This is a genomic window from Mesorhizobium sp. M0060, assembly GCF_040323155.1.
Taxonomy (GTDB): domain Bacteria; phylum Pseudomonadota; class Alphaproteobacteria; order Rhizobiales; family Rhizobiaceae; genus Mesorhizobium.
The window spans coordinates 1-55,878 of sequence record NZ_JAMYUP010000025.1 but is presented as its reverse complement, the minus strand read 5'-3'; the positions used below and the strand labels follow the sequence as shown (position 1 = coordinate 55,878).

Annotated in this window: 57 protein-coding genes (1 of these 57 only partly in view); 27 read left to right on the top strand and 30 right to left on the bottom strand. The window is 63.0% G+C overall.

Features of this window, described 5'->3' with window-relative positions:
• Both rarD and NKJ94_RS22380 read left to right on the top strand, forming a co-directional pair.
• Nucleotides 1-372, top strand: the 3' end of a protein-coding gene (gene rarD / locus NKJ94_RS22385; RefSeq protein ID WP_352527898.1) for an EamA family transporter RarD. The gene continues 561 nt to the left of window position 1, outside the view; 372 of the gene's 933 nt are visible here — the last part of the coding sequence; its start codon lies beyond the left edge, outside the window; its stop codon occupies nt 370-372.
• A gap of 310 nt (nt 373-682) precedes the next feature.
• A complete protein-coding gene (locus NKJ94_RS22380) occupies nt 683-2,014 on the top strand; it encodes a PQQ-dependent sugar dehydrogenase (protein ID WP_352527896.1) in 1,332 nt (443 codons plus the stop codon).
• Between the two features lie 47 nt (nt 2,015-2,061).
• Here the strand turns inward: NKJ94_RS22380 and NKJ94_RS22375 are convergent, their stop codons facing one another.
• Nucleotides 2,062-2,352 (bottom strand): muconolactone Delta-isomerase family protein, encoded by a 291-nt coding sequence (locus tag NKJ94_RS22375; RefSeq protein WP_352527894.1) that lies wholly within the window; start codon nt 2,350-2,352, stop codon nt 2,062-2,064.
• A gap of 119 nt (nt 2,353-2,471) precedes the next feature.
• Here NKJ94_RS22375 and NKJ94_RS22370 point away from each other — a divergent pair, with 119 nt between their 5' ends.
• Nucleotides 2,472-3,359 carry a LysR family transcriptional regulator gene (locus NKJ94_RS22370; RefSeq protein ID WP_352527892.1) on the top strand — a complete coding sequence of 296 codons (888 nt, stop codon included), beginning with the start codon at nt 2,472-2,474 and terminating at the stop codon, nt 3,357-3,359.
• A 144-nt stretch (nt 3,360-3,503) separates the two neighbouring features.
• On the opposite strand, the gene NKJ94_RS22365 is transcribed toward NKJ94_RS22370, so the two are convergent.
• Nucleotides 3,504-4,115 carry an LOG family protein gene (locus NKJ94_RS22365; protein ID WP_352527890.1) on the bottom strand — a complete coding sequence of 204 codons (612 nt, stop codon included), beginning with the start codon at nt 4,113-4,115 and terminating at the stop codon, nt 3,504-3,506.
• A gap of 114 nt (nt 4,116-4,229) precedes the next feature.
• Here NKJ94_RS22365 and NKJ94_RS22360 point away from each other — a divergent pair, with 114 nt between their 5' ends.
• The 4 genes from NKJ94_RS22360 (at nt 4,230) to NKJ94_RS22345 (ending at nt 8,495) form a co-directional block, all read left to right on the top strand.
• Nucleotides 4,230-5,729 carry a LysM peptidoglycan-binding domain-containing protein gene (locus tag NKJ94_RS22360; RefSeq protein WP_352527888.1) on the top strand — a complete coding sequence of 500 codons (1,500 nt, stop codon included), beginning with the start codon at nt 4,230-4,232 and terminating at the stop codon, nt 5,727-5,729.
• A 60-nt stretch (nt 5,730-5,789) separates the two neighbouring features.
• A complete protein-coding gene (locus tag NKJ94_RS22355) occupies nt 5,790-6,149 on the top strand; it encodes an ArsR/SmtB family transcription factor (RefSeq protein WP_352527887.1) in 360 nt (119 codons plus the stop codon).
• Between the two features lie 22 nt (nt 6,150-6,171).
• A complete protein-coding gene (locus tag NKJ94_RS22350; RefSeq protein ID WP_352527885.1) occupies nt 6,172-8,058 on the top strand; it encodes an ABCB family ABC transporter ATP-binding protein/permease in 1,887 nt (628 codons plus the stop codon).
• Between the two features lie 89 nt (nt 8,059-8,147).
• Nucleotides 8,148-8,495, top strand: a complete 348-nt coding sequence (locus tag NKJ94_RS22345; protein WP_352527883.1) for an antibiotic biosynthesis monooxygenase — start codon at nt 8,148-8,150, stop codon at nt 8,493-8,495.
• A 5-nt stretch (nt 8,496-8,500) separates the two neighbouring features.
• Here NKJ94_RS22345 and NKJ94_RS22340 read toward each other — a convergent pair whose 3' ends face one another.
• Nucleotides 8,501-9,367 carry an SMP-30/gluconolactonase/LRE family protein gene (locus tag NKJ94_RS22340; RefSeq protein ID WP_352527881.1) on the bottom strand — a complete coding sequence of 289 codons (867 nt, stop codon included), beginning with the start codon at nt 9,365-9,367 and terminating at the stop codon, nt 8,501-8,503.
• Nucleotides 9,368-9,627: 260 nt separating this feature from the next.
• Here NKJ94_RS22340 and NKJ94_RS22335 point away from each other — a divergent pair, with 260 nt between their 5' ends.
• From NKJ94_RS22335 to NKJ94_RS22325, 3 genes are all read left to right on the top strand, one after another.
• Complete coding sequence (locus NKJ94_RS22335) at nt 9,628-10,326, top strand: phosphatidylserine decarboxylase (protein ID WP_352527879.1); 699 nt, start codon at nt 9,628-9,630, stop codon at nt 10,324-10,326.
• Between the two features lie 3 nt (nt 10,327-10,329).
• Nucleotides 10,330-11,145 (top strand): CDP-alcohol phosphatidyltransferase family protein, encoded by an 816-nt coding sequence (locus NKJ94_RS22330; RefSeq protein WP_352527878.1) that lies wholly within the window; start codon nt 10,330-10,332, stop codon nt 11,143-11,145.
• Between the two features lie 229 nt (nt 11,146-11,374).
• A complete protein-coding gene (locus NKJ94_RS22325; RefSeq protein ID WP_352527876.1) occupies nt 11,375-11,638 on the top strand; it encodes a hypothetical protein in 264 nt (87 codons plus the stop codon).
• Between the two features lie 25 nt (nt 11,639-11,663).
• On the opposite strand, the gene NKJ94_RS22320 is transcribed toward NKJ94_RS22325, so the two are convergent.
• Entirely contained in the window at nt 11,664-13,886 is a 2,223-nt protein-coding gene (locus NKJ94_RS22320) for an AMP-binding protein (protein ID WP_352527874.1), read from the bottom strand.
• A 158-nt stretch (nt 13,887-14,044) separates the two neighbouring features.
• Nucleotides 14,045-14,452, bottom strand: a complete 408-nt coding sequence (locus NKJ94_RS22315; protein ID WP_352527872.1) for a tautomerase family protein — start codon at nt 14,450-14,452, stop codon at nt 14,045-14,047.
• A gap of 113 nt (nt 14,453-14,565) precedes the next feature.
• On the opposite strand from NKJ94_RS22315, the gene NKJ94_RS22310 reads away from it, so the two are divergent.
• Complete coding sequence (locus NKJ94_RS22310) at nt 14,566-15,420, top strand: LysR substrate-binding domain-containing protein (protein ID WP_352527870.1); 855 nt, start codon at nt 14,566-14,568, stop codon at nt 15,418-15,420.
• Between the two features lie 197 nt (nt 15,421-15,617).
• Here NKJ94_RS22310 and NKJ94_RS22305 read toward each other — a convergent pair whose 3' ends face one another.
• Nucleotides 15,618-16,526, bottom strand: a complete 909-nt coding sequence (locus NKJ94_RS22305) for a DMT family transporter (protein ID WP_502896118.1) — start codon at nt 16,524-16,526, stop codon at nt 15,618-15,620.
• Nucleotides 16,527-16,584: 58 nt separating this feature from the next.
• Nucleotides 16,585-17,472, bottom strand: a complete 888-nt coding sequence (locus NKJ94_RS22300) for a DMT family transporter (RefSeq protein WP_352527868.1) — start codon at nt 17,470-17,472, stop codon at nt 16,585-16,587.
• 184 nt (nt 17,473-17,656) lie between these two features.
• Here NKJ94_RS22300 and NKJ94_RS22295 point away from each other — a divergent pair, with 184 nt between their 5' ends.
• Entirely contained in the window at nt 17,657-18,163 is a 507-nt protein-coding gene (locus NKJ94_RS22295) for an OsmC family protein (RefSeq protein ID WP_352527866.1), read from the top strand.
• Between the two features lie 164 nt (nt 18,164-18,327).
• Here NKJ94_RS22295 and NKJ94_RS22290 read toward each other — a convergent pair whose 3' ends face one another.
• From NKJ94_RS22290 to rpsF, 14 genes are all read right to left on the bottom strand, one after another.
• Nucleotides 18,328-18,549, bottom strand: a complete 222-nt coding sequence (locus tag NKJ94_RS22290; protein ID WP_352527864.1) for a hypothetical protein — start codon at nt 18,547-18,549, stop codon at nt 18,328-18,330.
• Nucleotides 18,550-18,672: 123 nt separating this feature from the next.
• Entirely contained in the window at nt 18,673-19,419 is a 747-nt protein-coding gene (locus tag NKJ94_RS22285) for an SDR family NAD(P)-dependent oxidoreductase (protein WP_352527862.1), read from the bottom strand.
• A 23-nt stretch (nt 19,420-19,442) separates the two neighbouring features.
• The gene (locus NKJ94_RS22280) at nt 19,443-19,712 is read right to left on the bottom strand and encodes a hypothetical protein (protein WP_352527860.1); all 270 of its coding nucleotides are present in this window, start codon (nt 19,710-19,712) and stop codon (nt 19,443-19,445) included.
• Between the two features lie 14 nt (nt 19,713-19,726).
• A complete protein-coding gene (gene purF, locus NKJ94_RS22275; protein ID WP_352527858.1) occupies nt 19,727-21,196 on the bottom strand; it encodes an amidophosphoribosyltransferase in 1,470 nt (489 codons plus the stop codon).
• 125 nt (nt 21,197-21,321) lie between these two features.
• The gene (locus NKJ94_RS22270; RefSeq protein WP_352527856.1) at nt 21,322-21,990 is read right to left on the bottom strand and encodes a CvpA family protein; all 669 of its coding nucleotides are present in this window, start codon (nt 21,988-21,990) and stop codon (nt 21,322-21,324) included.
• Nucleotides 21,991-22,037: 47 nt separating this feature from the next.
• A complete protein-coding gene (gene radA, locus NKJ94_RS22265) occupies nt 22,038-23,456 on the bottom strand; it encodes a DNA repair protein RadA (protein ID WP_352527854.1) in 1,419 nt (472 codons plus the stop codon).
• Nucleotides 23,456-24,061, bottom strand: coding sequence for a hypothetical protein (locus NKJ94_RS22260; protein WP_352527852.1), 606 nt, complete (start codon nt 24,059-24,061; stop codon nt 23,456-23,458). The genes radA and NKJ94_RS22260 overlap by 1 nt, the downstream gene beginning before the upstream one ends.
• Nucleotides 24,062-24,082: 21 nt before the next feature.
• Nucleotides 24,083-25,573 (bottom strand): replicative DNA helicase, encoded by a 1,491-nt coding sequence (locus tag NKJ94_RS22255; protein ID WP_352527850.1) that lies wholly within the window; start codon nt 25,571-25,573, stop codon nt 24,083-24,085.
• 206 nt (nt 25,574-25,779) lie between these two features.
• Nucleotides 25,780-26,748 (bottom strand): small ribosomal subunit Rsm22 family protein, encoded by a 969-nt coding sequence (locus tag NKJ94_RS22250; RefSeq protein ID WP_352527848.1) that lies wholly within the window; start codon nt 26,746-26,748, stop codon nt 25,780-25,782.
• Between the two features lie 3 nt (nt 26,749-26,751).
• A complete protein-coding gene (locus NKJ94_RS22245; RefSeq protein WP_352527846.1) occupies nt 26,752-27,075 on the bottom strand; it encodes a YnfA family protein in 324 nt (107 codons plus the stop codon).
• Between the two features lie 81 nt (nt 27,076-27,156).
• Entirely contained in the window at nt 27,157-28,446 is a 1,290-nt protein-coding gene (locus tag NKJ94_RS22240; RefSeq protein WP_352527844.1) for a cyclopropane fatty acid synthase, read from the bottom strand.
• A gap of 152 nt (nt 28,447-28,598) precedes the next feature.
• Nucleotides 28,599-29,183, bottom strand: a complete 585-nt coding sequence (rplI, locus tag NKJ94_RS22235; RefSeq protein WP_352527842.1) for a 50S ribosomal protein L9 — start codon at nt 29,181-29,183, stop codon at nt 28,599-28,601.
• 217 nt (nt 29,184-29,400) lie between these two features.
• Complete coding sequence (rpsR, locus tag NKJ94_RS22230) at nt 29,401-29,649, bottom strand: 30S ribosomal protein S18 (RefSeq protein ID WP_006203718.1); 249 nt, start codon at nt 29,647-29,649, stop codon at nt 29,401-29,403.
• Nucleotides 29,649-30,143: a 30S ribosomal protein S6 gene (rpsF, locus tag NKJ94_RS22225; protein WP_352527840.1), complete on the bottom strand. Its 495-nt coding sequence runs from the start codon at nt 30,141-30,143 to the stop codon at nt 29,649-29,651. The genes rpsR and rpsF overlap by 1 nt, the downstream gene beginning before the upstream one ends.
• 454 nt (nt 30,144-30,597) lie before the next feature.
• Here rpsF and NKJ94_RS22220 point away from each other — a divergent pair, with 454 nt between their 5' ends.
• Nucleotides 30,598-32,142, top strand: a complete 1,545-nt coding sequence (locus NKJ94_RS22220) for a pilus assembly protein TadG-related protein (protein ID WP_352527838.1) — start codon at nt 30,598-30,600, stop codon at nt 32,140-32,142.
• A gap of 39 nt (nt 32,143-32,181) precedes the next feature.
• On the opposite strand, the gene NKJ94_RS22215 is transcribed toward NKJ94_RS22220, so the two are convergent.
• A complete protein-coding gene (locus tag NKJ94_RS22215) occupies nt 32,182-34,107 on the bottom strand; it encodes an LTA synthase family protein (protein ID WP_352527836.1) in 1,926 nt (641 codons plus the stop codon).
• A 246-nt stretch (nt 34,108-34,353) separates the two neighbouring features.
• On the opposite strand from NKJ94_RS22215, the gene fabD reads away from it, so the two are divergent.
• From fabD to gmk, 7 genes are all read left to right on the top strand, one after another.
• Nucleotides 34,354-35,319, top strand: a complete 966-nt coding sequence (gene fabD, locus NKJ94_RS22210) for an ACP S-malonyltransferase (protein WP_352527835.1) — start codon at nt 34,354-34,356, stop codon at nt 35,317-35,319.
• A gap of 60 nt (nt 35,320-35,379) precedes the next feature.
• On the top strand, nt 35,380-36,117 hold the full coding sequence (gene fabG, locus NKJ94_RS22205) for a 3-oxoacyl-[acyl-carrier-protein] reductase (protein ID WP_352527832.1): 738 nt from the start codon (nt 35,380-35,382) through the stop codon (nt 36,115-36,117).
• 187 nt (nt 36,118-36,304) lie between these two features.
• Nucleotides 36,305-36,541: an acyl carrier protein gene (locus tag NKJ94_RS22200; protein WP_352527829.1), complete on the top strand. Its 237-nt coding sequence runs from the start codon at nt 36,305-36,307 to the stop codon at nt 36,539-36,541.
• Between the two features lie 34 nt (nt 36,542-36,575).
• Nucleotides 36,576-37,838 (top strand): beta-ketoacyl-ACP synthase II, encoded by a 1,263-nt coding sequence (fabF, locus tag NKJ94_RS22195; RefSeq protein ID WP_352494871.1) that lies wholly within the window; start codon nt 36,576-36,578, stop codon nt 37,836-37,838.
• Between the two features lie 93 nt (nt 37,839-37,931).
• Nucleotides 37,932-39,152 carry an endolytic transglycosylase MltG gene (gene mltG / locus NKJ94_RS22190; protein WP_352527827.1) on the top strand — a complete coding sequence of 407 codons (1,221 nt, stop codon included), beginning with the start codon at nt 37,932-37,934 and terminating at the stop codon, nt 39,150-39,152.
• A gap of 137 nt (nt 39,153-39,289) precedes the next feature.
• Nucleotides 39,290-40,180, top strand: a complete 891-nt coding sequence (locus NKJ94_RS22185; protein WP_352527825.1) for a YicC/YloC family endoribonuclease — start codon at nt 39,290-39,292, stop codon at nt 40,178-40,180.
• Nucleotides 40,181-40,229: 49 nt separating this feature from the next.
• Nucleotides 40,230-40,886 (top strand): guanylate kinase, encoded by a 657-nt coding sequence (gene gmk / locus NKJ94_RS22180; protein ID WP_254820312.1) that lies wholly within the window; start codon nt 40,230-40,232, stop codon nt 40,884-40,886.
• Here gmk and NKJ94_RS22175 read toward each other — a convergent pair whose 3' ends face one another.
• The 7 genes from NKJ94_RS22175 to lptF all read right to left on the bottom strand — a co-directional run bounded on the left by NKJ94_RS22175 (nt 40,887) and on the right by lptF (nt 48,943).
• The gene (locus NKJ94_RS22175; protein WP_352527824.1) at nt 40,887-41,180 is read right to left on the bottom strand and encodes a DUF1330 domain-containing protein; all 294 of its coding nucleotides are present in this window, start codon (nt 41,178-41,180) and stop codon (nt 40,887-40,889) included.
• A gap of 74 nt (nt 41,181-41,254) precedes the next feature.
• Nucleotides 41,255-42,088, bottom strand: coding sequence for a 16S rRNA (adenine(1518)-N(6)/adenine(1519)-N(6))-dimethyltransferase RsmA (gene rsmA / locus NKJ94_RS22170; protein ID WP_352527822.1), 834 nt, complete (start codon nt 42,086-42,088; stop codon nt 41,255-41,257).
• A 66-nt stretch (nt 42,089-42,154) separates the two neighbouring features.
• Nucleotides 42,155-43,183, bottom strand: a complete 1,029-nt coding sequence (gene pdxA, locus NKJ94_RS22165; RefSeq protein WP_352527820.1) for a 4-hydroxythreonine-4-phosphate dehydrogenase PdxA — start codon at nt 43,181-43,183, stop codon at nt 42,155-42,157.
• 13 nt (nt 43,184-43,196) lie between these two features.
• Complete coding sequence (locus NKJ94_RS22160; RefSeq protein ID WP_352527818.1) at nt 43,197-44,123, bottom strand: SurA N-terminal domain-containing protein; 927 nt, start codon at nt 44,121-44,123, stop codon at nt 43,197-43,199.
• Nucleotides 44,124-44,241: 118 nt separating this feature from the next.
• A complete protein-coding gene (locus NKJ94_RS22155; RefSeq protein ID WP_352527816.1) occupies nt 44,242-46,659 on the bottom strand; it encodes an LPS-assembly protein LptD in 2,418 nt (805 codons plus the stop codon).
• Nucleotides 46,659-47,744, bottom strand: coding sequence for an LPS export ABC transporter permease LptG (gene lptG, locus NKJ94_RS22150; protein ID WP_352527945.1), 1,086 nt, complete (start codon nt 47,742-47,744; stop codon nt 46,659-46,661). The genes NKJ94_RS22155 and lptG overlap by 1 nt, the downstream gene beginning before the upstream one ends.
• Nucleotides 47,741-48,943: an LPS export ABC transporter permease LptF gene (gene lptF / locus NKJ94_RS22145; protein WP_352527814.1), complete on the bottom strand. Its 1,203-nt coding sequence runs from the start codon at nt 48,941-48,943 to the stop codon at nt 47,741-47,743. The genes lptG and lptF overlap by 4 nt, the downstream gene beginning before the upstream one ends.
• A 354-nt stretch (nt 48,944-49,297) precedes the next feature.
• Here lptF and NKJ94_RS22140 point away from each other — a divergent pair, with 354 nt between their 5' ends.
• The 5 genes from NKJ94_RS22140 to NKJ94_RS22120 all read left to right on the top strand — a co-directional run bounded on the left by NKJ94_RS22140 (nt 49,298) and on the right by NKJ94_RS22120 (nt 53,987).
• A complete protein-coding gene (locus NKJ94_RS22140) occupies nt 49,298-50,464 on the top strand; it encodes a flavin-containing monooxygenase (RefSeq protein ID WP_352527943.1) in 1,167 nt (388 codons plus the stop codon).
• A gap of 73 nt (nt 50,465-50,537) precedes the next feature.
• Nucleotides 50,538-50,921, top strand: coding sequence for a VOC family protein (locus tag NKJ94_RS22135; protein ID WP_352527812.1), 384 nt, complete (start codon nt 50,538-50,540; stop codon nt 50,919-50,921).
• Between the two features lie 86 nt (nt 50,922-51,007).
• Entirely contained in the window at nt 51,008-52,504 is a 1,497-nt protein-coding gene (locus tag NKJ94_RS22130; RefSeq protein ID WP_352527941.1) for a leucyl aminopeptidase, read from the top strand.
• 30 nt (nt 52,505-52,534) lie between these two features.
• Entirely contained in the window at nt 52,535-52,984 is a 450-nt protein-coding gene (locus NKJ94_RS22125; RefSeq protein WP_352527810.1) for a DNA polymerase III subunit chi, read from the top strand.
• A gap of 91 nt (nt 52,985-53,075) precedes the next feature.
• Entirely contained in the window at nt 53,076-53,987 is a 912-nt protein-coding gene (locus NKJ94_RS22120; protein ID WP_352527808.1) for an aminoglycoside phosphotransferase family protein, read from the top strand.
• Nucleotides 53,988-54,110: 123 nt separating this feature from the next.
• On the opposite strand, the gene NKJ94_RS22115 is transcribed toward NKJ94_RS22120, so the two are convergent.
• A complete protein-coding gene (locus NKJ94_RS22115) occupies nt 54,111-54,584 on the bottom strand; it encodes a carboxymuconolactone decarboxylase family protein (RefSeq protein ID WP_352527806.1) in 474 nt (157 codons plus the stop codon).
• An 85-nt stretch (nt 54,585-54,669) separates the two neighbouring features.
• Between NKJ94_RS22115 and NKJ94_RS22110 the strand changes: the two genes are divergently transcribed.
• Nucleotides 54,670-55,341 (top strand): TetR/AcrR family transcriptional regulator, encoded by a 672-nt coding sequence (locus tag NKJ94_RS22110; protein ID WP_352527804.1) that lies wholly within the window; start codon nt 54,670-54,672, stop codon nt 55,339-55,341.
• 4 nt (nt 55,342-55,345) lie between these two features.
• Nucleotides 55,346-55,878, top strand: a 533-nt coding sequence (locus NKJ94_RS22105) for a hypothetical protein (RefSeq protein ID WP_352527802.1), incomplete at its 3' end; no start/stop codon positions are given.

Genomic DNA, 55,878 nt, shown 5'->3' with positions numbered 1-55,878 from the left:
CTGCTTGAAGTGCTGCTGCTGTCGGTGCCGGCGCTCGGCTACATCATCTTCCTGATCGCCACAGGACAGGATCATTTCGTCTCCAGCTCGTTGAACGACACTGCCTTGCTGATCGGTTGCGGACCGGTCACCGCCGTGCCGCTGCTGTTGTTCGCGTTCGGCGCCAGGCTGCTGCGCCTCTCCACCATCGGCATCATGCAATATATCGCACCGACGATCGTCTTCCTGATCGCGGTGCTGATCTTCGGCGAGCCGTTCGGCGGCACCCAGGCCATCGCCTTTGGCCTGATCTGGACAGCGCTGGCGATGTATTCCTGGTCGATGTTTTCTTCGGCGCGAAGGGCAGGCGCTACAACCGTCCGAGCCGCCTGACGAAGAGCTAGGTGACTGCCGCGATAAGCGGCGACACCGCAGACAACGCTTCCTTGATGCGACCGAGCCTCCAGAGCAGCCGCCACGCTTTCACGCGCAAGTTCCGCCTTGGATTGAAAGTGCGGATATAAGACGCCGTTCGCGCCGTATTATTCATGCCGGAGGGCAGATCGGTCGCGATTCCTGGTCCTTATGCTAAGATTGCAGGCAACGGATCACGAGCGCCGCTGTTTCGAAGCAATTGGAATAATAAGCCGTTGACTTGCGTTTACGCAAAGAGCACGACGCAAATCCGTGCGGAGGACGTCCGATGAATGCCGGCTTCCCGCGAAACTTGGTCATAGCCGTATTGGCAGCGCTCATGGTGAGCTGCGCTGGCGTTCCGGCGCAGAAAACGGGGACAATAACCGGCTATGGCCCCAACCCCACTTTACCGAAACCAAGGCCTACGCTGATCCCGACCGTTAACATCGCCGAGGCGAAAGGCTGGCAGAACGGCGGTATGCCGACCCCGACGAAGGGACTGAGAGTGAACGCCTTCGCCACCGGCCTCGACCATCCGCGCTGGCTACATGTGCTTCCGAACGGCGACGTGCTGGTTGCCGAAACCAATGCCCCTGCTAAGCATGACGAAGGCTTCAGCCTGAAAAAGGTCTTCATGGGACTGGCTATGAAGCGGGCCGGCGCCGCGACCCCAAGCGCCAACCGCATCACGCTCCTGCGTGACACCAATGGCGACGGCATTGCGGATGTGCGCAGGACATTCGCCGAAGGCCTCAATTCACCCTTCGGTATGACGCTGTCCAAAGGCAAGCTCTATGTCGCCAATACCGACGCGCTCGTCGCTTTCCCCTACTCCAATGGCCAGACCCAGGTCACCACGCCGCCGGAAAAGATCATCGACTTGCCGGCCGGAGACCTCAACCATCATTGGACCAAGGACGTGATCGCAAGTCCGGATGGACGCACGCTCTATGTCACCGTCGGCTCGAACAGTAACGTTGGAGAAAACGGCATGGCCGCGGAGAAGAACCGCGCCGCCGTCCTTGAAGTGGATTTGTCCAACCGCCGCACCCGGGTCTTCGCGTCGGGGCTGCGCAACCCGAACGGGCTCTCCTGGAACCCTGAAACTGGCGAGCTTTGGGTCGCCGTGAACGAGCGTGACGAGATCGGCGACGATCTCGTGCCGGATTACATGACCTCGGTTCGCGACGGCGCTTTCTACGGCTGGCCCTACAGCTACTACGGACAGAACGTCGACAAACGCGTCAAGCCGCAGCGCCCCGATCTCGTGGCGAGGGCGATCAAGCCCGATTATGCGCTGGGTTCCCATACGGCCTCGCTGGGACTTACCTTCTCCAAGGGCGCGCAGCTCGGTCCGGCCTACGGCAACGGCGCCTTCATCGGCCAGCACGGCTCGTGGAACAGAAGCGTGCGCAGCGGTTACAAGGTGATCTTTGTGCCGTTCCGTGCTGGCAAACCGAGCGGTCTCCCGAAGGACGTGCTCACTGGCTTCATCGGGCGGAATGGCACGGCGATGGGCCGTCCGGTCGGCGTTGTTATCGATCAGGCCGGCGCACTGCTCGTCGTCGACGATGTCGGCAATGTCATCTGGCGGGTCAGCCGAGCCAATCGCCGTTGAGCGCAGGCTGGTCGCCGCCATCCGCGTCCGTTCGATGTCGCCGATGCTCACCGCTTCGGCCCGAAGCCGGGATAGGGCTGCAGCGGCACAACGGCGGCAATGTCCATCATGCCGGCCTTGACCAGCGGCAAGGTTGCGAGATGGCGGCGCACGTCGGCATCGCTGCCGGCTTCGAACATCATGCCGCTGCCGGGAATGTCGCCTCGGTTCCAGACCTGACGCATGACACCCTCGGCGTAGAGCGTTCGGCGCTGCTCGGATTCGCCGGGCAGCAGCGGCGCAAAATCGGCGTCGGCGAACTTTTCGGTGTTGCGCGCAAGAAGGGCAAAGAACTGCATCGGAATCTCCTGACGTTGGCAGTTGGAATGGCGAAACTATTCGCCTCGACTGGCCAGACAGTCCAAGACTGATTAGGCTAAAGTTGAGACCTCACGAGACTTGAGCATCGGAGCAAACAATGTTCGACCTGCGCCAGCTCCGCTATTTCATTGCCGTCGCTGAAACCGGCAATGTCGGGCGTGCCGCCGAATTGCTGCATATCTCGCAGTCGCCGCTCAGTCGTCAGATCATGCAGCTGGAGGAGCAACTGGGCGTCGCATTATTCGAAAGGGCGAGGCAGCGCGTTCATCTTAATGCCGAGGGCCGCGCCTTTCTCGCCGAGGCGCGGGCGTTGCTGGCCCATGCAAGGCGGCTGGAGGAGCTCGGCCGCAATCTCGCCAGCGGCACCGTCGGCCGTCTCGCTATCGGCTATGTCGAGGGCGCGGTCCATGCCGGGCTTGTCGCCCGGATGCTGCGTCAGTTTCGCCGCGATCGGCCCGAATTTCATCTTCAACTGAAGGGCCAGCGTTCCGCCGCGCAGATCGAAGCGCTGCGTGAACGATCGCTCGATCTGGGGCTCGTTTACACGCCTCCTTCTGCCGACGATCCCGACATCGCCACCATGCTCATCATGCGCGAGCCGCTAGTGCTGGCATTGCCGGAAGGTGATCCATTGGCCGATATCGCCAACATACGGCCGCAGCAACTCGATGGACGCGCCTGGATCACGGTGGTGCGCCAGCCCGACGACACCAATCGCAGCCAGTTTGTCGCCGCCTGTGCGAAGGCCGGCTTCCTGCCCGACATTGCCTATGAGACGACCGATCCGTTGACGTCGCTGGGGCTGGTCAGCGCCGGGCTTGGGCTGGCGACGGTGCAGGCCAGTCTGCGCAGTGCCGCGCCGCCTCAGATCGTGTTTCGCGATCTGCCGTGGTTCGAACGCACTGTCTCAATCCATCTTGCCTGGCGGCGTCAGGACAAGCGCGCGGTCATCGCAGACTTAAGGAAGGCAGTAGGGCAGGAGTGAATGGTGAATAGTGAATAGTCAGTAGTCAGTAGTCAGTAGTCAGTAGTCAGTAGTCAGTAGGGGGATAGACAGGCGCCGGTTCGGAAGGTCTCGTACTTCACTATTCACTATTCACTATTCACTATTCACTATTCACTATTCACTCTACATCTTATCAATCACCGACTGCACGCCCTCCGTCGGCGCATCGACGGACGATCCCGCCACCATGATTGCGGCGACGATTGCTTCCGGGTCCTCGACTACCAGGGGCTTGACCCGCTGCGCGGTGTGGATGAAGCCTTCCGTTGCCATGTGGTCGAGCAGCGTCAGCATCGGATCCCAGAACCCTCCGACGTTACCGAAGACGATCGGCTTGCGGTGATGGCCAAGCTGCGCCCAGGTCATGATTTCGACGATCTCCTCGACCGTGCCGATGCCGCCGGGCAACGCCACAAAGGCGTCGGATTTCTCGAACATCCTGTGTTTGCGCTCGTGCATATTGTCGGTGATCACGAGCTCGTCGAGCCGGTGAAGCGCGGTTTCGGTCGCCTCCTTGTTGATCAGAAAACGCGGAATGATGCCCGTTACCTTGCCGCCGGCCTTTAATGCCCCCTCAGCGACGGCACCCATGATACCTTTGGTGCCGCCGCCATAGATCAGACGCAGGCCGGACTTGGCGATCGAGCGGCCAAGCAGGTGTCCGGCCTTGATATAGGTTTCATCACGGCCCGGAGACGAGCCGCAATAGACGCAGACAGATCGAATCGTGTTCATGTGATGATTGGTGATAGGGACTATTGGCGTGGTCAAGCCCTGGGGCGGGCTTTTTCTTGTCGGCTTTGGCAAAACAGGCTAGACCGAAATTAGGTGGCTAAGGGGCAGGGAAACATGAAAATCAATCCATTGAAGGCGTTTTTGTTCGCGGCCGGAGGCTCTGTCGCCGCGGCGGGAACCGCCTACGTATCGGGCGCACTCGACCCGTATCTCAATTCCATCCCGCCGGCGGAAGTCGCGGCACTGACGCCGCCGGCTTCGAAACCGGCCGCTCCGGCGACCGAGAGCCGGCTGCCAGCAGCGCCCGCCGCGTCCACCGATGCGGCGACGCCCGCCGCGCCGGCCGCCGCAGGTGCGATCGTGCCGACCTTCGACATCGTGCGCGTCGAAAGCAACGGCTCGATCGTCGTCGCCGGCAATGCAGCGCCCAATGCCAAGGTCGAGATCCTCAACGGTTCGACTGTGCTCGGCTCGACGGTCGCCGGTCCCGATGGCGCCTTTGCGATTATTCTCGACGATCCGCTGAAACCCGGCGACTATACGATCACGCTGCGCTCGACGACCGGCAATGTCCTGACCGTGTCGCCGCAGACCGCCGTCGTTTCGCTCCCCCAGAATTCCACCGGCCAGGTGCTGGCGATGGTCGAAGAGCCGGGCAAGCCGTCCGAACTGCTCACCGTTCCGGCCCCTGAGGCAAAATCTGACGCATCGCCGCCTGCCGGCGAACAGGCGGCCGTTCAGCCACCCGCCACCGGCACCGAACTGCCGGCTGCGGCAGCGCCGGCGCCAGCCGCCCCGGCGGCTGATGTTCCAGCAGCGCCTGCGCCTGCTGCGCCGGCCGCTGTTGGAGCAGCGCCGGCTCCGGCAGCGCCCGCCATACCGGCAGCGCCTGCTGCTCCCGCGGCGGAGCCCAAGATCGTCGTCGAAGCCGTCGAAATCGACGGCAACAAGATTTTCGTTGCCGGCCTCGCCGATCCCGGCCGCAAAGTGCGCGCCTATGCCAACGATATCCTGCTCGGAGATGGCAAGACCTCGCCCGACCGCCACTTCCTGGTTGAAGCGACACGCGACATCCCGGTCGGCACCTACACCATCCATGTCGATGCGCTCGACGCCGACGGCGTGAAGGTGGTGGCCCGTGCCGCCGTGCCGTTCGAGCGCGAGCCGGGCGAGGCGATTGCCGCCGTCGCGCCGGCCGAGCCGAAGCCTGCCGAGATAAAACCAGCCGAGCCGAATGCTCCGGCGACCGAAGACGCGCCGACTACACCGGCAACGGCCGCCGAAACGCCTCCTGCCACCGAGGCTCCGGCCGAAATGGCCGTCGCAACGCCTGCGGGCGAAACTCCCGAGACCGTGGCGCCTCAGCTCGAACATGCCGATGGCGCAGTCATTATCCGCCGCCATGACACGCTGTGGCGGATTTCGCGGCGGGTCTACGGCCAGGGCATGCGCTACTCGACCATCTATCTCGCCAACCAGGACCAGATCAGTAATCCCGATCGCATCTGGCCGGGGCAGGTGTTCAAGGTGCCGGAGAAATCGAAGGAAGGCGAGCCCGCCGATCTCAAGGCAATGGGCGACCAGATGACGACGGCCCCAGTCAAGACCGAGTAGCCATTCTGCCCATCAGGGCAGCTTGCGGCAGGACCCATCATCGTTTATCGCCGATAAACGATGACCAAATCCCCCCTCGAAACGGACGGAAGCCGCGCGGCAGACAAATGCGCGCCCATTAGCTGCACGCCGGACAGCCGGGCCGTCGCCGTTCGGCTTGCGGCGCTTTCGCATCCGGCGCGGATCGAAATTCTCAAACACCTTTCCGCCAATCGTTCCTGCTGCTGCCGCGAGGTCGTCGAGCATTTCGATCTGGCGCAGTCCACCGTTTCCCAGCACCTGAAGATCCTGGTCGAAGCCGGGCTAATCCGCTTCGAGCCTGACCGCCAGCGCTCGCGCTATGAACTCGACCGTGCCGCGCTCGCCGACGTTTCCGCATCGCTAGCCGCACTCGTCAATTCCTGCTGCAGCGCCAGCTAAGAAATACGAAAAGGCAATAAGAATGGCCGAAAAGACCGTCTCCGCCGATTCCGGCTCGACCTTCGGAACGTTGCGCAATCTTTGGCCCTATATGTGGCCGGCCGACCGCGCCGACCTAAGGGCGCGGGTGGTGTGGGCAACCGTGCTGCTGGTCGTCGCCAAGCTGACCCTGGTGGCCGGACCCTATTTCTTTAAATGGGCGACCGATGCGCTGGCCGGCGACTCCAAATCTGCGCCGCCGCTGCCGGTCTTTCTGCTGGCGCCGGTCATGCTGGTCGTCGCCTACAATGCCGTGCGGCTGGTGCAGCTCGGCTTCAACCAGTTGCGCGACGCCTTGTTTGCACGGGTCGGCCAGCATGCCGTGCGCCGGCTCGCCTTCCGCACCTTCGTGCATATGCACGAACTGTCGCTGCGCTTCCACCTCGAACGGCGCACCGGCGGCCTGTCGCGGGTCATCGAGCGCGGCACCAAAGGCATCGAGACGATCGTCCGCTTCGCCATGCTGGCGACGGCGCCAACGATCGTCGAATTCGCGCTCACCGCCGGCATTTTCGCCGTTACCTATGGCTGGCTCTACGTGCTGGTGATCGCGGTCACGGTCTCGCTCTATGTCTGGTTCACCGTCAGGGCGAGCGACTGGCGTATTTCGATCCGCCGCGAGATGAACGATAGCGACAACGAAGCCAGCACGAAGGCGATCGACTCACTGCTCAACTACGAAACAGTCAAATATTTCAACAACGAAGCCATGGAGGCCGAGCGCTTCGACCGTTCCACGGCGCGTTACGAGCTGGCTGCGACCAAGACCTGGACCTCGCTCGGCTGGCTGAACTTCGGCCAAGGCGTGATCTTCGGCATCGGCATGACCGTCGTCATGGTGATGTCGGCGCTCGAGGTGAAGGCAGGCACACGGAGCGTCGGCGATTTCGTCTTCGTCAACGCCATGCTCATGCAGCTTTCGGTGCCGCTCAATTTCATCGGCATGATCTACCGCGAAATCCGCCAGGGCCTGACCGACATCGAGAACATGTTCGATCTGCTCGACGTCAAGCGGGAGATCGTCGATCGGCCAGGCGCCAAGCCACTGGTCGTCGATGCCGGCAAGGTCGAGTTCCGTGACGTGCATTTTTCCTACGACCCCAACCGCAAGATCCTGAAGGGCATCAGCTTCGAGGTGCCGGCCGGCAAGACGGTGGCCATTGTCGGCCCCTCCGGAGCCGGCAAGTCGACCATTTCGCGGCTTTTGTTTCGCTTCTATGACATCCAGCGCGGCAAGATTCTGATCGACGGCCAGGACATTCGCGACGTGAAGCAGGAGAGCTTGCGTGCCGCGATCGGCATGGTGCCGCAGGACACGGTGCTGTTCAACGACACCATCGCCTACAATATCCGCTACGGCCGCATGGGCGCCAGCGAGGACGATGTGCGCAAGGCGGCAGAACTGGCCCAGATCGGACCGTTCATCGAGCGGTTACCCGACGGCTACCGTTCAATGGTTGGCGAGCGCGGGCTGAAACTGTCTGGCGGCGAGAAGCAGCGGGTGGCGATCGCCCGCACCATCTTGAAGGCGCCGCCGATCCTGATGCTCGACGAGGCGACCTCGGCGCTGGACAGCCACACCGAGCAGGAGATCCAGGCGGCACTCGATCTGGTCAGCCAGGGTCGCACCACCATCGTCATTGCCCACCGGCTGTCGACGGTGATTTCGGCCGACGAGATCATCGTCCTGCAGGACGGCCAGATCGCCGAGCGCGGCACCCATGCCGCCTTGATGACCAAGCGCGGCCTCTATGCGTCGATGTGGGACCGGCAGCGCGAGGCGACGGAGGCCGAGGAGCGGCTGCGCATTGCCCGCGAAAGCGACGAGTTCGGCGTCGTCGTCCGCCGCCGCACCTCGGAGGTGAGCTGAAAATTCGTGCTTGACCTCAACTTAAGTTGAGATCGTAGGTCGTTTTGGATCGCAGCAAGAATGCGTGGTTCAAAACGGAGACAATCGATATGAGTGGGATAAACCAGGCAGCTAATGGCGGCAGCGTGTTCAGGGTCGACAAGTTTGTCGTTCCGGCCAACGCCCGCGAGGAGATCCTTGCCAAGGTCCGGATAACACATGAACTACTGCGCCGGCAGCAAGGAGTCGTCCAGGATTTCCTGCTTGAGCAATTCTCGGGGCCAGGCGAGGTCAACCTCGTGACCATTGTCGAATGGGAAGGGCAGGCCGCCGTCGACAAGGTCGTGCCGATCATCAAGACTGCGCATGAGCGCATGGGCTTCAATCCTCAGGAGACCCTGGCACGACTTGGGGTCAAGGCCGATATCGCCAACTATCAGCGGATTCCCGGCGTGTAAGTTCTCTACGGCCAGCCGGCGCCCGGTGCGGGAGCCTCGATGCTGAGCACTTGGCCGGTACGGGAATCGCTGATCATATGTTCGAAGCCGCGCCATTCGGCGGCGACGATGAACAGCGTTTTTCCCTCGCTGCCGCCGAGCATGCAGGCAAAGCAGCCGCGATCGACATCGACGCTTTCGAGCATTGCGCCGCCCTCGCGTACCCGCACGCAATGCCTGTTGGGAACGTCGGCATACCAGGCCGCACCTTCGGCATCGAGGCAGATGCCGTCGCGAAAACCGTTGCCGAGATTGGCCCAGACCCTCCGGTTGGAGAGGCTGCCATCGGCAGCGACGTCGAACGCAGTCAGCCTGTTGGCGTGGGATTCGGCAACGACAAGCGTCTTGTTGTCAGGCGTCATCGCCATGCCATTGGCAAAGGCGAGGTTCTCAGCCACCTGCCGAACCGAGCCATCAGGCGCGACCAGCACGATGGTGCCGGGGCCGAAATGCTGGCCGGGAGCAGGCGCCGGCCCTCCGCCATTGACATAGATGTTGCCGCGTCCGTCGACGACGATCTCGTTCCACGGGCTCTTTGACAGGGGTCTCAGATCGGCATGGATGACTAGCGTCCCGTCCGTCTCCTGTCTGAGGATCAGCCCTTCGCGGCCGGACACGACAAGCAGCCGCCCGTCCGGCAGCCAGTCGATGGAATAAGGCAGGGTGGCCGGTACGGTAAGCACGATCTCGCTGTTGCCTTGGCTATCGACGGCGATGATCTGGCCCGTGCCCCAGTTGCAGAACCAAAGCCTGCCATCATGCCAGCGCGGTGACTCGCCGAACGCCAGGCCGTTCATCACTACTCGCGCTTGCCTGGCTGCTGATTTCTGCATGGGCCGTGAACCTCCGGGTTGCGCAAATCGTCGTGGCCGAAAGGCTGACGAGAGGTGCTGTCTTTCCAAGGACGGGCGGGGGCGCCTCGTGCCGACAATCGCGATGAACATATTTCCGGTTGACCACTTCAGCAGTCCGGATGCCGCTGGCACTCCTGAGGCGGCACGCCGCCGTCACCCGACCGCCGGATTGCCGCGTTGCGACTGCGGGGTGTTTCCGCTATTGAGGCCGGACCTGAAACCAAGGTTGTCCTCATCCTATGAGCCTTGTCGACACGATCAAGAATGCGTTCGTTCCGATCCATCGCGAGGGTTATCCCTTTATCGCTGCGTTCGGCGCAGCGACGCTGTTTCTTGGCTATTTCTCCTCGACCCTGTTCTGGATCGGTCTCATCCTGACCGCCTGGTGCGCCTATTTCTTCCGCGATCCCGAGCGTGTCACGCCGATCGACGACCGCCTGGTGGTGAGCCCGGCCGACGGCATCGTCTCGGCGGTCGGCCCGGCCGTGCCGCCGCGCGAGCTTGGCCTCGGCGGTGGTGAAATGACCCGCATCTCGGTATTCATGAACGTCTTTTCCTGCCACGTTAACCGCTCCCCGGTGCGTGGCCGCATTTCCAGGATCGAGCATCGGCCAGGAAAATTCCTCAACGCCGAACTCGACAAGGCAAGCACCGAGAATGAACGCAACGGGCTGGTCATCGAAAGCCCCAACGGCACGGTGGCCGCGGTGCAGATCGCCGGCCTGGTGGCGCGGCGCATCGTCTGCTGGGCCGAGACCGGCGGCGCCATCGGCACCGGCGAGCGTTTCGGGCTCATCCGCTTTGGCTCGCGCGTCGACGTATTCCTGCCCTCGACCGCGACGCCGCGCGTCGCCGTCGGCCAAACGGCGGTTGGCGGTGAGACGGTGCTGGCGGAATTCGGCGGCGTTGCCGCAACGCCGCTCGTGCGGATCTCCTGACCGGTGGCCCCGCCGTTCAAGAAATTCGAGGCGCATGGCGGCGGCGGCCCGCGCATCCGCGAAATCCCGATGCGCATGGTGCTGCCCAATCTGGTCACCGTGCTCGCCATCTGCGCCGGCCTGTCCGGCATCCGCTTCGGCTTCGAAGGCCGCTTCGAGCCGGCGGTGGTGATGGTGCTGCTCGCCGCCTTCCTCGACGGTATCGACGGCCGCCTGGCGCGAATGCTGAAGGCGACCTCCAAATTCGGCGCCCAGATGGATTCGCTGGCCGATATCGTCAATTTCGGCGTGGCACCGGCGCTGGTGCTTTATGCCTTTCTGCTCGACAGGGCTGGCTCGCCGGGCTGGATCGCGGCGCTCCTGTTCACGATCGCCTGTGGGATGAGGTTAGCTCGCTTCAACGTACTTGACGAAGAGATCAACCGTCCGCAGTGGCAGACCGAATATTTCGTCGGCGTGCCGGCGCCGGCGGGTGCGGTGCTGGTGATGCTGCCGCTCTATCTGTTCTTCCTCAGGCTTGGCCTTGAACCCAGCCGCTTGGCGGCCTTCATTGCCACCGGCTTTACAATATTAGTGGCGTTCCTGCTGGTCAGCCGACTGCCCGTCTATTCCGGCAAGAGCGTCAGGATACCGGGCGACAGGGTGCTGCCGATCATCCTCGCCGTCGTCCTCTACGTGCTGCTTTTGATGACCTATCCCTGGTATACGCTGACGGCGTCGGTCGCCGGCTATCTGCTCTTCTTGCCGTTCAGCGTGCGCGCCTACTCCAGACGCGCCAAGCGCGAAGGCGAGAAGGTGCCGTCTTCCGACATCGGCTGACAGATTTGTTGCCAAATTCGCCCTGCGCCTGGCAGTGCAAGATTCCGAAAAAGGTCATCAGTTTGGATTAGGGAGCCGCTCGCAGAGCACGCGGCGCAGTGGAACGTGCGTTTTGGGAACTTGCTGGGCGCCTTGACCGTTTGTGGATAAATGCGTCCAAGCGGCAGCTCGGGATTGCGTCGCCAAGGTCGCCTAACAGGCGTAGAACCTGAGGAAAAAGCGAGGAGAAATGGCTGTCATCCTCATCGGCGCGCTGCTGACTGTCGCCGGCCTTGTATATATGGCGGTCGCAGCCGTCATGCGCGGGCGGCTCAGCGATCCGACCCCCTTTTCCACCGCTCGGCACAGCCCGACGCCAAATCTCGCAACACCAGGCCCAACCCTGGAGCCGCGACGGCGCGGGCTCCGTTTTCTCGGCCTTTCACAGAATTGGCCGGGCCTGCTGATGATGGCGGTCGGCGTCATTCTGCTGTTATCGGTAGCGGTCCTCTAGAGTTTTCGACGAGGTCTGGAAAACTTCAGGCGGCAGCGCTCAGTCCCAGCCTCTCGAGTGCCAGTTTTCTAGTCGAGACATAGTCGGTTTTGCCAGAGCCCAGCACCGGGATCTCCTCGACCTTGACGATGTCGTTCGGCACCATCAGTTCGGCCGCCCCGGCTTTTTTGCCGAATTCGCGCAATTCGTCGGGATCGGCATTGTCGGCGGTGGTGACCAGAACGATGCGCTCGCCGCGCCGCTTGTCCGGCACCGCCACCACGGCGTGATGCTCTTCCGGCCACAGCGACTGCACCAGCAGCTCGACCGCACCAAGCGACACCATCTCGCCGGCGATCTTGGCGAAGCGCTTGGCGCGGCCGCGAATGGTGATAAAGCCTTCGCGATCGACCGACACGATATCGCCGGTGTCGTGCCAGCCTTCGAGCGGCTGCAGTTCGCCCGGCCGATCGCCGGTCATGTAGCCCATCATCAGGTTCGGCCCGTCGAGCCACAGCCGGCCGGCGTCGCTGATGCCTTCGACCGGTTCCAGCTTCATGCGCATGGCCGGCAGCAGCCGCCCGACGGTGCCGTCGCGACCGTGGAGGGCGGTGTTGACGGCAACCACCGGTGCGGCCTCGGTCAATCCGAAACCTTCGATGATCTCGGCCTGGAAGCGTTCGCGATAAACCCGGCGCGTCTCCGGCTTCACCGCCTCGGCACCGGCGACGACGAAGCGCAGGCTGGAAAAATCGCCGTCCTTGGCGGTGCGGGCATAGTTGGCGAGGAACGTGTCGGTGCCGAACATCACGGTTGGGCGGACCTTGCGCGCCACCTCCGGAATAAGCTTGTAGTGGAGAGGTGAGGGGTAGAGGAACAGCTTTACTCCGGTGACCAGCGGCAGGATGGTGCCGCCCGTCAGGCCGAACGAGTGGAACACCGGCAGCACGTTGAGTAGGATGTCGGCCGGCGAGATGGTGATGCGGGCTTCGGCCTGCATCGCATTGGCAAGAAGGTTCCGGTGCGACAGCACCACTGCCTTGGGTGTGCCTTCCGAGCCGGAGGTGAACAGGATCACCGCCGGCTTGGCCGCATCCTGGCGTTGCAACGGCCAGCGCCACAGCAAGGCGGCTGCGAGCTTGTCTAGCGCGGTCACGCTTGCGCGAACATCCTCCAGCCACAGCAGTTTCGCCCCGCCTTTTTCCACCGCCTCGACGATGTCGGCGAGGTTGGCCTTTTCGACAAAGGCGCGTGAGGAGACCACGGTGCGGATTACCGCCGTGCGGATGGCGGCGGTGACGCTCGCCGGGCCGGCGGTATAGTTGATCATCGCTGCCACCCGCGCGGCCGACAAAACACCGACGAACGACAGCACGACGCCGTTGGCGTTGGGCAAGAGCAGCCCTACCGCTTCGCCCGGCGCGGTAATTGCCTCGAAGCGGCGGCCCAAAACCCTGGCGCCGATAAACATTTTCCGGTAGCTCAGCGCACCACCGACGACGTCCTCGATAATCGCATGCGAGGCGCCGACGCGGTCGGCGGCATCACGCATGGCAAGGAACAGCCCTCGGTCGAGATCATTGCCGAAAAGCCTGGCCTCGGCGAAGCGATCGAACAGCGCATTGGTATTGGAGGCCTGATCGGGGTTCCGCGCCACCAGCTCGGCGATGGTCATCGGCTCCAGCACGCTGATCGACAGCCGCGGAAACCAATGGCGCGGCGCCTTGTCCGCCGGCGTCAGCGACGCCGGCAGGCTGCGCGCCCCGGCAACGAAGATCGGCACGATGCGGGCGTCGGCCTGCATGGCGATACGGGTGATGGCACGAAACAACCGAAACGACTTGACGTCGGGCTCGACCGCATCCGGCAGGTAAACGGCGAGCCGGCCCTTGCCCTTCAGCACCCGCACCAATCTGCGGCTGACGAAGACATGCTCGGCGTTGAAGCCGATGGTGCGGCCAAGCTCGCGCCACGGCTCCAGCCACGGCGATCTGGCCGAAGCCTGGTCGAGGATGTGCAGCGTGTCCTCCGGCAGCAGCGACAACATCAGCGCCGGCTCGATGCGCGACTGATGCCAAATGACGTAGATGACCGGGGCCGCCGACTTGCGGGCAATCTTGACGCGCTCGTCACTGAGCCGGTAGGCGAGCTTGAACGGCACGTAGAGCAGCGCCTGGCTCAAGCGCAGGCCGAGGCGGAACTTCTCCACCACGCCGATCAGCAGCCAGGCCGCGACAAGACCCGCAAGCAGCGCCAGTGTCAGGATCATCGCCGCATCTCCCAACAATCTCACGTCGCGGCTCTTCGGTGGCCGCTTCGGGTGAGAACCTAGCCGAAGTTGGATCAACGTCAATGCGGCTTCATTCTTCCTTCTCTCTTGTCACCCTTGTCACCAGTGGGCTCGGCCGCCTTCTCCATAAAAGGCAGCTACGCCGCCTTCATCCTTCCGCTGATGAAGCGGAATTCCTGCGTCTTGCCGCCAAAGCCATAGGCGGCCGCCGGCACTTCGTGCACGAGGGCGTAGCTTTCCTCATGCACCTTGCCCAGCAACCGGCCGAATGCGGCGAAGATTGCCTGCAGATATGCTTCCAGTTCGAGCTTGGTGTTGGTGCCGTCGACAACCTTGATGTCGAGCCAAGCCGTGTTGGCGCCGTGCTGGGCCAGCGACTTGCCGCCGGCGAACCAGTGCTCGGGGTCGTGATAGGAAATGGCAACAGCTGTGATCGTCGGGTCCTTGCGCAGATGCGTGGCCGTCAGTTCGGTCAACTCCTTGGCAATAGCGGCGGACAAAGCGGCATCGGGCTTGCCGGTAACGCTGACATTGATGATCGGCATGTTTCTTCTCCTCGGTTTCAAGTGGCGTCTCTTCGCCGTCGACAAATCATGCCATCATTCTTGCGTCATGAAAATCGAATTGTTTTTGATAAATACTTTGATATTATCGAATTATGCAGGCGCTCGATCCCGACCTCCTCAAGACTTTCCTCGCGTTCGTCGATGGCGGCTCGTTGGCGCAGGCTGCGTCGATCGTCGGCCGCTCGCCGTCCGCAGTGACCGCGCAGATGCAGCGGCTGGAGGATGTTGTCGGCGAACCGCTGCTGGTGCCGCAGGGGCGAGGCCGTAGCCTGACGCCGGCGGGCGAGGATCTGGTCGGCCATGCGCGGCGCATTCTTGCTGCGCACCGCGATGCATGGCTGGCGCTGAAGGGGGCGCGTGCCAATGGGCGCGTCGCCATCGGCACGACGCAGGATTTCGCCGACAGCGGCTTGCCACAACTTCTCAGGGCCTTCGCTGTCAGCCATCCGCGCGTCAGGATCGAATTGCGCGTCGGCCGCTCCGCCGAACTGGCGCAGGCTCTGCAAGCCGGCACCCTTGATCTGGCCATTGCCATGCGACAGGTGCCGACGCGGGACGAAGTCGGCGTGCTCAGGGAGCCAATGATCTGGCTTTGCTCTCAGAACGGGCTGGCCACCCGCCAGAAGGAATTGCCCTTGGCGCTGCTCGATCCCCATTGCGGGTTTCGCGAAGCGGCGACCAGTGCACTGGATGCGGCCGGCCGTCGCTACCGCATTGCTGCCGGGAGTGCCAGCCTGGCCGGCCTGCGTACGGCGGTGCACGCCGGCATCGCCTTAACGTTGAGGACGGCGCGCTTCGCTCATTCCGGCATCGTCGAGGCGCCGCGCGATCTTGATCTGCCGCCGGTGCCGATCGCGGAATTCGCCATCCGCTTGCGTGAGGACGCCGACCGGCCGGCGCAGGATCTGGCCGCGTTGTTCAGCGGCAACCTGGCCTTGGCCAATTGAGCCAGCAAAGAAAAAGCCGACCTTGCGGTCGGCTTCTGAGTAGGACGGGCCGAGGGGTTTGGGGGGACTTGGGGTGGCCCGTCGCAGCCATAATGCCTGAGCCCGATGATGGTTCCATGACTTTTCAAATTTATTTTCAGGAACGGATTTCCCGTGATCGGACCACCAACTCGCCCTCGGGCGCGGCGAGGATTTGGTCAGGCATCCGCAGCGCGCTGCCTGGCCATCAGCCAGTCGCGGCCGGCGTGAGCGAACACCGCGCAAAGTACGATGGCGCCGCCGACCATGCTGGCGGGCGGCGGGATCTCTGCGAGGAACAGGAAGGCGAACAGGATCGCGAATGGCACTTCGGCCGAACCCAGCAATCCGGACTCGGCTGCCGGAATGAGCCGGGCGCCCTCCGTCCACAGGATCGAGGCCAGCGCGAACGAGGAGCCGAAGGTGGCTAGAAGCACTGCGTCCGTGGCCGAGACGGCCAGCGGATCGGTGACGAACCAGCCGAGCACGAACAGAAGGAATGCCGACACCGCACCCGCCCACACCACAGGCGTATCGCGAAAGGCGCGCACCATGATCATGTAGAGAGCGCTGCCGATCGTCATCAGCAGCGCCAACCCGTCGCCGAACAGATGGCCGGTGCCGAAGCCCGACCAGACCATGATTGCCACCCCGCACAGTGACACGGCGGCGGCGGCAAGCGTCTGCAGCCGGAACGGTTCGCGCACCAGCAGCAAGGCCAGCAGCGCGGTGACGAAAGGGGCGGTGGCATAGATGATCGCGACATTGGCGACAAAGGTGAACTTGAACGCCGAGATGAAGGCGATGCTGGCGAGCGCGCCCTCGATCGCCAGCAGCCAGCCGCGCCAGCCGAGCCGCAGGCTGTCGCGACCGCCGGAGCGGTGGCGGCGCCATAGCACATAAAGGCTGATCAGGATCGAGCCAACGAAGCCGCGCCAGCAGGTAATGGTCAGCGGGTCGGCATGGATCGATTTGGTCAGCACGCCGGTGAGGCCGAAGACGGCCGCCGACGCCGAGACCAGGATGATGCCAAGGGTACGTTCGCGGGCGCTTTCCACCGTGCCTGGCATGTCCAGCGATTCCGTCATCTCACCAGCCTACGCTGCCCAGTCCTGACACCATAGTGTCAGCAACGGTTGCCTCATTCTAAAGCCGCTTGCGGAAGTGTTCGTTGCCGATGATCAGCAGGCCGGCCGTAAAGATCAGCGCGGCTCCGAGAAGTACCTCGCGGCGCGGCACGTCGCCCCAGATCGCAAAGCCGAGCGCGAAGGCCCAGACCAGGGACGTGTATTCGAACGGCGCCACGATCGACACCGGCGCCCGCTTCATACCTTCGAACAAGAGGTATTGCGCGACGCCGCCCAACGCGCCGACGCTGAGCAGCAGCAGCATCTGGTTCCAATCGGGTCTCTGCCACAAAAGCAGGGCCGGCACCGCCGAAAACACCAGGAAGTAAAAATTATTGAGGATGAGCTGGATTGTCGTGCGCTCTGCCATCGCCGTCTTGCGCAAAAGCACGATGGCGATGCCCCAGAGCAGGGCGGCGGCGAGCACCAGCAGCATCGGCATCGACAGACCGAGATGGGCGGGGTCACAGGCCACGAAGACTCCGGCAAAACCGATCAGAACCGCCAGCCAGCGCAACATCGGCACTTTTTCACCGAGCATCAGCACCGAAAGCACGGTGACGATGATCGGCGCGGCATAATAGATGGTCGTTAGTTCTGCCAACTGGAGATATCTGGCGGCGTTGTAGTAGCAGAGCCAGGCGGCGAGTGTGAAGGCGCTGCGCACGAACATCGGCCTGACGATCCGCGAGCGTGCAGTGTCGTCGAACAGCTGGCGCCCGCCAAATGCCGCACATGCGATGAGAACGATGGCGCTCCGGATGAACATGATCTGCCAGACACTTATGCCGACGACCAGCAGCTTGATCGAGGCGTCCTGCATCGAAAACAGCAGGTAGGCAGCCCCGGTGAACAGGATGCCGGCACGAACCCTTTCGCGGGTGTCCAGAATGGCGATATCGGCCATATGTCCGGCGGCCTTACGAATGTGTTGCGAGAGACGGTGTGAAGGCGTTGGATGTCGGGCGCCCGTATCGTCAGGCTATACGGGCGAAATCTTGCCAAGCGCTACGCCAGCGGGGACTTGCGTTTGGGGCAGGCGGCATCGCCGTTGCGCAGCGATGCCGGGCAACTATGGGAGAGAAACGAAAATGGACGCGATCGCATTGAAGGCCATGCAGGCGCCGCTGAAGGAGGCCTATCGCGACGACGCCTCGCGCGCGCTGATTACTCTACGGGCCAAGGGCTCGATCGACGACCAATCGATCGCCTGCAAGGTCGAGACGGGCCGGGCGCTCGCCGTTGCCGGGCTGCATCCGGCAACCGGCGGTTCCGGCCTCGAACTCTGCTCCGGCGACATGTTGTTGGAGGCGCTGGTGGCTTGCGCCGGCGTCACGCTGAAGGCGGTGGCCACGGCGCTGGAATTCAAGCTTGGGGCCGCTACGGTGGAAGCCGAAGGCGATCTCGACTTTCGCGGCACGCTTGGCGTGGCAAGGGATGCGCCGGTTGGCTTCCGCGCCATTCGGCTGACATTCGGTCTCGACACCGACGAGCCGCAGGAGCGCATCGATGCGCTGATCAAGCTGACCGAGCGCTACTGCGTGGTGTTCCAGACCATCAACCAGAAGCCAGAACTGACCGTGAACGCACGGCGCTGAGGTTGCTGATGTCCCCCCTTGAGGGGGAGATGGCCGGCGGCCAGAGGGGTCGCCACGCGTGGAGCGCCAGCGTTCCTTTGTCCGCGATGGAGAGCCGCGTCAGGACGTGCCGACCCCTCTGCCGCCTTCGGCGACATCTCCCCCTCGAGGGGGGAGATTAAGCTCTACTGCGCCGACGGCTCCTCGGCATCGCCCTCGTCGGTGAATGGCGAGGCGCTCGGCACGCACTGCACCGACCAGCCGGCCGGCGTCGGCTGCTTCTGGTATTCGGTGACGGCGGAGGTGCATTGTTCGCGGGTGTCGAAGGTGCTGGGCAGCACGACCATGCCGCCTTGCGGACCAGCAATGACCAGATACCAAACCAACGCTACGCTCGGAGCCGCCATAGGATTTCCTCAATTTGTTTGTTGTGGGAGTCGACGCGATCCTATCAACTCCGGACAAGCGGCGAAAGCTGGGCCGGAGCGCGGCGTAAAGCCACGGCATCACAGCCGCGTGATATCGCCCATCTACTCCGGCTGCCGGTAGGTGACAAAGCGGTTATGCTTGGCTTGGAAGATTAGTCCCGTCTCCTTGAGCTCAGGATCAGCCAGCGGCACGATGCGCTTCGCGATCTCCGAGGGATGCGGCAGCGTTTCCGGATCCTCGCCGGGTACGGCCTGCGCCCGCATCGCAGTGCGCGTCGCACCTGGGTCGGCGGCGTTGACCCTGAGCGGCAGGTTTTCCGTCTCATGCGCCCACGAACGCATCATGGTCTCGACCGCCGCTTTCGACGCTGCGTAGGGGGCCCAGAAGGCGCGTGCCGTATGGGCGGCGTTGGAGGACAGCACGATGGCGCGGCCGGCGTCGGAGAGCCTGAGCAGCGGGTCGACCGAGCGGATCAGCCGCCATGTCGAAGTGACGTTGATGGTCATCACCTTTTCGAAGGTCTTGGCCTCGACATGGCCGATCGGCGAAATGACGCCGAGCACCGCGGCGTTGGCGACCAGTATGTCGAGCTTGCCCCAGCGCTCGTGGATGGCGCCGCCCAGCCGGTCTATCCCCGTCATGTCGGCAAGATCGAGCGGGACCAGCGTCGCCTGTCCGCCACCCGCCTTGATCTGGTCGTCGAGCTCCTCCAATCCGCCGACGGTGCGGGCAACCGCAATCACATGCGCACCAGCGGCGGCAAGTTCCAGGGCGATGAAGTAGCCGATGCCGCGCGAGGCACCGGTGACGACCGCGACGCGGCCGGAGAGGTCAAGGGCAGAAATCATGAGGTCACTCTGAAGATCAAAGGTTACGGAGACCAGCTACTATCATAACCGGTCGGAAACCAGATTCCCCGACGCAGGTAATGGCCGATATTCGGCCTGACATGGTTCTGGTCCAGGGTGTCCAGATCGGGGATGATCTCGATCCTGTAGGCGGTTGGAAATTTTCCGCTGGCAAACAACCGTGTTTTGGCGAGATCTACCGCATCCGTTTCGTCTTCTGCGGTGATGCCGACGCCCATCGGAAAACCGTGGCGGCGTCCTTCTTCAAAATCCAGCCAGAACAGCTTCAGCATTGAAGCAGCGTCTGCTAAGACCCGCCCGCCGCCAACAGCGACAGCGTGCGCACATTGTCGGAGCCTTCGAAATCGGCAAGCCGGGTCGGATACTGGCCGGTGAAGCAGGCATCGCAGAATTGCGGCTGCTCGTTGTCGCGGCTGGCTTCGCCGACGGCGCGGTAGAGCCCGTCGATCGAGAGGAAGCCAAGCGAATCGACGCGGATGAACTCGGCCATCTCCTCCACCGACATGCGCGATGCCAGCAGCTTCGATTTCTCCGGCGTGTCGACGCCGTAAAAGCAGGAGGCGCGCGTCGGCGGCGAGGCAATGCGCATATGCACTTCCTTGGCGCCGGCATCGCGCACCATCTGCACGATCTTCTGGCTGGTGGTGCCGCGCACGATGGAATCGTCGACCAGCACCACACGCTTGCCTTCGATCATGCGGTGATTGGCGTTGTGCTTGAGCTTGACGCCCATGTGGCGGATCGAATCGCCGGGCTGAATAAAGGTACGGCCGACATAATGGTTGCGGATGATGCCGAGCTCGAACGGAATGCCCGCGGCCTGCGAAAAGCCAATTGCCGCCGGGGTGCCCGAATCCGGCACCGGCACGACGATGTCGGCCTCGACGGGGCTTTCCAGCGCCAGCTCGGCGCCGATGCGCTTGCGCACTTCATAGACATTGCGGCCTTCGACCGACGAATCCGGCCGCGCGAAATAAACATATTCGAAAATGCAGAAGCGGGTCTTTTGCGGCTCGAATGGAAACAGGCTCTCGATGCCCTTGCTGGTGACGACGACCATTTCGCCTGGCTTCAGGTCGCGCACGAAACGCGCCCCGATAATGTCGAGTGCGCAGGTCTCCGAGGCGAGGATCCAGGCTCCGTCGAGATCGCCGAGCACCAACGGGCGGATGCCGAGCGGATCGCGGCAGCCGATCATCTTCTTGGCCGTCATCGCCACCAGCGAGAAGGCGCCTTCGACCTGGCGCACCGCATCGATGAAGCGTGAGTTGAGGTCGCGCTCCTTGCTGGTGGCAACCAGATGCAGGAGCGTCTCGGTGTCGGAGGTGGAAGAGAAGATGGCGCCCTGCTTCTGCAGCGCGCGCTGCACGGTCATGGCGTTGGTGAGATTGCCGTTATGGGCGACGGCGAAGCCGCCGTCGGCAAGTTCGGCGAAGAACGGCTGGATGTTGCGCATGCCTGAGCCGCCGGTGGTGGCATAGCGTGTGTGGCCGATGGCACGGTTGCCTTGCAAGCTGTCGATGACACGCTGCTTGGTAAAGGTGTCGCCGATCAGGCCGACATGGCGTTCGACATGGAATTGAGTGCCGTCATAGGAAACGATGCCGGCCGCTTCCTGGCCGCGATGCTGCAGTGCGTGCAGGCCGAGTGTCACGATGGCTGCGGCGTCCTGCCGGCCGAAAATGCCGAACACTCCGCATTCATCATGGAAATGGTCGTCGGCTTCGGCGGAAAGCACGTCGTCTGCGTCTGCCACTGAGTCTGCCATTGGGGCTCAAGCTCCGCTAAAGTCGCCATATAAGGTCATAGCGCATCGAAAGCAACGCACGTCGTGCGGCGTTCACATAATCGACAGTCTTGATGCCCGTCGGTTTGCCGAAATCAGTTTGCCGGCGCCGGATTGGCCGGCGGGGTTGCGGGCGCATTGTCGGCAGGTGGCGCGTCGCTGTCATCGGGTGCCGGAGCGGTGGCGTCGTCGCCGGCGGCAGGTGCTTCCGCTGCAGGCGCGTCGGGGGCCAGAGGCGTCTCGACAGCCGGCTGATTCGGGTTGAGCTTGTTGAGGATGGCGTTTTCCGGATCCTCGGGCAGCAGGCTTTCCACCTTGGCGCCGATCGATTCGAGCAGCGGCCGCGATTTGGCGTTGGCAATCCAGCCTGGAGCCTTGGCGCCGGCCAACCAATTGAAAAACAGCAGCGCGACAGCGACGACCAGGATGCCGCGCGCCGCGCCATAGAGGAAGCCAAGTGTGCGATCGAGCGCACCGATTCTGGAATCGATGATCCAGTCGGCGAGCTTCATGGTGATGACGGAAACGACGATCAGCGCGACAATGAAGACGATACCGGCGGCCGCCGCCATGGCGGCCTTTTCGTTGTCGACATAGGGCTGAATGTAAGGCAGCACCGGCTTGTAGAAGAAGAAGGCCGCCGCCGCCGCAGCTGCCCAGGAGATGATCGACAGGATTTCGCGTGAAAAGCCGCGAACCATGGCCAGCATCGCCGAGACCAGGGTGAAGCCGACGAGAATTCCGTCAAGCAGCGTAATCGGCATGTTTTTCGCCCCACTCCGATCTCTTTTTCACGACTCGACGAGCCGCATCACTCTTGCTCGTCGGCGCGGCTGCGCTGTGAGCCGGCTATGCGCGCCACGAGATCGGCAAGCTCGGTGGGCTGGAAAGCACCGGCTCCTATTCCCCCGACCCCGATACCACCAACAACGTCCTCGCTGCCCAAGGGCAGAACCGCGCTTCCGAAACCCAGCTTTTCGGCTTCCTTGAGGCGCTGCTGCGCATGCGCAACCGGCCTCACCGCACCCGAAAGGCTGATTTCGCCGAAATAGACGCAATCGGCGGGAAGGGCAAGACCGGTGAGCGAGGAAACCAGTGCCGCCGCCACCGCCAGGTCGGCCGCCGGCTCCGAAATGCGGTAGCCGCCGGCAACGTTGAGATAGACGTCGTGCGTGCCGAAGCGGACGCCGCAATGGGCTTCCAGAACCGCCAGGATCATCGACAGCCGGGCACCGTCCCAGCCGACGACGGCGCGGCGCGGTGTGCCGAGCGACGATGGCGCTACGAGCGCCTGGATCTCGACCAGCACCGGCCGTGTGCCTTCCATGCCGGCGAAAACCGCCGCACCCGGCGACTTCGCGTGGCGTTCACCGAGGAAAAGCTCGGACGGGTTGGCGACTTCTCTCAAGCCCTTGTCCGACATTTCGAAGACGCCGATCTCGTCGGTTGGCCCGAATCGATTCTTGACCGTGCGCAGGATGCGGTAGTGGTGGCCGCCTTCGCCTTCGAAATAGAGCACCGCGTCGACCATGTGCTCGACAACGCGTGGGCCGGCGATCTGGCCCTCCTTGGTGACGTGGCCGACCAGAACGATCGCCGCCCCTGTGGACTTTGCGTAGCGGATCATCGCTTGTGCGGCGGCGCGCACCTGGGTCACCGTGCCGGGCGCCGAATCGGCCATGTCGGTCCACAGCGTCTGGATCGAATCGAGAATGACCAAATCCGGCCGCTTGCCATCGGCGATGGTGGCGAGGATGTCCTCGACATTGGTCTCGGCGGCGAGCTCGACCGGGGTGTCGGCGACGCCGAGCCGCTGGGCGCGCAGCCTGATCTGAGCGACGGCTTCTTCACCCGAGACATAGACGATGCGGTGGCCCTTTGCTGCTAGTGCGGCTGCGGCCTGGGTGAGCAGCGTTGACTTGCCGATGCCGGGATCGCCACCGACCAGCAGCGCCGAGCCGCGCACGAAGCCGCCGCCGGTGGCGCGGTCGAGCTCGCCGATGCCGGAGACGATGCGCGGCGCGTCCTCGATATCGCCGGACAGGCTGGTCAGCACCACCGCGCGGCCCTTGCGGGCGTTGCGCATGTTGGCCGGGCCCGAGCCGATGCCGCCTGCCGTGCCTTCTTCGACCAGCGTGTTCCACTCGCCGCAGGCATCGCATTTGCCGGCCCAGCGCTGATGCACGGAGCCGCAATTCTGGCAGATGAACTGGACGCGGGATTTGGCCATCAGTTTATCGATTCCAAGAGATATTTGGGACGATCCCAGTAGACCGGCAGGGCCTCTTCGATTGTATCGAAATGAATGCGGCGCTGTCCGTTTCTCTGAGCCCAATTGTCATATGCCGACCAACACGCATAGATGAATAAATTGACCACGAAGTCGTTCTCTCGCCTGACTTCATCGTGCAACGTCGCCAGCAATCTCATAAGGGCAGTCGAGAGGCGACGATCATTGAGACGATGCATCAAAAGGAATGCGCACCCGATCGCTGCCAGAGAGGTGTCGTGCCGAGATTTGTCCAACGAAAGAGCCAAAAAGCCCAGCAGATCGTTGATGTCAGCGGTCGCTCCCAATTTCCAAACTCGATAAAGACCAGTCACTGCCGCGCTTCGAGAATAGTCGACAACATCCTTGGCAAGGAATTTCCTCACCAATGCAACATTCTCAGACGTCGGTTCGCTCGAGTAGCAAAACACCAATATCGCTGCGTTGGTTTCCAGGCGATAAGCCGACCCTGCGGACTTCAAATAGTCGGTGAGTTGAGAGCGTTCTTCCTCGGAGATTTCGTACGCTTCAAATTTTATCCTCTGATAGATATCGCTAAAATCCAATCGGATGCTCCGCGACCAAACCTACTCAAACCTGTCCGGTATATGATGCTCCTCGGCGAGGTCGGAGAAGCGGGTGAACTCGCCCTGGAAGGCGAGGCTGACCGAACCGGTCGGTCCATGGCGCTGCTTGGCGACGATGACTTCGGCCTTGCCGCGCATCTCGTTCATCTCGTGTTCCCACTTGATGTATTCGTCAGTGCCTGGCTTCGGCTCGCGGTTCTTCAGATAGTATTCCTCGCGGTAGACGAACAGCACCACGTCGGCGTCCTGCTCGATGGAGCCCGATTCGCGCAGATCCGAAAGCTGCGGGCGCTTGTCGTCGCGGCTTTCGACCTGGCGCGACAGCTGCGACAGCGCGATGATCGGCACCGCCAGCTCCTTGGCCAAGGCCTTGAGCCCGGTGGTGATCTCGGTGATTTCCTGAACGCGATTTTGCGATGATTTCGCGCTCGATCCCTGCATCAGCTGGATATAGTCGATGACGATGACGTCGAGGCCACGCTGGCGCTTCAGGCGACGCGCGCGGGCGGACAGCTGAGCGATGGAAATGCCGCCGGTCTGGTCGATGAACAGCGGGATTTTCTGCATGGTCTGCGAGCAGGCGACGAGCTTTTCGAAATCCATCTCGCTGATCTCGCCGCGCCGGATTTTCGACGACGGGATTTCGGTCTGTTCGGAAATGATGCGGGTGGCAAGCTGTTCGGATGACATTTCGAGCGAAAAGAAGCCGACGACGCCGCCATTGGCCGCCTTGAATGAGCCGTCGGCCTGCTGCGCCGGGACATAGGCCTCCGCGATATTGAAGGCGATGTTGGTGGCGAGCGAGGTTTTGCCCATGCCGGGGCGCCCCGCGATGATGATCAGGTCGGACGACTGCAGGCCGCCCATGCGGCGATCGAGGTCGCGCAAGCCGGTGGCGACGCCCGACAAATGCCCGTCGCGCATATAGGCGGCGTTGGCCATGTCGACGGCGGTCTTGACAGCGTCGGTGAAGCTCTCGAAGCCGCCGTCGTAGCGGCCGGTCTCGGCAAGCTCGAACAGGCGCCGCTCGGCATCCTCGATCTGGTCGGAGGGCGACATGTCGACCGGCGCGTCATAGGCGATGTTGACCATATCCTCGCCGACGGTGATCAGGGCGCGCCGCGTGGCGAGATCGTAGATGGCGCGGCCATAATCGGTGGCGTTGACGACGGTGACGGCTTCGACCGCCAGCCGCACCACATATTGCGCCACGGTCATGTCGCCGACCTTCTCGTCTGCCGGCAGGAAGGTCTTCAACGTGATCGGCGTCGCGATCTTGCCCATGCGGATGAGCTCGGCCGCGACCTCGAAGATTTTTCTGTGCAGCGGCTCGTAGAAATGGCCGGACTTCAGGAAGTCGGAGACGCGGTAGAAGGCATCGTTGTTGACCAGTATGGCGCCGAGCAGCGCCTGCTCGGCCTCGATGTTGTTTGGCGCCTCGCGATAGAGCGGTGTTTCCGCGACGCCGAATTTTCGTGCTGCCTCTGCCATGATGTCCCCGGTCCTGATCCCGGTCTCTCGATATCAGAACGAGACAAGTCGGTGATGACTTATCTGCATCAGTCTCCAACCAACCAGCTTTGATGCCCGCGATTCACAGCCAAGATCTTTCGGTGGAAAGAATCTCGATTGACTCGAATCAAGATAGCGAGCCTAGCCGTTCTTGAGTGAGAACAAAACAGGAAAATAGATGCCAGTCATTCCGGCAATGCATCACCCCAGTTCAGTCGTCGCGCGACCTTGAACGTGTCGCCGTCGCGCTTGGTGAACAGTCTTTCGGCAGCATGACCATCCTGTTGGCAAAGCTTCAGCAAGACCTTGCCGGAGCCCGATTTCGGCAGTGCGATCACCCGCGCCCGGGACGGAGCGGCCGGATGGCGGGAGGCGGCGACAAAGATGAATTTCTCGTCCTCCCACGGCACCTCGGCATCCTTGGCCAGCCGGTGCAGGCGCGAGCGGGCGACGCGACGGGCGAAATGGCACCAGTCGGGAGCGACAAGTGGGCAGGGCGCCTCATGCGGGCAGGGCGCCAGCACGTGCGCACCCGCCTCGATCAGCTGCCGGCGTACGGCAAGGATGCGCTGCCAGCCGGCCGGCGTGCCTGGCTCTACGACCAGCAGCGTGTCGGCGGTCAGCTGCCAGAGCTTGTCGACAAGTTTTGCCAGCGATGCCGGCGCGATCTCGTCCAGCACATAGGCTGAGGTCACCAGATCGGCCGGCTCCAGGTCGGCCAGGTCGATGGTGACGTCGCCGGTCCGCCAGGCGGTCCTGGCAGTGACCGCCTCGGCGGCAAGCGCCTCGCCGACGCGTCGCACCGCGGCACCGGCCTCGAGCAGCACCGCCTGTTCGAGATCGGGCCAGAGATCGATTGTGGCCCAAAGCACCGTACCAGGGCCGGCGCCGACATCGAGCAGGGTTTTGGGGAAAAAATCCGGACGTGCCTCGCTGACCGCATCGAGGCTGGCGCGGATGGCGGCATAGGTCGCCGGCAGCCGCGTTGCCAGATAGGCCTTCACGGCTATCTCCTCGGCCATGTGCAGGCGGCCGTCGCGCAACTCGGCGCGGTAGCGGTCCGACAGCGTCCTGGCCGCTTGCTTAAGTATCGGCAACGGCACTCTTTCGAGAAGGCGGTCGACGCCTTGTCTAAGTGGGACGGGCAGTTCCATCGCTTACGCAGCCCGAGGTGCGAGCACGATGACCGAGGCGCCAATGATGCAGATCGCGGCACCGGCAAGGTCCCAGCGGTCTGGGCGCACGCCCTCCGCCAGCCACAGCCAGACCAGCGAGGCGGCAATGTAGATGCCGCCATAGGCGGCATAGGCACGGCCGGCCGCACTGGCGTCGACCAGCGCCAGCAGCCACGCAAATAGCACCAGCGAGACGAGACCGGGCGCCAACCACAGCGGCGACTTGTCCAGCCGCCACCACGCCCAGAACGAAAAGCAGCCGGCGATCTCGGCAAGTGCGGCGGCGCCGTAGAGGAGGCAGGTCATGAAAAAAGGTCCCGCGTTGACGAGACCTTTTCAGCGTGCCAGCCGGCAATGGCAAGCGGCAATGGTGCAATCGCCGGCAGTCTACTCCGGATCCGCCACCTTGCGGCGGCGCGTGGGCTTGGGCGTAGGAGCCTTTTCACGACGTCCAAGATCGCGCATCTCCAGCGCCTTCTCGCAACTGGCCATGTAGTCGCGCGTCATCGGCAGCGTGTCGTTCTTCTTGGCGATCTGAATCTGGAAGATCACCAGATCCTGCCAGCGGAAAGCGGCTTCCGAGGCGGCAAGATAGAACTCCCACATGCGGCAGAAGCGCTCGTCATAAATCGCCTTGGCCTTGTCGCGGTTGGCGGCGAAGCGCTCGCCCCAATGCTTTAGCGTCTCCGCATAATGCAGCCGCAGGACCTCGATATCGGTGACGACGAGCCCCGATTTCTCGATGGCCGGCATCACTTCGGAGAGCGACGGGATGTAGCCGCCGGGGAAGATGTACTTGCGGATGAAGGCGCTGGTTGCCCACGGCACGCCGGAGCGGCCGATCGTGTGCAGCAGCATGACGCCGTCCGGCTTCAGCAGCGTCGCCGACTTGTCGAAGAAGGTGCGGAAATGATTGACGCCGACATGCTCGAACATGCCGACCGAGACGATGCGGTCGAAACGCTCATTGAGCTCGCGATAGTCCTTGAGGTCGAAATGCACCCGGTTTTGCAGGCCTTGCGCATGGGCGCGGTCGGTGGCGACGCCATGCTGCTCGGTCGACAGCGTTACGCCCTGCACGTCGACGTCGAACGCCTTGGCGAGATAGAGGCCAAGCCCGCCCCAGCCAGAGCCGATGTCGAGCACCGTCTGGCCCGCCTTCAGCCTGAGCTTAGCGGCGATATGGCGCTTCTTGGCTGCTTGTGCCTCGTCCAGCGTCATATCCGGCTGCTCGAAATAGGCGCAGGAATATTGCATGTCCTCATCGAGGAAGAGGCGGTAGAGGTCGCCCGACAGATCGTAGTGGCGCTGCACGTTGCGGCGCGCCCGCGACGCCGTATTGATCTGCTGCAAGCGCCGGAAGGCGTGGCGCAGACCCTCGATCGCCTTCGACCAGGTGGCATCGATACCGCCGCTGCCCATATTCTGGAACGCAATGCGCATCACCCCCAGCACGCCGCCCTCGATAATGTCGAGTTCACCGTCCATGTAGGCTTCCGGCACCGCCAGCATCGGGTCGAAAGTGATGGCGCGCTCGGCATGCCTTGTCTTGATATGCATGTGCACCGGCTCGCCGCTGCCGTCACCGAAAGTTACCATCGAGCCTTGCGGCCCTGTCACCTTGAGATTGCCTGTGCGGACCAGGCGGTCGAGAACGCGCTTCAGCAGAATATTCATGACCAATTGTCCCCTCTCGGCCAGACACGCTGTCTTATTCTGCATCAAGATATAGGGGTTCGAAAAGTTCCATTTGGCATAAAAATGCCCGGGTGCGAGGCCCGGGCATTGGTCCAGATAGGTATTAGCCGGCAAATGCCGGCGAACGACGATCAGCTGTTGTCTTCGCCGCCTTCGAACTCCGCATTCGGGTCGAAGAAATTTTCCGGCCGCGCATTGTCGTTGATGTCCTCGCCGTAGATGGCTTCGGCGGTGGTCAGTGTTTCGCCCTTGGCTTGGCGCTCGGCTTCGTCGGCCGTGCGGGCAATGTTGAGGGTGATGGTGACCTCGACTTCCGGGTGCAGCGCGATCGCCACATTGGTGACGCCGATGGTCTTGATCGGCTGGTTGAGAAGGATCTGGTTGCGGTTCACCGAAAAACCTTCCGCCGTCAACAGCTCGGCGATGTCGCGCGTCGACACCGAACCATAGAGCTGACCGGTTTCGCCGGCCGAGCGCACGGCGATGAAGCTCTTGCCGTCGAGCTTTTCAGCAATCTGCGCGGCCTCGGACTTGCGCTCCAGGTTGCGGGCTTCGAGCTGAGCCCGCTGTCCCTCGAACTTCTTCTTGTTACCTTCGTTGGCGCGTAGCGCCTTGCCCTGCGGCAGCAGGAAATTGCGGGCGAACCCGTCCTTGACCTTGACGGTGTCGCCCATCTGGCCGAGCCGGGAAACGCGTTCGAGAAGAATGACTTCCATGGTTTTGTTCCTTCGCTTGGGCGCCTATCCTCAGGATCGGCGCCGAATTGTCTGGAACAGGTCAGGAAGCTGGGGCGTCGCCGCCTGTGTCGCTGTCCTGCCTGTCGCGGCAGTTAGGATCTCTTGACGAAATCCAACCCGGGATTTGGTGTTCGATCCGGCTACGCCCGTCGTGGCCGGTGAAAAAAGAGCGGGCGGCGAACCGCCCGCGTGGATTTTAGCGGACCACGTAGGGCAGCAGGCCGAGGAAGCGGGCGCGCTTGATCGCCTTGGCGAGTTCGCGCTGCTTCTTCTGGCTGACGGCGGTGATGCGCGAAGGCACGATCTTGCCGCGCTCGGAAATGTAGCGCTGCAGAAGCCGTACGTCCTTGTAGTCGATCTTCGGCGCATTGGCGCCGGAGAACGGGCAGGTCTTGCGGCGGCGGTGGAAGGGGCGCCGGGTGGGGATCTGATTGATGTCGACCATTATTCTGCGGCTCCTTCAAAGCCTTCGCGCGGACGGCGCGGGCCACGATCGGCACCGCCATCGCCGAAGCTGCGCGGCGGACGATCACCACGGTCACCGCGATCGCGGTCGCCGAATGAGCGCGGACCGCGATCGCCACGGTCGCCGAAGCCGCCGCGTTCCGAGCGCTCTTCGCGCTTCTGCATCATTGCCGACGGACCTTCCTCATGCGCTTCGACCTTGATGGTCAGGAAACGCAGCACGTCCTCGGACAAGCCCATCTGGCGCTCCATCTCGTTGAGCGCGGCCGGCGGGCAGGTAATGTCCATGAGTGTGTAGTATGCCTTCCGGTTCTTGTTGACCCGGTAGGTGAGGGACTTCAGTCCCCAGTTCTCGACCCGGCCGACGGACCCGCCATTCGCGGTGATGACGCCCTTGTACTGTTCGACAAGCGCATCGACCTGCTGCTGCGAGAGGTCCTGCCGGGCAAGAAACACATGTTCGTATAGAGCCATAGTGTTCGTGCCTTTCTTCGTTTCTCTCCCGGTTCCCGGCGGCAAAAGCCTCTGCAACTTCTCTGACCCGCAATTCTTGCGAAGGCGGGGAAGAAAGGAGCATGACGAGACGGTCGAGAGCGGAGACACGGGAGGCGGAAGCGCTTCCGGCTTCACGCGAAGGTTTCGAAAAACCTCCGGCCCTCCGTTCAGCCCCCAGCAAGGACCGGCAGATTGCGGGCGTCTATACAGGAATTTGGCCGCAAGGCAAGGACAAACGGCTCGACTAGCGCCCTACTTCCCCGCGCGCAATGGGCCTCGATGGCAAGGTTTTGCGGATTTTCTGAAACCGGACCTTAACCACCGTGCGAAGTTCCCGTGCCGGCGGGCGTGGTGTCAACCCGTCGTTCATCATGCGAATGCAAAACGAGCCGGTTCGCGCGAGGCCGGCAGCAAGGCGGTTTTTGGGGGTAAAATGCTTTTCGACAATTTCTGCCGTTCGAAGAGCGGCAACTTTGCCCTGATGCTTGCGTTCGGGCTGCCTGCGGTTCTGACGGCCGTCGCCTTTGCCGTGGATGTGTCCACCTTGATGAGGGCCAAGGTCAGCTTGCAGAACGCGCTCGACGCCGCGAACCTTGCATCTTCGCATCTCGGCGACATCGACGCCACGCGCAAGGACGTCTTCGATCGCTATTTCCAGACCAATGTCGCCGGCCACAGCGAGTTGAGGAACGCCGAAGCAACCCTCACTGTCGAAAGGGGCCTTAACTTCATCCAGACAAGGGCTGTCGCCACCGCGGATGCCAATTTGAACTTCGCGTTCCTGTTCGGCAACGACAAGCGCATCACCGTCGATGCCGGCGCGGTCGAATCGACCAATCAGCTCGAAGTGGTGCTGGTGCTCGACAATACCGGGTCGATGGCCAGCAACGATCGCATCGGCGCATTGCGAACGGCGGCGACGGCCTTGATCGATATGCTCGAAGCGGCGAAGTCGCCGACGCGCAGTGTGCGTGTCGCGGTGGTGCCGTTCGTCACCGCGGTCAACGTCAAGGGCGAGGACTACGATCCGGCCTGGATCGACATGGCCGGCAAATCGCCGAACAACGGCGCCAATTTCCCATTGGTCGGCGGCAAGCGCGTCAACCACATGGACTTGTTCAAGCAATTGGCTGTCGAATGGCGGGGTTGCGTCGAAGCGCGGCCCGGAGCCAATAATGGTTCCGACATTTCGCCCGACCAAAACAAACCGGACACCCTGTTCGTACCGTATTTCGCGCCGGACGATCCAGGGAACGCCAAAAGCCCGAACAGTTCCTACGGCAATTCGGCGACCGGCTACAACAATTCCTATCTCGACGACACCGTCGCCACCCTGCTTCCCGGTCTCACAAGCGACATGGCGAAGTACAGTGTTTCAACGATGAAGCTGATCAACGACAAGAAAGGCCCACTGACGATCGGCCCAAACCGAGCCTGTCCGACGCCGATAGTGCCGTTGACCGACGATTTCGACAAATTGCGCAGCGCCGTCGGCGAGATGATCGAATGGAACGGTTCGGGCACCAATGTTTCCGAAGGGCTGTCCTGGGGGATGCGGGTACTCTCGCCGGAACCGCCTTACAGTGACGGCGCGCCTTTCAGGACGTCGGGCACGACCAAAACTGTGCTGCTGCTGACCGACGGCGAAAATGTTGTCTATGGCGCGAAGGATACGCCACAGAAGTCGGACTATGGTTCCTACGGGTTCCTGGCCTCGGGTCGGTTCGGATCCAGCGACCAGACCGCGGCCGCGCGCAATGTCGACGACTGGACAACTAATGTGTGCAACACGTTAGAGAAGCAGGACGTGCAGATCTTCACAGTGCTGCTGCAGGCCGACACCGCAGCCAACCGCAAGCTCTACGAGGCCTGCGCATCGTCGCCGTCGAATTATTACCCGACCAACGACGTCAGTCAGCTTGAAAGCGTCTTCCTGAAGATCGGAAGCTCGATTTCGCAACTGCACTTGACGAACTGAACGACGTCAGCCGCTCTACGGCCGTTCCGCCGCCGCTGCTCAACTCGTATGCGCAGCCACTTTGCCCGTGGTCTCGGGGAAGAAATCGGGCGCCGCATGGCGCTTGCCGAACATCATGTCGTATTGCAGCAGACGGAAGTCGCGGATTGCCGGGTCGATCTCTTTCTGACGCGACCAATCGGGGGTGGCGTCGCCCCCCGGTGCCAACAGCAAATTGCGGTCGATGACGCGGTAGCGCTCCCGCAACTGGCCGAGGAAGCCAGTGTAATAGGGATGGCTGATGCCGGCCGTCTTCAGGATATGGTAGGGCAGGAAGGCCGGGCTGACGGCGCCCAGATCCTCGGCCGGCCCGCTGCGGTTCGACCAGACGATCAGCGGCGTCTGGTGGTGCAGCAGCATCTGGTCGGCCGCCTCCTTGCGCGGCGCGACATTGTCCTTCAGGAAACCGGTCTCGACGTAGACCGGCCCAAGCGGCGGCAGATGGTCGCCGAAGAAGGCGATGACCGTCGGCCGCTCGCGTGTCTTCGCCCATTCGATCAGCCGCTCAAGGCCGCGGTCCGCATCGGAAGAGCCTTCGGCGTAGCTCAACAGCGATTCACGCGCCCATTGGCTGATCGGCGCCTGCACCTTGTGGGTCGGATTGTTATAGCGATACGGCTCATACGGTCCGTGGTTCTGCAGGCTGACGGCGAAAAAGAAGACCGGCTCGGCACTGGTATCGGCCTCGTGGATGATCTCGTCGGTCATCGCGGCGTCCGACGCGAGCGGTCCGCGTTTTTGCATGGGCGGCAGCGTCTCCTCGGACTTGAAGTCGTTGAAGCCGAAATCGGCATAGACGGCTCCCCGGTTCCAGAACCAGTTGGTGCCGGGATGGATGGCGCGTGTCCGGTAGCCCTGGCTTTTCAGGAAGGTGGCGAGCGAGGGGGTCGGTGTCCGCACATATTGCTGGTAGGGAATGCTGCCCGCCGGCAGGAAGGCGTTGGAAAAGCCGGTCAGGGCCTCGAACTCGATGTTGGCCGTCATGCCGCCGAATTCGGGCGAGAACATATAGCCCGAGCGCAGTGCCCGCACATTGGGGATCGGATCGGGCGTGATGGTGACGCCGGGCAGCTTGGTCGGATCCCAGAACGATTCGCTCATGACGACGATGATGTCGGGCTTCTCGGCAGGTATCGAGGCCGTCACCTGCGGTTTGCCGATCGCCGCGATCGCCTTGCCGGAATAGCCGGGCGGCGCCGAGACATGGGCCATCGGGACGTTCAGCGCGAAGGCGAGCGCAAAACCGTTCGAGGCATAGTTTTCCTTCTGGTCCCACATGATCGGGATGATCTGCAGCCGGTCGCGCGTCCACGAGAAAGTGGCATAGTCCATGATGGAGACGAAGAAGGCGATCAGCGGCACCGTCAGCGTCAGCCGGGCAAGGCGGCCCTTGTGGCTGAGCGACGGAACGCGGCGGCGCCATAGCCGCCAGCAATAGACGAGCAGCGACAGCCCGCCGACGATGCCGATCGCCAGGGCAATGGCGGTTCCCGGGCGATCGCGCACCAGGAGCGGCATCAGTGCCACGATCTGCCGGGAATAGAGGAAATCGGTCGGATAGAGCGGATCGCCGAGATAGAGCGACTTCTGGTGGCCGACGAACGCCAGCGACAACGTCAGCGGCGCGACGATCATCAGGCTCTGATGGCTGCGGCCAAGCACGGCGTCGAGGCCGATGAGGATCAGCGCAAAAATAATGATTGTGGTCCAGCCGGGTTTGAAGGGCTGCAGAAAGAAGTCGATGGTGCCGGCAAAGTTGCCGCGCACGATCAGTTCGATGGCGAACACCAGGATGGCCGCGGCCAGCAAGCTGATAAGGCCATAGCGGATGACAGGCCATTTGCGCGCCGGCAGATAGCCGGTGGATGGATCGCCTTCGAGAAACTGTGGCGCGGCCTCGGCTGCGCTGTTCTTGGTCTTTGCCACTTCAATAGTTCCCCGGCCCGCAACAAAAGCGTCACTCGACTGTCATCGAACTGTCACGCAAAGCTAGCGCCTGTGGCGGAAATAAGAAGAGCCAGCAAACAAATCGTGAGCGGTTTTCATCATGAGTGATCGCCAAAAAGCCTGCCGAAACAGGCACTCGGCCGACGTTGCGCGGTCGAGGTTGGACTTGACTTGGCCGCACGCCTTGCGTCACAGGCAACCAGAACCAGCAGCTGGGAGCCGCCGATGGCCATCGCATTCACCTTTCCGGGGCAGGGCAGCCAGGCTGTCGGCATGGGCAAGGACCTCGCCGACGCCTTTGTGGAATCGCTGCGGATCTTCGAGGAAGTCGACGATGCGCTCGGCGAAAATCTATCGAAGCTGATCTGGGAAGGTCCGGAAGAGACGCTGACGCTGACCGCCAACGCCCAGCCGGCGCTGATGGCGGTGTCGCTTGCCGCAATTCGGGCGCTGGAGGCGCGCGGCTTCTCACTGGAAGATAAGGTCACCTATGTCGCCGGCCATTCGCTTGGCGAATATTCGGCACTTGCAGCCGCCGGTTTCGTTTCGGTCGCCGACGCCGCCCGGCTGTTGCGCATCCGCGGCAATGCCATGCAGGCGGCGGTACCGGCCGGAGAGGGCGCCATGGCGGCGATTATCGGGCTGGAACAGGCTGACGTCGAGGCGGCTTGCGCCGAGGCCGCCCACGGCGCGGCCAAAGATCCGGCGCACGCCTTGGTTTGCCAGATCGCCAATGACAATGGCGGCGGCCAGCTGGTGATCTCAGGCGCCAGGCCGGCGGTCGAACTGGCGGCGAAGCTATGCACGGAGAAGGGCGCAAAGCGGGCGCTGATGCTGCAGGTCTCGGCGCCCTTCCATTCGGCACTGATGAAGCCGGCGGCCGAGATCATGCGGGAGGCGCTGGCGGGAGTGCAGAAGAATGCGCCGGTCGTGCCGCTGGTCTCCAATGTTACGGTGATCCCGACGAGCGATCCGGACGAGATCGCCCGCCGCCTCGTCGAACAGGTGGTCGGGCGCGTGCGCTGGCGCGAAACGGTGGAGTGGTTCGGCGCGAATGGCGTTGCGACACTATATGAAGTGGGCGCCGGCAAGGTTCTGTCGGGGCTGGCGCGGCGCATCAACCGCGATATTGCCACCAGTGCCATCGGATCCGCGGCGGATGTCGAGGCGGCGCTGGCGGCACTTGCATAATCAACTGGCGATTTGACCCCGCTCCATGCGAAGGGTGTTCGCTCAGATCAGGAGACAAGAATGTTCGAATTGACCGGCCGCAAGGCGCTCGTCACCGGCGCATCGGGAGGCATCGGCGAGGCGATCGCCCGCGTGCTGCATGGCCAGGGCGCCATCGTCGGCCTGCACGGCACACGCATCGAGAAACTGGAGGCGCTGGCCGCCGAACTGGGCGACCGGGTCAAGCTGTTCCCGGCCAATCTTTCCAATCGCGACGAGGTCAAGGCGCTCGGCCAGAAGGCGGAGGCCGACCTCGAAGGCGTCGACATCCTCGTCAACAATGCCGGCATCACCAAGGACGGGTTGTTCGTACGCATGGCTGATGCCGACTGGGATAGCGTGCTCGAGGTCAACCTGACCGCCGTGTTCCGGCTGACCCGCGAGCTTACCCATCCGATGATGCGGCGCCGACATGGCCGCATCATCAACATCACTTCAGTGGTCGGCGTCACCGGCAATCCCGGCCAGACCAATTACTGCGCCTCCAAAGCCGGTATGATCGGCTTTTCCAAATCGCTGGCGCAGGAGATCGCCACCCGCAATATCACCGTCAACTGCGTCGCCCCGGGCTTCATCGAATCGGCGATGACCGACAAGCTCAACGACAAGCAGAAAGAGGCGATCATGGCGGTGATCCCGACCCGGCGCATGGGCACGGGCGCTGAAGTCGCCTCTGCCGTCGCCTACCTCGCTTCCAATGAGGCAGCCTACGTCACCGGCCAGACCATTCATGTCAATGGCGGCATGGCGATGATCTAACACTTGGGAAAACGCTTCATTCCGTCTTGGATGCACGGCATTTTTCGTGTAATGCCGCCCGCAACCCGGCGGTTCGGGCAAAAACCGGTCCTGTTCCGCTGCGTTTCCGGCAGGACCATCTTTCAGCTTGATTAGCGGCATTCTGCCCGCTAACGAAGACAGACAACCAAAAGACGAGGATGCCCAAATGAGTGACACCGGAGAGCGCGTCAAGAAGATCGTCATCGAGCACCTTGGCGTCGATGCCGACAAGGTGACGGAGCAGGCGAGCTTCATCGATGATCTGGGCGCGGACAGCCTCGACACGGTCGAACTTGTCATGGCGTTCGAAGAAGAGTTCGGCGTCGAAATCCCGGACGACGCTGCCGAGACCATCCTAACTGTTGGCGATGCGGTGAAATACATCGACAAGGCCTCGGCCTGACGCTATTTGCAGTCATCACCGGGGAGGACCTGCGATGAGGCGTGTCGTCGTCACGGGCCTTGGGCTGCTTTCACCGTTCGGCATGGGCTTCGAGCACAGCTGGAAGGAGCTTCTGACCGGCCGCAGCGCAGCCAAGCGCATCACCGAATTCGAGGTGGAAGACCTTGCCTGCAAGGTCGCCCACGTCATTCCGCGCGGTGACGGCTCCAATGCCACTTTCAATCCTGAAGCCGTTCTCGAGCCGAAGGAACTGCGCAAGATCGGCGACTTCATCCTGTATGGGATCGCGGCCGCCGACGAGGCACTCAAGGATTCCGGCTGGCAGCCAAAGACGCATGAGGAACAGTGCGCCACCGGCGTGCTGATCGGTTCGGGCATCGGCGGCATCGAAGGCATCGCCGAGAATGCGATGATCCTCAAGGAACGCGGTCCGCGCCGCATCAGCCCGTTCTTCATCCCCGGCCAGATCATCAATCTCGTCTCCGGTCAGGTCTCGATCCGGCATGGGCTGAAAGGCCCCAACCATGCCGTCGTCACCGCTTGCTCGACCGGTGCGCACGCCATCGGCGATGCCGCCCGGCTGATCATCTGGGGCGATGCCGACGTGATGGTCGCGGGCGGCGCCGAAGCGCCGGTGACGAGACTCTCGATCGCCGGTTTCGCCGCTTGCCGCGCGCTCTCCACCGACCGCAACGATGCGCCGCAAACCGCCTCGCGCCCCTATGATCGCGATCGCGACGGCTTCGTCATGGGCGAGGGCGCCGGCGTGGTCGTGCTCGAGGAGCTCGAACACGCCAAGGCCCGCGGCGCCAAGATCTATGCCGAGGTCACCGGCTACGGCCTGACCGGTGACGCCTATCACATCACCGCGCCTGCCGAGGACGGCGACGGCGCTTTCCGTTGCATGACGGCGGCGCTGAACCGGGCGAAGCTGACGCCTGCCGATGTCGACTACATCAATGCGCACGGCACCTCGACCATGGCCGATACGATCGAACTCGGCGCCGTCGAGCGGCTGGTCGGCAACGCCGCCTCGAAGATATCGATGTCGTCGACCAAATCGTCGATTGGCCACCTGCTGGGCGCGGCGGGTGCTGCCGAGGCGATCTTTTCGATCCTCGCCATTCGCGACAACATCGCGCCGCCGACCATCAATCTCGACAATCCGGAGCGCGAAACGGCGATTGACCTGGTGCCGCACAAGCCGCGAGCCCGGCAGATCGACGTGGCGCTGTCCAACTCCTTCGGCTTCGGTGGCACCAACGCCTCGCTCGTCTTCCAGCGCTACAATGGCTGACCGCTCCGCCGGTTTCCGTCTGCCGTCAATTTTGCCATATTCGCCCCTACTCTGCCCGAGGGGATTCGTCGCAAGATCAAATGGTAGGGCGCTATGAATACAAATCCGGCCGATAACGGGGAATTCGGGCAACGGGCAGCAACGCCCGGCCCGATCGTGCCGAAGACGGCCAGCGAGGCGTTGCGGCCCGAGGCCGGCACGCCGCCGCCGAAACGCTCGCGTGCCTCGCGCAGCCAGTTCGTCGTGTTCATGAACTTCGTCATCTCTTCGGTGATTCTGATGGTTCTGGCGGCAGGCGTGGCGCTGTATTTCGGCAAGCAGGAATTCAACGAGCCCGGCCCGTCGGCCAATGGCGACACTTTCCTGGTCAAGCCGAATAGCGGCGTCCAGGAGATCGCCGACCAGCTTGAGCGGCGAGGGCTGATCAGCGACGCCCGCATTTTCCGCCTTGGCGTACGCGCCTTCGGTAATGATTCCGCCCTGAAGGCCGGCGAATACGAGATCAAGCCGCAGGCCTCGATGCACGATATCATGGAACTCCTGAAGAGCGGCAAGTCGGTGATGTATTCGCTGACTATCCCCGAGGGGCTGACGGTCGAGCAGGCACTGCAACGGATCGCCGAGCAGGACGCGCTGACCGGGGATATGCCGTCGACCACTCCACCTGAGGGCAGCCTCGCCACCGACACGCTGCGCTTCACCCGCGGCGCAACACGCCAGCAGATGGTCGACAAGCTTCTGGCCGACCAGAAGAAGCTGGTCGACGACGTCTGGCAGCGCCGAGCGCCGGATCTGCCGATCGCCAACATTGAGGATTTCGTCACACTGGCCTCGATCGTCGAGAAGGAGACAGGCAAGGGCGATGAACGCTCGCGGGTGGCCGCCGTCTTCCTCAACCGGCTGGCCAAGGGCATGCGGCTGCAGTCGGACCCGACCATCATCTACGGCCTGTTCGGCGGCAAGGGCAAACCCATCGACCGCCCGATCTATCAGTCGGACATCCAGAAGCCGACGCCCTACAACACCTATCTGATCAACGGCTTGCCGCCGACGCCGATCGCTAATCCAGGTCGTGCGGCGCTGGAGGCAGTCGCCAATCCGTCGAAGACCAGCGATCTTTACTTCGTCGCCGACGGCAGCGGCGGCCATGTCTTTGCCGCGACGCTCGATGAGCATAACGAGAATGTCGCTCGCTACCGGGCTCTGCTGAAAAAGCAGGCGCAGGACGCCGCCAAGGCCGGGGCAAGCAAGACCGGAGCCGACGCGCCGGCGGGAGCCATCGTTGACGATGCGGGCGCCACCGCCGCCCAGTAGGGGCGGACGGCATCAGGTCGGCCCTGTGCATGTCCGAGTGGATGTGCAAGGGCTGCTATGGCATTGAAATTCACATGATCCTTTCCGGAGAAATCGTTCCGGCTTGAGGGGCATTCGCCAAGGGGAAGCACGGCAGCATGAACTTGCAGAGCATGACCGGTTTTGCGCGTAGTGTCGCCGAACACGACGGCACTTCGATTGCCTGGGAAGCCAAGTCCGTCAACGGCAAGAGCGTCGAGGTCAGGCTGCGGCTGCCGCAAGGTTTCGACCGGCTGGAGCCGCCCGTCAGGCAGACGGTGCAAAAGCGTTTTGCGCGCGGCAATTTCCAGATGACGCTGACCATTGGTCGCGCCGCCGGCGCGCAAGCGCAACCCGTGGTCAACGAGGCTTTCCTGAAGGATCTGGCGGGGTTGGCCAAACGGCTGCAGGAGCAGTTCGGAGTAGCACCTGCGGCGGCCGACGGGCTGCTTGCGCTGCGCGGCGTGCTCGACATTCCCGAAACCATCGAAACCGAAGAGGCGCGCAGTGCGCTCGACACCGCGATACTGTCGGCGCTGGAAGCAGCATTGGACGGGCTGCAGCAGGCGCGCCAGGGCGAAGGTGCCGCACTTCGTTCCCTGCTGTCCGGCCATATCGATGCTATCGAGGCGCTGACGCTGCGGGCCGAGGCCGATCCATCACGCGAGCCAGCCACGATTCGCGAAAGGCTCGCCGAGCAGATCCGGCTGTTGATGGACGCGTCCGCCAATCTGGACGCCGGCCGGCTGCATATGGAAGCGGCGTTCCTGGCCACCAAGGCCGACATACGCGAGGAGATCGACCGGCTGAAGACACATGTGGCGTCAGGCCGGGCGCTGCTCGCCGCCGGCGGCGCCATCGGCCGCAAGCTCGATTTCCTGGCGCAGGAATTCAACCGCGAATCGAATACGCTGTGTTCCAAGTCGAATGCTGCCGCGGTCACCGCCATCGGGTTGGAACTGAAGGCGGTCGTCGACCAGTTTCGCGAACAGGTCCAGAATCTGGAATGATCCCGATGCCAAGCCACATGACTGCCAAGCCCCATGACTGCCAAGCCCCATGACTGCTAGGGATTTGGGTTCCCGCATTCGGCGCCGCGGGCTGATGCTGGTCTTGTCGTCGCCGTCAGGCGCCGGCAAGTCGACGATCGCGCGCAACCTGCTGGAGAGCGATTCCAGCCTGGAACTCTCGGTCTCGGTCACCACGCGGCCACGCCGCGGCAGCGAGATCGAGGGCGTCCATTACCACTTCCGCACCATGCGCGAGTTCGAGCGGCTGCGCGATTCCGATGCGCTGCTCGAATGGGCGGAGGTGCACGGCAATTGCTACGCGACGCCGCGCGAGCCGGCCGAACAGGCGCTGGCCGAAGGCCGCGACATGCTGTTCGACATCGACTGGCAGGGCGCTCAGCAGCTCAAGGAGAAGATGCGCGCCGACATCGTCTCGATCTTTATCCTGCCGCCGTCGATGAAGGAATTGAAGGCGCGGCTGAAGCGTCGCGCCGAGGACCAGGAAGCGGTGATCGAGACGCGGCTCAAGAACGCCCGCAACGAGATCGAGCACTGGAAGGAATATGATTTCGTCATCGTCAACGACGATCTCGACCGGGCTTTCGCCGAGGTGCGCGGCATCGTCACCGCCGAACGGCTCAGACGAGATCGCCGGCCCGGCCTGTTCGATTTCGTCTCCGGGCTGCTCGACGAGAAGACGGATTGATCAAGGCGCTATCCCCTCGACCAGGATCAGATTGCGGCTGAGCGCGGCATCGCGCAGTTCCAATGCAGCGACGTATTCGGCCGAGCGATACCAGCGCCGCGCCGTGTCCATGTCGGGGAATTCGACGATGATCAGCGGCCCGGGAGACCAGTCGCCTTCCAACATTTCCACCTTGCCACCGCGTACCAGATAGCGCCCGCCATGCTGGGCGATGGAGGCAGCCGCGCGGGTGCGATAGGCTTCGATCGCCTCTGCGTCGCGGATCGTGACGTCGGAAATGACATAGGCGGCCATTGTTTGTCTCCGGGCAGGTTTGTCCGGCTATCTATGCCGTGAGAGCGGAAATTCCACGCAGACGCGTCCCGGCATCACACCGCGTTGGTCAGCCGCACGAACTCTTCGACGCTCAGCGTCTCGGCGCGCCTGGTCGGATCGATGCCGGCACGGGCAAGCAGCGCCTCACCGCCGAGGCTTTTCACGCTCTGCCGCAGCATTTTCCGGCGCTGGCCAAACGCCGCTTCGGTGACGCGGCTGAGCCGTTTCACCTCTGCCGGCAAGGGGCTGGCACGCGGCACCAGATGCACCACCGAGGACGTCACCTTGGGTGGCGGCGTGAACGCCTGCGGCGGCACGTCGAAGGCAATCCTCGCCTCCGTCCGCCAGCCTGCCAGCACGCCGAGTCGGCCATAGGCATCGCTGCCGGGGCTGGCTGCAATGCGTTCGGCGACCTCGCGCTGGAGCATCAGCGTCATCGATGTGTAGAAGGGCGGCCACTCGGCAACAGTCAGCCAGCGGATCAGCAATTCGGTGCCGATATTGTAAGGCAGGTTGGCGACGATTTTCGCCGGCCCGCCGCTTTCCCCTTTAGCAAGCGCTGCAAAATCGGTTTTCAGCGCATCGCCGGCCACGATCTCGAGCCGGCCCGGATAGTGGTTCGAGATCTCGGCCAGGGCCGCCAGGCAGCGCTCGTCGCGTTCGATGGCGACGACCCGCCGGGCGCCGTTGAGGAGCAGTGCCCGGGTCAGCCCGCCAGGGCCGGGACCGACCTCGATGACCGTAACATTGCTCAGGTCGCCGGCGGTTCGCGCAATCTTGCTTGTGAGGTTAAGGTCGAGCAGAAAATTCTGGCCGAGCGCTTTTTTCGCCTGCAGCCCATGGCGCTCGATCACCTCGCGTAGCGGCGGCAGCCCGTCTATGCTCATTGGGCTGGGCTCATTGGGCTGGGCTCATCGGGTTAGGGCCATCGGATTGGGCTCATTGGATTGGGCTCAGGGGCCTACGGCCCTTGTCCCGGTATCGGCAAGCAGGCGAGCGAGCTTCAGCGCCGCAATCAGGCTGTCGGCGCGGGCGATGCCCTTGCCAGCGATGTCGAAGGCGGTGCCGTGGTCGGGCGAGGTGCGGATGAAGGGCAGGCCGAGCGTGACGTTGACCGCCTCGTCAAACGCCAGCGCCTTGGCCGGGATCAGCGCCTGGTCGTGATACATGCAGAGCGCCACGTCGTAGCCGGCGCGGGCGCGAGCATGAAACAGCGTGTCGGCCGGCAATGGCCCGAAGGCGTCGATCCCTTCCTGCCTCAGCCTGTCGATCGCCGGGCGTACGATGCGCTCGTCTTCGGTGCCCATGGCGCCGCCTTCGCCGGCATGCGGGTTGAGGCCGGCAACGGCAAGCCGCGGCTTGGTAATTCCGAAGCGGCTGGCAAGGTCGGCGGCGGTGATGCGGCCGGTGGCGACGATAAGGTCCGTCGTCAGCGCCTTCGGCACTGCGGCCAGCGCGATGTGGATGGTGACCGGCACGGTGCGCAGGTCCGGTCCGGCAAGCAGCATCACCGGCATCACCTCGGTGCCGGTATGAAGCGATGCCAGATGCGCCAGATATTCGGTGTGGCCGGGAAAGCGAAAGCCGGCATCGTAGAGCGGCTTCTTGGCAATAGGGCAGGTGACAACCGCGGCAGCGCGGCCGGCCAGGCAGTCGGCAACGGCGCGGTCGATCGCCTCGACGATGCCGGCGGCGTTGGCGGGATCCGGGCGGCCGGGACTGTCGATGAAACGGGCAGCAAGCGCCACCACCGGCAGCGCGCGCGAAAACATCCCCGGCGCTTGCGCCGGCGTTGTCTCGGCCATCGCAATATCGGCGCCGAGCCTGTGCGCCCGCGCGGCGATCAGTGCCGGGTCGGCAAGAAGATAAAAAGACGGAACGCCAGCGCTATCGCGCGCCTGCCAAGCGGCGATGGCGATGTCCGGCCCCACACCGGACGGATCGCCGACGCTCAACGCCAGCGGAAGCTCTGCGTCAGGCACGGCTATCGCGACTTCAGCGCTCGATGATGCGGGCTTTCTTCCGCAACTCCTCGACATATTTCTTCGAGATCTCGTCGGCGTTCTTGTCGCTCGAACCTTCACTCTGGAACACCATCTGCGCGGCTTTGTCGTCTGACACTTCGCGCGACGAGCAGATGCCGATGAATTCGACGCCGCGGTCGGTTTCGCGCGTGGTGGTGGCGCCGCCGACCTTTGTAGCCTTTATCTGCTCGGCCCAGTCCGCCGGCAATTGCGGCGCCAGCACCCGGCCGAGATCGCGAACGGTGACATCCATCAGGCCCTTGGCGAATTCGCGCGTGGTGTTGCAGCCGTTGAAGCGGGCGCGCATGGCATCGGCTTCGCGTTTGCGCTTGGACAGCGTCGCGCTTCGCTCGGCGGCCGGCACCACGAAGATGACCTGCTGCAGCATGTACTCGGTGGCGCTCGGTTTGCTACCGCCATGCTCGAGCATGCGCTTGACGAGGTCCTGCTCGCTCATGGCGCCGCCGCCGTCGCCGGAACGGTAACGCGCGGTCAGCGCCTGGTTCCAGGCCATCTGCGCCCGGATAAACTCCTTGAAATGCTCCTTGGAGACGCCGGATTGCGCCATGGCGCCGTCAAGCTGCTTGAGCTGCATCTTGTTGCTCGTGGCGAAACGCTGATAAGCGGCATCGACCTGCGCGTCGCTGATGCGGATGCCGAGCCGCCGGGCTTCGGCTATGCGCAGCGTCTGGTCGATCATTTCCTGGCCGGCATCGCCCTTTCTGTGCTGCAGGCGCAGGAAAGCGGCCCGATGCTGGATGTCGCCGGTGGTGATCGGTATATTGTTGACGACGTATTTGATCTCGGTGGCGAAAACCGGCCGCGTCACTGCGGTGATCGAGACCGCCACCAGCAGCGCGAACCCTGCCGAAAAGAGGTATTTCCTCATCGAAAGCATCCCAATTCCATCCCGATTCGGCCCAACCTATCCCAGTTCAGGCCGCCGAAATTCGTGCCTGCTCTATGCGGCGAAACAATGTCGTCCGCCAGCCGCCCCGTTGCCGACTGCTGCCCCGTTATTGGATGGTGTCGATGGAGCGTTGCGACGAGCCGAAATCGCCGAGCGTGCGGAACGACAGGTTGAAGCCGACGTTCTGCGATACTTCCTTGGTGTTCAGGTCACGTCTTTCCGAAAACGTCATCAAATAGGTAAAGCACGAATCACTATAGGCAAAGCCGACCCCGTCCTTGACCAGAATGCTCTGCTCCAGATCATATGTGCCGGTGCCAAAGACGCGCCAATTCTCAGCAAGATGTGTCGAGGCGCCGAGCGTAACCTCATGGCGATCTGTCGAGAAGCCATAGAGCGGCTGCGCCTGGATGAAGGCGTACTTGGCGCTCAGCGATACCGGCAGGCCTGAAAAGGCGGCCTTTACCTCAGCGCGGCGGATCTCGAAACTTTGCTCGTCGAAACGGCCGCTGACCGAGCCGGAAAACCCGCTGGGGCTGTTGAAGCCGACAAGGCCGACATAGTCGGAGGTTGCAGTCTCAAGACCCGAATAGGCGCCGACATTGACCAGGTCCGGCGTGCCGAACGAGTTCTGGCCGCCGAGTTGGTAGGATTGGCCGAACACCGCATTGGTGCTCCAGCCATTGTCGTATGCGCCGGAATAGCGCAGCCCGACATTGGCGCGTGTGCCGCCTTCCATGCGGTCATAGCCCGAGAATTTGTCGCGCTCGAACAGCGTCGTGGCGTCGAAGACGAAGCTCTGGGCGTCCTCGTTGGGGACCGCCAGCCCGCCGACATATTGCTCGTTCGGACGCATGAACACTTGCGCCATCGGTTCGAAGATATGGCTGGAACTGGTCATCGAGAACAGCACCGGCCAGCGCATCTCAAGGCCGGCGGTCGCCATGTAGCGGGCAAGCGATGAACGCATATCGTCCTCAACGCCGAGATTGGTCGCCATCTGGTTGATGGCGTCGAGCGAGGCCGAGGAGGCGTTGACATAGCCGGCGTCGCCGCGCAGCGCCAGGAGCGGCGTCAGCAGCAGCCCGCCATCGGTGGTGAAGGTGCGCTTCCATTCGGCCTCCGCGGTAAGGCGGCCGGATTGACCGTCGATGCCGCGGACGTTGTTGACGGACGAAGGGATGCTCGAATTTGCAAGAGCAGTATCGAGCCTGTCGCGGTCTATGACCCGCGCGTTGACGTCGAACGACAGCTGCCCGCCGGCCACCGGCGTGTCGGGGATATAGGCGTAGTCGAGCGAGGGCAGCACCCAGGGCTGCTTGGCGGCGCGGGCGGTCGGATCGCTGGCGAGCGTGTCTTCTTGAACGTCGAAGTGCATGGCGCGCACATCGAAATAATTGCGATCGTTAAGCCCCGTCAGGTACACCTCGGAGCGGTGTACGCTATCGTTGAAGCCGTCGATGTCGTAGGTGCGCGAGAAATTCTTGTCGCTCTGCAGCAGGATGTCCCAGCCGAAGTCCCAGCGCGGGTTGATGGCGAACTGGCCTTGAGTGCCCATCATGCCGCGGAACCTGTTCGGGTCGCCCCCGGTACCCGAACTGACGTTGTGGCCATTGTCGTCGACGAAGGCGTCGGGATTCTCTTGCCGGATGCCCGCAATCTTCAGGCTGTACTGACCGTTGTTGAAGCGCTGCCTCCACTCGGCCTCACCGAGGAAACCCTGCTTGGTATAGCCGCTGCCGGTGACAGTTAGATCGTAGGTCGGCGAGAGCGCGAAATAATAGGGGACTTTAACACCGACGCCGAGATCGCTCTTGTAGGCGACGCCGGGGATCAGGAAGCCGCTCTTGCGCTTGACCGTCGGGTCGGCGATCTCGAAAGCCGGCAGATAGGCCAGTGGAAAGCCGAAGAACTCGAAATTCGAATTCTCGAAGCGAACCGTCTTCTTCTCGCCGTTCCAGATGATCTTCCTGGCCTTGATGCGCCAGGTCGGCGCTTTGTCGGGCTTGTCCTCGCACGGCTCGCAGGCAGTGTAGACGCCATTGTGGAACGTCGTCAGCACGCCGCCCATGCGCTCCGCGCTTTCGGCGGCGAAATACGCCTTGTCGATGGTCTCAACACGCAGCGCGTTGACGAAGCCGTCCGCGAAATCGTCGGTGATGTCGGCATGCTGCGAATAGATCTTGGTACCGTCGCTATTGACGACTTCGACATTGCCGCTGGCGACGAGGCGTTTGGTGTTGCGGTTGTATTCGACCCGCTGGGCGACGAGACGGTTGCCGCCATAGTCGATCTGGACGCCGCCGACGGCCGTCACGGTCTGCTTGTCGTTGTCGTAGACCAGCGTATCGGCTGCAAGCAGCATCTGCGTGCCACTCGGAACCTTCGTTGCCAGTTCACTGACGTCCTGGGCGAAAGCCGGAGCAACCGGGGCGGCGCCGGCAAGCAGGCATGCCAAGGCGCTCGCCGCAGAGAGGCGTGCCAAACCGGCGTGCCTATGGCTGCGCAAAACCGCCTCCCTCACTAGCCGTCTTCCTTGTATAGCAGGAATGTCACCCCGAAGAACATAGCCACGACAACCGGGACCCAAGCCGCTACGGCAGTGGGTACGAATCCCGCTACGCCGAATGCCTTGACCAGCACCGAAACGACATAAAGCAGAAAGCCGGCCACGATGCCACCCAGAATCATCGTCGCCGACTGCCCCATCCTCGCAAATCGCATTGATACCGTTGCCGCAATCAGCGTCATCGCGACGAGCAGGAAGGGCAGCGCAATCAGGGAATCGAACTGCATGGCGAAGGCATTTGCCTTGAGGCCGAAGGAGCGGGCCACCTCGATCTTGCCGGGCAGATCGTAGAACGGGATGGTCTCAGGGCGCGCCAACCGCTCTTGCACGAATTCCGGCTTGAGATCGGTCGGCAGCCGATCGCTGGGTAACGACTGGATGGTGCCGTCCCGGAACACCTTGACGTCCTGCAATTCCCAGTAGCCGTCCCGCAAAAAGGCGTGGGCGGCATCCTTGCGCTCGATGATGTCGCCTTGCGGGCTGAAACTGAAGAAGACCGCGTCGGCCATCTCCAGGCCTTGATTGAGAATGGCGCGCGCGCCGATGATGGTATCGCCGGAGCTGGTTTTCTGCCTGATCCAGGGCGCGGCGTCGGCCGAGACGGTGTTCGACTTGCCCGAACGGAGCTGGGTCTCGATCTGCTCGGACCAGGAATAGGCGTGCGCGGCTATCGGATTGATGACGCCAACCGACAAGGCCCCAAACAGCAGCGCCCCGATGCAGCACGGCAGCAGGAACTGCCATGCGGAAACCCCGGCGGAACGGGCGATGACCAATTCATATTTGCGGTTGAGCGACACCAGGGTCGCCATCGCCGAGAACAGGCCGACGAACGGCACCGTCTGCAGCATGATCATCGGCATCCTGAGCCCCGAAATGGCGAACGCAGTTGTGTAGGTGAAGCCCGGCACGCCGGTCGTGCGGCCGGAAAGCTCGGTGAAATCGATCAGGAACACCAGCGCCAAAAGGCCGATGAAGAACCAGATGGTGATCGTCACATAGCGAAAGAAGAAGTACCGACCCAGAGTCCAGCCCATCAGCCGGCTCCCTGTCCGGATGCGCCGCGCCCGGCAAAGCGGAGCTTGATGGCGCTCCAGCCGTCATTGAAGCGGCCGGCAAGATTGGTTATCCAATCGGCCCAGGCAACCGGCAGTTCCATGGTCCGGTTGGAAACGATGAACCAGATGGCGATCGCCGACGCCAGGATCGGGACGCCGTAGACCATATAGGCATATTGCGGCACCTTGTCGGCCTTGCCGGCGGCAAAGAACCCGAGCCAGCGCACGAACAGCGCGATCGCGATTGCCGTGATCAGCGGATGCACGCGCGCCTCGCGATGCGAGCGCGCATCTCCGGCGACGGCAAGCGCGATCAGCGCGAAGACGAGCGAATAGGACCACTCGGAAAAACGCTGGTTGAGCTCGGCTAGGTACCTGTTCGGCTTTTGCTGGTACATCTTGTCGTTCGGACTCGGATTGAGCAGATACTGCGTCGTCCGGTCCTTCGGCAAAAGCAGGATGTCAGATGAGGCCGACATGAAAGCGGACAAGTCGAAGGCATAGGAGGTGAACCGGATCACCGAGAGGTCGCCGGTCATGGTTTTGCGATGGATGACGCCGTCATTCATCATCAGCACCTTCTCGTCGCCGCGTTCGATGATGCTGCCGGTCTTGGCGTAATAGATGAGATTGACGCCTTCTTCGCGCGAATCGGCGACGAAGATGCCGCCGAGGCGATTGTCGGGAAGCCGTTCGCCAACCTGCAGGAACAGGCCATCATCGATCTTGCGGAAGGTGCCTTCCTGGATGATCAACGACAACAGATCGGCACGCGACGACGCTATCAACTCGCGGTTCTTCTGGCGTGCGTAAGGGTCGACGCCATTGTCGACGGCGAACGAAAAAACGCTGGCTGCGAGTGCCAGAAGCATGATCGGCCTGACGATGGTCCAGCGTGAAGCGCCGGCGGCATTGATGACGGCCAGCTCCGAATCCGAATTCATCACGCTGAGTATCTGGGCGACCGCGACCACCAGTGCGAACGGCACGACGATCGGAACGATCGACGGGATGATCAGCGCTGCGACTTCGAAGAAGGTGAGGGCCGACTGACCGCTGTCGGTGACGAGATCGATGCGGGCGAGCACCTGCGTCGTCCAGACGATCGCCAGCGTCCAAACGAGCGCCAGCGCGAATACCGCGAAAGCACGGCGCATGATGTAACGTTCAACGACCTTCATGAAGGCTTTTCTCGGCGGTTTCGAACGGCATCATGCCTTGGAATAAGGTAGTCGTCCGGCGCCGGCTGCACAACTGGCTCAGTTTGGCGGTTCGATCTGGGTTCCGTTCCGTATCGCAAATTCCGCTGGGCCGGAGTGTCGGCGGCAATGGATAAGAAAGGGCGAACATTGTTGGTTAACAACAGGTTGCGGCGGGAAGCGGGGCCGTGCCGCGACGAATCGTAGATGGTTCGATATCGCATATGGGAGCGATTTCGGCCAAAGTCTTGTCAAATGCGGCAAAACGACCAAATGTCGCGCCGGTCGCGACCGCCGCCGCGTGATAAGACGGGTCAGGCTCTGTTGAGTACCAGTATGGAAGCGGAAAAATTGCGCGGTCAAATCGGTCGGGAAGCGGTCTTTGACGGCGCAATCGTGATCGGCGCCGGCGCGGCCGGCCTTGCCGCCGCCCACGCCTTGATGAAGGCCGGCGTACCGACGCTCGTCCTGGAAAAGGAGAGCCGGCTTGCCGAACCCTGGCACCGGCGTCACCAGCGGTTGCGTCTCAACACGCATCGCGACCTCTCGTCACTGCCCGGCGTCGACTATCCTGCAGGCACCCCGGCCTTCCCGCACAGAACCGCCGTCATTCGCCATCTGAACGATTTCAGCCAAGTGCACAGGCTGCCTGTCACATTCGGCGTTGCCGTCGAAGAGATGGCATTCGATGGCGATCACTGGACCGTACAGACCAATGCCGGACCCCGTCCGGCACGCCATGTCGTCGTCGCCACCGGCCGTGATCGGCAGCCGTTCATTCCGGTATGGAAAGGCATGAACGATTTTGCCGGCCGGATCATCCATTCGGCCGATTTCGGCGAGGCGAGGGACTATGCCGGCAAAAAGGTGTTGGTGGTCGGTGCCGGCAATTCGGGTTTCGACATACTCAATCATCTTGCGGATGCAGACGCTGAAAGCATCTGGCTGTCGGCTCGCAATGGCCCGTCGCTGCTGCCGAAACGCATCGGCAAGATCGCCGTCCACAGGCTTTCGCCTTTCATGGCGCGCTTGCCGGTGCGGATTGCCGATGCGGTGATGGCGGCGACGCAGCGCCTGGTTTTCGGCGACCTGACGAAATTCGGGCTTCCGCCGGCCTCCATGGGAGGTGCGAGCCGTCTGAGCGCCGACTACACCGCGATCGCAGCCGATGACGGCGCGGTTCGCGCCATCAAGGCAGGCACGATCGTGGTGGTGCCGCCATTGCGGGAATTTACCCGTGACGGCATCATATTGAATGACGGCAGGTTGATCACGCCCGATATCGTCATCGCGGCGACCGGCTACCGCACCGGGCTGGAGCAGATGGTCGGCAAGCTCGGCGTTCTCGACGGCAAGGGCGTTCCGCTTTTCAACGGCGGGGAGACTGACCCGAAATTGCCCGGCCTGTGGTTTACCGGCATGCGGCCGAGCATTCGCGGTTGTTTCGCCAATGCCCGCATTCAGGCTAAGGCGATAGCGGCGCGGATTGTCAAGCAGCGATAATGAGCAGGACTATGCCGAGTGTTCCGCCTGCAATGGACACGCCTTGTTGGAACGTGCTCGAACCGAAAGGTCAATGATCATGACGCCAGTCAGCATTCGCTACATGGTCGATGATGTCGCCACCTCGATCGACTTCTATTGTGGACATCTGGGCTTCGCCGTCGAACGGGATGCGCGGCCGGCTTTTGCCTCCGTCACGCGCGGCGCGTTACGGCTCCTTCTAAGCGGACCCGGCAGTTCGGGTGCACGGGCGATGCCGGATGGCCGGCAGCCGCTGCCGGGAGGCTGGAACCGCGTCCTCCTGGTGGTGCCGGACCTGAAAGAAGAGGTTGCGCGCCTCAAGAGTGCTGGACTTGTCTTTCGCAACGATATCATAACGGGCGTTGGCGGTTCCCAAACCCTGCTCGAAGACCCATCGGGCAACGTCATCGAGCTGTTTCAACCCGCCGCTCACTGACGCAACAACGCGGCACCTTAGGTCCGATCTGCCCAATCGAACGCTTCTCCCGATAATCCAAAGCACTTCCCCGAAAGCAGGACATGATGAATTCGAGACCCTTGATCGCCTTCGCCAAGTTCGCCGCCCCCAAAAAGGGCAGCGTCTTCATTCTGGCAGCCGACGAGGGCGGCCTCGGCGACGCCGCCAGGGCCTGCGATCCGGCAAAGACCCTCGAGCGGGCTTTTCCCGTCGCCGACTTCACCGGCAAATTCGCCAGCCTGGTCGAAGTGCTGGCGCCGGAAGGGACATCGCTTGAGCGGCTGGTGGCGCTCGGCGCCGGCAAGATCTCCAATCTTGATGACTACGCCTGGCTGAAGCTCGGCGGCACGATTGCAGCATCCTTTCGCAAGGCAACCGAAGTGGCCGTCGTGCTCGATCTTCCCGGTGCCGCCATCGGCGGCAGGCAAGCGGTTCAGCTTGCCGCGGGCATCCTGCTGCGCAGTTATGCCTTCGATAAGTACAAGACCAAAAAGGACAATGGTGACGACAAGCGCGAGCCAAAAAAGCCCGTCAAGGTGACCATTCACACCGCTGATCCGGCGGCTGCAAAGAAGGCCTTCGCCGATGAAGCGGCGGTGATCGACGGCGTCTTGCTGGCGCGCGATCTGGTCAATGAACCGGCCAATGTGTTGGGACCGGTGGAATTCGCCGCCCGCATCAGCGAACTGGAGGCGCTCGGCGTCACGGTCGAGATCCTGGCCGAGAAGGAGATGAAGAAGCTCGGCATGGGTTCGCTGCTCGGCGTCGCCCAGGGCTCGCCGCGTGGCGCCCGCATGGCGGTCATGCGGTGGGACGGCGGCAAGGCCAAGGAAAGGCCGGTCGCCTTCGTCGGCAAGGGCGTCACCTTCGATACCGGCGGCAATTCGATCAAGCCGGCCTCCGGCATGGAGGACATGAAGGGCGACATGGGGGGCGCTGCTGCCGTCACCGGGCTGATGCACGCGCTCGCCGCGCGCAAGGCGAAGGCCAATGTCGTCGGCATTGTCGGGCTGGTCGAAAACGCCGTCGACGGCCACGCCCAGAGACCGGGCGACATCGTCACCTCGATGTCGGGCCAGACCATCGAAGTGCTCAACACCGACGCCGAGGGCCGCCTCGTGCTAGCCGATGCGCTGTGGTACTGCAACGACCGCTTCCAGCCGAAATTCATGGTCAATCTGGCGACGCTGACCGGCGCCATCATGGTCGCGCTCGGCCAGCATTATGCCGGCTTGTTCTCCAACAATGACGAGCTGGCGGACCGGCTGACGGCGGCCGGGCAGGCGACGCAGGAGCGGTTGTGGCGCATGCCGCTCGGCGCCGAATACGACAAGCTGATCGAGTCCAAGAATGCTGACATGAAGAATATCGGCGGTCGCTATGGCGGCGCCATCATCGCCGCGCAGTTCCTGAAGCGCTTCGTCAAGGACACGCCCTGGGCGCATCTCGACATTGCCGGCACCGCGATGGGCGCGCCCTCCAACGAGATCAACCAGTCATGGGCTTCCGGCTTCGGCGTCAGGCTGCTCGACCGACTGGTGCGCGATCATTACGAGCAATGAGCGGCGCACCAAATGATTTAGACTGAAGCCATGGCCGAAATCCTGTTCTATCACCTGACCGAATCGACGCTGGAGGACGCGTTGCCCGGCCTCCTGGAACGCAGCATCGATCGCGGCTGGCGCGCCGTGGTGCAGACCGGCACCGAGGAGAGGCGCGACGCGCTGGACCAGCATCTGTGGACTTTCCGGGATGATTCGTTCCTGGCCCATGCAACGGACCGCGAAGCCCATCCCGCCGAGCAGCCGGTGCTTTTGACCGTCGGCCCTGACAATCCGAACCAGGCGCAGATACGGTTCCTGGTCGACGGCGCGGTGCCGCCGGTGCTTGGCGGCTACGAGCGCGCCGTGTTCCTGTTCGACGGCCATGATGCGGCCCAGGTAGAGGCGGCACGCACGCACTGGAAGACAATGAAGGAGGCCGGCCACACCGTGACCTACTGGCAGCAAACACCCGACCGGCGCTGGGAACGCAAGGCTTAGAGCATTTGCAGCCAAGGGAATCACTGGCGCCGCAAAAAGCGACAAACAAAAAGATGGACCACCGGCTGTCCAGAAGATCTGAGCAAGCCCGATGCAGCCCAATGAACAAACGCCAGGCATTTCGATAGATGCCGGACTGGTTCGCCGGCTGATCGCCGCGCAGTTTCCCGAATGGGCGGACCTGCCGGTCGAGCCGGTCGAGCCTGGCGGCTGGGACAACCGCACCTTCCGGCTGGGCGATAGCATGTCGGTGCGGCTGCCCAGTGCTGCCGCCTATGTTGCCCAGGTCGAGAAGGAGCATCGCTGGCTGCCTCGCCTCGCGCCTCACCTGCCTCTGCCGATACCCGTGCCGCTGGCCAAAGGCGCGCCCGCGGACGGCTATCCATGGCCTTGGTCCGTCTATCGCTGGCTAGGCGGCAGGCCGGCGGCTGCCGAACTGATTGCCGATCTCACGGAGTTCGCCCGTTCGCTGGCCGGCTTTCTGGTTGCGCTCCAGCGCATCGACGCCGCTGGCGGGCCACCGGCAGGGCAGCATAATTTCCATCGCGGCGGCCGGCTTTCAGTCTACGACGCCGAGACCCGAGCCGCGCTTTCGGCGCTCGGCGGCCGCATCGACAAGGCCGCCGCCGAGGCGGCGTGGGCGACCGCGCTTGGCTCGCGATGGCAAGGGCCACCGGTGTGGGTCCACGGCGACGTCGCCTCGGGAAATCTGCTCGTCGAAGATGGCAAACTCTGCGCGGTCGTCGATTTCGGCAGTTCGGCTATCGGCGATCCTGCCTGTGACCTGGTGATCGCATGGACGGAATTTTACGGCGAGAGCCGCCGGGCGTTCCGCGACGCCATTGCCCTTGACAAGCACAGCTGGGCGCGCGCTCGGGGCTGGGCGCTGTGGAAGGCGCTGATCGTCGCCTCTGGACATGACGGCAACCAGCGCGAGGCGGAAAAATCGTGGCGGGTTATCGAGGATGTGCTGGCGGACCACCGCTGGGCCCGTCGCCTATAGGCCGGCTTTGCTTGGGATGCCGTCATTTCGCCCGGACCCACAGCAAGGTTACGGACGCCGTCGGTGGGGACACAAGACAACGGCCCACGGCTACGGGCCGTAGTCATTTCGTGGGCTTCAATGTCACTGCCCGCCCATCTCTTTCCTGAACGTATCGAAATCGACCTGCATGCCGTTGAAGATGGTGCTCCAATGGCGGGTCAGCGCCGAAACGGCGACCGCCTCCTGGATCTCCTCGTCGGTGGCGCCGGCACGCTTGGCGTCCTGCGTGTCCGACCAGACGCAGTAGCTGCACGGGATCTGCGCCGCCACCGCCAGCGAGATCAGCGACTTGACCTTCGGCGGCAGCGCCGTCTTGTCGCTGAGCTGGATGGCCTTGACCTCGGCCCATGCACCGGGCAGACCGGCTTTCGGGAATTGCTTCACGAAACCGGGCACCCCGCCCATGGTCGACTGGATGTCCTTGATGGTGGCGTCATCGTCAGCATGGGCCGGTGCGGAGGCCAGCGTCAAGGTCAGGGCGCAGACCATGGAGGCGAGCAGGGATGCACGATGAAGCGAAGGGGTCGTGGATGAAACGATACGGAAGCTGTTCATGGCGTTCTCCTCTGGTTTTTTTAAACCTTACGATGTAAGGTAATTCAGAAAATGAACCTTACAGTGTAAGTTGTCGAGCGGAACCATGGACTCGTCGATCAAGAAAAAGCGAACACGCGGCCGGCTGTCGCGCGAAATAATCGAGGATGCCGCATTGAAGGTGATCGAGAGCGAGGGCCTCGCCGGCTTTTCGATGCGCAAGCTGGCGGCTGCACTCGGCTGCGAGGCTATGAGTATCTACCACCACTTTCCTTCGGCGGCGCATCTCTTCGAAGCCTTGGTGGACCGGCTGATCGGCTCGCTCGAAATGCCTGACGAGGATCTAGCTTGGCGACAAAGGTTGCGCATCGTTGTGCAGGATTTCCGCCGCGTCGCGCGTGAGCACCCGGCTTTCGCCAGCTTCTTCGTCACCTACCGGATGAATTCGCCGACCTGCCTTGCCTGGCTGAACGGCATCCTTGGCCTGTTCGAGGCCGGCGGCTTCGGACCGGAACTTGGTGCACGGCTGTTCCGCACCACCGGCTATTATCTGATGGGTGCCATCCTCGACGAGACTGCCGGCTATGCGAAGGGGCCTTCGGCTGTGACCACCGTCAGTGACGAGCAACTGGCACAGGATTTTCCAAAAGTAGCTGCGGCCGGGCGTTATTTCGGCAGCGCCGAATTTGACCGGACGTTTGATCTCGGCCTTGACATGCTCCTGGACGAAATGGAGCGCGCCCGCGACTGCGCCAACGCGCCGAATACCGGGTCTTGACCTCATGCGCTCTCTGTTCGCCCTGATCCTGCTCATCGGTACCGGCATCGGCGTCGTCTACCCCTGGGCGATGACCAATTTCTCCGGCCATGAGATCGGTACCTGGCGGGTTTACGACCAGGGCCGATTCAAGCCGGTGACGGTGCCCCTGAGCGCACGCGATGCGCCGGTGCGGGTGCTGGTCGATCTTACGGCAAGAGCCGAGCGCATCGTCTCGCAGCAGCGCACCGTGTTGACCCTGACTGCCGCCACCGGCGGCAGGACGGTGCTCGCCTCGACGCTGCAGTTCAACCATTCCGACAATCCGCGCCAGGTCAGCCCGCAGCTGCCGGACAAAATCTTTCGCGACGAGGCCGGCCTGATCCCGACCGTTGCCCCCGGCCCCTACACCTTCATCGTCGGTCCGGGCGATGCCGAGGGCATCCCGATGCGGGCCCTCGACCCCCTCCTGCGCGCCGGGGCCGGGCGGGGGGCCCGGCCGCCCCCGGGCGTCCGGGTTTTGCGGGAGGGGCCCCGCCGGGGGCGGTGGAATATAAA

What these genes read in the sequence shown, in the direction of transcription:
- NKJ94_RS22380 (WP_352527896.1), top strand. Translation starts at nt 683, where the DNA reads ATGAATGCCGGCTTCCCGCGAAACTTGGTCATAGCCGTATTGGCAGCG.
- NKJ94_RS22375 (WP_352527894.1), bottom strand. Translation starts at nt 2,352, where the DNA reads ATGCAGTTCTTTGCCCTTCTTGCGCGCAACACCGAAAAGTTCGCCGAC.
- NKJ94_RS22370 (WP_352527892.1), top strand. Translation starts at nt 2,472, where the DNA reads ATGTTCGACCTGCGCCAGCTCCGCTATTTCATTGCCGTCGCTGAAACC.
- NKJ94_RS22365 (WP_352527890.1), bottom strand. Translation starts at nt 4,115, where the DNA reads ATGAACACGATTCGATCTGTCTGCGTCTATTGCGGCTCGTCTCCGGGC.
- NKJ94_RS22360 (WP_352527888.1), top strand. Translation starts at nt 4,230, where the DNA reads ATGAAAATCAATCCATTGAAGGCGTTTTTGTTCGCGGCCGGAGGCTCT.
- NKJ94_RS22355 (WP_352527887.1), top strand. Translation starts at nt 5,790, where the DNA reads ATGACCAAATCCCCCCTCGAAACGGACGGAAGCCGCGCGGCAGACAAA.
- NKJ94_RS22350 (WP_352527885.1), top strand. Translation starts at nt 6,172, where the DNA reads ATGGCCGAAAAGACCGTCTCCGCCGATTCCGGCTCGACCTTCGGAACG.
- NKJ94_RS22345 (WP_352527883.1), top strand. Translation starts at nt 8,148, where the DNA reads ATGAGTGGGATAAACCAGGCAGCTAATGGCGGCAGCGTGTTCAGGGTC.
- NKJ94_RS22340 (WP_352527881.1), bottom strand. Translation starts at nt 9,367, where the DNA reads ATGCAGAAATCAGCAGCCAGGCAAGCGCGAGTAGTGATGAACGGCCTG.
- NKJ94_RS22335 (WP_352527879.1), top strand. Translation starts at nt 9,628, where the DNA reads ATGAGCCTTGTCGACACGATCAAGAATGCGTTCGTTCCGATCCATCGC.
- NKJ94_RS22325 (WP_352527876.1), top strand. Translation starts at nt 11,375, where the DNA reads ATGGCTGTCATCCTCATCGGCGCGCTGCTGACTGTCGCCGGCCTTGTA.
- NKJ94_RS22320 (WP_352527874.1), bottom strand. Translation starts at nt 13,886, where the DNA reads ATGATCCTGACACTGGCGCTGCTTGCGGGTCTTGTCGCGGCCTGGCTG.
- NKJ94_RS22315 (WP_352527872.1), bottom strand. Translation starts at nt 14,452, where the DNA reads ATGCCGATCATCAATGTCAGCGTTACCGGCAAGCCCGATGCCGCTTTG.
- NKJ94_RS22310 (WP_352527870.1), top strand. Translation starts at nt 14,566, where the DNA reads ATGCAGGCGCTCGATCCCGACCTCCTCAAGACTTTCCTCGCGTTCGTC.
- NKJ94_RS22305 (WP_502896118.1), bottom strand. Translation starts at nt 16,526, where the DNA reads ATGACGGAATCGCTGGACATGCCAGGCACGGTGGAAAGCGCCCGCGAA.
- NKJ94_RS22300 (WP_352527868.1), bottom strand. Translation starts at nt 17,472, where the DNA reads ATGGCCGATATCGCCATTCTGGACACCCGCGAAAGGGTTCGTGCCGGC.
- NKJ94_RS22295 (WP_352527866.1), top strand. Translation starts at nt 17,657, where the DNA reads ATGGACGCGATCGCATTGAAGGCCATGCAGGCGCCGCTGAAGGAGGCC.
- NKJ94_RS22290 (WP_352527864.1), bottom strand. Translation starts at nt 18,549, where the DNA reads ATGGCGGCTCCGAGCGTAGCGTTGGTTTGGTATCTGGTCATTGCTGGT.
- NKJ94_RS22285 (WP_352527862.1), bottom strand. Translation starts at nt 19,419, where the DNA reads ATGATTTCTGCCCTTGACCTCTCCGGCCGCGTCGCGGTCGTCACCGGT.
- NKJ94_RS22280 (WP_352527860.1), bottom strand. Translation starts at nt 19,712, where the DNA reads ATGCTGAAGCTGTTCTGGCTGGATTTTGAAGAAGGACGCCGCCACGGT.
- NKJ94_RS22270 (WP_352527856.1), bottom strand. Translation starts at nt 21,990, where the DNA reads ATGCCGATTACGCTGCTTGACGGAATTCTCGTCGGCTTCACCCTGGTC.
- radA (WP_352527854.1), bottom strand. Translation starts at nt 23,456, where the DNA reads ATGGCCAAATCCCGCGTCCAGTTCATCTGCCAGAATTGCGGCTCCGTG.
- NKJ94_RS22255 (WP_352527850.1), bottom strand. Translation starts at nt 25,573, where the DNA reads ATGGCAGAGGCAGCACGAAAATTCGGCGTCGCGGAAACACCGCTCTAT.
- NKJ94_RS22250 (WP_352527848.1), bottom strand. Translation starts at nt 26,748, where the DNA reads ATGGAACTGCCCGTCCCACTTAGACAAGGCGTCGACCGCCTTCTCGAA.
- NKJ94_RS22245 (WP_352527846.1), bottom strand. Translation starts at nt 27,075, where the DNA reads ATGACCTGCCTCCTCTACGGCGCCGCCGCACTTGCCGAGATCGCCGGC.
- NKJ94_RS22240 (WP_352527844.1), bottom strand. Translation starts at nt 28,446, where the DNA reads ATGAATATTCTGCTGAAGCGCGTTCTCGACCGCCTGGTCCGCACAGGC.
- rplI (WP_352527842.1), bottom strand. Translation starts at nt 29,183, where the DNA reads ATGGAAGTCATTCTTCTCGAACGCGTTTCCCGGCTCGGCCAGATGGGC.
- rpsR (WP_006203718.1), bottom strand. Translation starts at nt 29,649, where the DNA reads ATGGTCGACATCAATCAGATCCCCACCCGGCGCCCCTTCCACCGCCGC.
- rpsF (WP_352527840.1), bottom strand. Translation starts at nt 30,143, where the DNA reads ATGGCTCTATACGAACATGTGTTTCTTGCCCGGCAGGACCTCTCGCAG.
- NKJ94_RS22220 (WP_352527838.1), top strand. Translation starts at nt 30,598, where the DNA reads ATGCTTTTCGACAATTTCTGCCGTTCGAAGAGCGGCAACTTTGCCCTG.
- fabD (WP_352527835.1), top strand. Translation starts at nt 34,354, where the DNA reads ATGGCCATCGCATTCACCTTTCCGGGGCAGGGCAGCCAGGCTGTCGGC.
- fabG (WP_352527832.1), top strand. Translation starts at nt 35,380, where the DNA reads ATGTTCGAATTGACCGGCCGCAAGGCGCTCGTCACCGGCGCATCGGGA.
- NKJ94_RS22200 (WP_352527829.1), top strand. Translation starts at nt 36,305, where the DNA reads ATGAGTGACACCGGAGAGCGCGTCAAGAAGATCGTCATCGAGCACCTT.
- fabF (WP_352494871.1), top strand. Translation starts at nt 36,576, where the DNA reads ATGAGGCGTGTCGTCGTCACGGGCCTTGGGCTGCTTTCACCGTTCGGC.
- mltG (WP_352527827.1), top strand. Translation starts at nt 37,932, where the DNA reads ATGAATACAAATCCGGCCGATAACGGGGAATTCGGGCAACGGGCAGCA.
- NKJ94_RS22185 (WP_352527825.1), top strand. Translation starts at nt 39,290, where the DNA reads ATGAACTTGCAGAGCATGACCGGTTTTGCGCGTAGTGTCGCCGAACAC.
- gmk (WP_254820312.1), top strand. Translation starts at nt 40,230, where the DNA reads ATGACTGCTAGGGATTTGGGTTCCCGCATTCGGCGCCGCGGGCTGATG.
- NKJ94_RS22175 (WP_352527824.1), bottom strand. Translation starts at nt 41,180, where the DNA reads ATGGCCGCCTATGTCATTTCCGACGTCACGATCCGCGACGCAGAGGCG.
- rsmA (WP_352527822.1), bottom strand. Translation starts at nt 42,088, where the DNA reads ATGAGCATAGACGGGCTGCCGCCGCTACGCGAGGTGATCGAGCGCCAT.
- NKJ94_RS22160 (WP_352527818.1), bottom strand. Translation starts at nt 44,123, where the DNA reads ATGCTTTCGATGAGGAAATACCTCTTTTCGGCAGGGTTCGCGCTGCTG.
- lptF (WP_352527814.1), bottom strand. Translation starts at nt 48,943, where the DNA reads ATGAAGGTCGTTGAACGTTACATCATGCGCCGTGCTTTCGCGGTATTC.
- NKJ94_RS22140 (WP_352527943.1), top strand. Translation starts at nt 49,298, where the DNA reads ATGGAAGCGGAAAAATTGCGCGGTCAAATCGGTCGGGAAGCGGTCTTT.
- NKJ94_RS22135 (WP_352527812.1), top strand. Translation starts at nt 50,538, where the DNA reads ATGATCATGACGCCAGTCAGCATTCGCTACATGGTCGATGATGTCGCC.
- NKJ94_RS22130 (WP_352527941.1), top strand. Translation starts at nt 51,008, where the DNA reads ATGAATTCGAGACCCTTGATCGCCTTCGCCAAGTTCGCCGCCCCCAAA.
- NKJ94_RS22125 (WP_352527810.1), top strand. Translation starts at nt 52,535, where the DNA reads ATGGCCGAAATCCTGTTCTATCACCTGACCGAATCGACGCTGGAGGAC.
- NKJ94_RS22120 (WP_352527808.1), top strand. Translation starts at nt 53,076, where the DNA reads ATGCAGCCCAATGAACAAACGCCAGGCATTTCGATAGATGCCGGACTG.
- NKJ94_RS22115 (WP_352527806.1), bottom strand. Translation starts at nt 54,584, where the DNA reads ATGAACAGCTTCCGTATCGTTTCATCCACGACCCCTTCGCTTCATCGT.
- NKJ94_RS22110 (WP_352527804.1), top strand. Translation starts at nt 54,670, where the DNA reads ATGGACTCGTCGATCAAGAAAAAGCGAACACGCGGCCGGCTGTCGCGC.